This window comes from Acinetobacter sp. KB005 (genome assembly GCF_049949095.1).
In the GTDB taxonomy this organism is placed as follows: Bacteria; Pseudomonadota; Gammaproteobacteria; order Pseudomonadales; family Moraxellaceae; genus Acinetobacter; species Acinetobacter calcoaceticus.
In genome coordinates this window covers 2,593,816-2,651,486 of record NZ_CP188191.1, presented here as the reverse complement: position 1 = coordinate 2,651,486, position 57,671 = coordinate 2,593,816, and the positions used below count along the sequence as shown (strand labels likewise).

Genomic DNA, 57,671 nt, shown 5'->3' with positions numbered 1-57,671 from the left:
TCCAATTCCCATTTCACCCGCAATATAAATATCTGCGCCGTCGGCTTTAGCTGTATCTACGCTCTTTTTCCCCAATTCTAAAGCAGCACGACATTCTTCAGCATTCATTGCCACTTGTTTGGCAAAATTTGCCGTCCCAGCACGAATACAATGACGTTCAACACCGACATATTCGTATGCTTCGCCTACTGTGCCACAATCAATGACTTGCAAATGAGCTTGATGATATTTAGCAATTACACTAATTGCTGCACCACCAGTTGTGAAGTTTTGCAACATTTGGCGTGTGACAGCTTGAGGATATGCAGAGATATTTTCTTCAACCACGCCATGATCGCCTGCAAAAACTGTGATCCACGGATAGTTAACTTGAGGATGAGCGTTGGACTGTAAACTGGCAAGTGTAATTGCAATCTGCTCTAAATCACCTAATGCACCTGTAGGCTTAGTGAGTTGGAGTTGATGTTGCTCAGCATGTTGTTTTGCTTCCAGATTAGGTTGCTGTACAGATTCTAACCACCAGTTCATTTTATTTCTCACCTTTTAAAATCATTGGAAAACCAGCCACACAAAACACAACCTTATCTGCAATTTGTCCTAAAGCTTGATGCAGTCTTCCTGCTTCATCTACAAAACGACGGCTAATCTCGCCTAACGGCACAACACCCAGACCAGTTTCATTACTGACTAAAATAATTTCTGATTGAAGCTTAGGTAAAACTTTTAACAGCTGCTCACACTCAAACTCTTGAACGTTTTGATCATCTAAAAGTAACAAATTCGTTAGCCAGAGCGTTAAACAATCCACCAGAATGATTTGATTAGGTCGATCAATTTTTTGCAAAGTTTTTGCCAAAAATAATGGCTCTTCAACCAAAGACCAGTGAGCAGGACGCTGATTTTGATGGTGTGCAATTCGGCTTTGCATTTCTGAATCAAGCGCTTGCGCAGTCGCGACATAAGTCACAGCTAATTGCATAGATATTGCCGTTTGTTCAGCCAATCGACTTTTACCAGAACGAGCACCACCCAAAATTAGTTGCAACATGAATCACCTAAAAATAAATGCTGATATGGATATAACTTACCTTGTAAAGTTTGAACCTGGTAATAACCAAACGTCAAATGCTCAATTTTAAGTTCAAATTCAGCATGTTTATATTGTACAGGTAATTCAGAAATTTTTTGTAAAATCAAATCACTATTATAATTTTCTCTATATAGACCTAGGGTAATGTGTGGGCAATAATCTAAAGCCGCAATTTCATTAGAAACCATGCCTAGCTTTTGTCGTATTAGAGATAAGATATTTCCGGCATCTTGAATTTCTACAAATAAAGCACTACTAAAACTATCAACTGCTCCAATTTTTAAATGAAATGGAGCAAAATCCTCTTTTCTTAAAATTTCTCTCTGTTGCTCAAACTCACTAAAACTAAAATCATCTTTATAAAGTTTAGATTCATCAGTCAAAAAACCACATATAAACAATGTGACATGATATTGGCGGCTATTGGGTTCTAACAAAAAATCTGAAAAATGCCTGCGCAATCTATCTAAATAATCAACTAATTTTTGATCATTAATTTCCAGATACCATAAAGCATAATTTTGACGCCCAAGATGCCATTCCGGATAATCCCGTATAGATGTTGGCACCATGGATGTCGAAGGTTTTAGCAACACAGCTTTAATTCAAAATGATTCAATTTTTGTATTAAAGCATGTTTGCCTTTTAGTTGTAGAGTCTTAATTCATTGAACGAATTTAAGCATATTGAGTATGTGTAGTTTTGGAGTTAATAATATTCATGTTCAAAGGTTGCTTACCTTGTTCAGAAAATAAATATTGAATTAATTGTGTCAACTCAACTTCCAGCTGTCTTTTCTGAACTGTACTCATGTCCAAGTTCTGAATTTGTTGCTGCAAATGTTTAATCGCATCAATTTCTAAAAATTGAATTGCATAGGCATAACCTAAAGCAGCACCTTTTAATAAGTTTTTATAGGGTAAATCATGGCTAATATTCACCACAATTGATGCTATTACCCGTTCATTGTGGCCCAGTTTACGTAGCGGATCTCGCGCAACACGCTGACATGGATCTTTAAATGCATATTCACATGAATCTAGAAAACTCTGAGCGAGTCGATCTAGATCTTTTGCATAGTTAGGTAATACGATTGCAAGTCCTTGCTTTACTTCTGTAATTAAATTCTCTGCAAATGCTTTAACAGAGCTATCGCCCATGGCAACACCAATAGAATCATAACCTAGTAAAGATGCATACCAAGCAAGCATCGCGTGTACGCCGTTCCACAGTCGATTTTTGATTAATTGAATATCTGTAATCTGCTCAACCAACACAACTTGGCGCAATTTTTCGAGTAAAGGGCTACCTTTTTCTACATAAATTGGCATATCAGTTTCGCTATGGAACAAGATTAGATCCATGCTTTGTAATATATGTCCTGGCTGAAAATTACGACGCATATTATCTACATATAAAGATGCCTGATTTTGCTGATCTTGGGTCAGTTTATTGCAATCTTCAATTTCGACCTGCTCTTCATGTTCCACATCAGATAAATGCTGTTCAAGAAAATGATGCTTAATACGAAGCTGACGATATAGATTTTGATTAGACAATTTTGAAACCATACGGTTTACAACGGTGTCGCAAAAGTAATGTTCTTTTAAAATATGCTCCGTCACGTCCTCATCATTAGTTAGTTCTAAAAGCGCTTCTCTAAGATGCTTCATCACCAAATATTTTGCGCCAACTTTATTTAAAATAATTAAAAAAGTTAAAGGTTCTATACATGTTTCGAGTGCCGAGTTAAAACGAGCGTATAAACCTTTTGCAATCGTTTTTGACTCAACTTCAATAGCTTGTTCAGGCAAACATAGTGCAATCAAACTTGAATGGGTATACATCTCTAACATTTGCTGTTCATTGTCAGAATCAACAATTGTCATATTTTCAATGCGTTCATCATAAGAAAACTGTCCATAGCGAATGCTATAAGTTCCAAACGCATTTACAGCTTCACGGAATAGACTATTACGTGTAGAGGCAATAATACGTCTTGGTTTTGTGTATCCATCCCAGTGTGACAAGATTTGCGCTATATATCCGCCGCCAATAGCACCAAAACCGTGTATGCCAACGGTAAGTTGATTTAGGCTTTGCGGAAAAGACTCTTGTCCTTGTGGCATATCCATAACAGGAATAAATTGGTCGAGATCTGTTAAGAAGTCATACATCTGATCGTAATAAAAATCGGCTTTTGCCAACATTTCATCATTTGGTTCTTTAATATCTTTTAATAAAATTGTTAGACCTTTCGATGAGTGAGCTGACGTTAAACCATTTTCAGAATCTTCAAACATTAAACATTGGTTAGCATCTAAATGAAGCTGACTTGCTGCTTTTAGAAATATTTCAGGATGAGGCTTTCCATTTTGTACTTCATCCCCACAAGTAATTACATCAAAAAATTTATAAACATTTGCATTAATTAAATATTCTTCGGCAATTGCTCTACGACTTGAAGTAGCCACAGCCATTCTTAAACCTGATTTTCTTAAACGTTCTAAAACTTGAACCAAACCTTTTTTGATAGGAACGCCGTGTTTTCGTATATGTTCAAGCTCCATCTCATCGGCTCTTTTTCGTATCTCTTTATATGGAATATTCACACCATACAAACGTTGAGCTAATTGTTCAGCAGTAGTTGCACTTAAACCTAAACATTGCATTAAATATTCGTGTGAAAATTCCTGTCCCATGAGTTCTTGAGATGCTTGTTGCAATGTTTGAAACCGCAACCTCTCAGTATCAAACATTGTCCCATCCATATCAAAAATTGCTCCATGAACAGGTTTTCCATGAAAAATAAGCACGCTTTTACCTCTTTTTTTGATCATGTTTTATTCAGGGTATACAAAAAATTGGTTAAAAAGGCAGGATGTTAATAAATGAAACACTAGTGGTTATTTTTTAATCAAAAATATAAGTGATCTGTTACTGAGCAGAGTTAAAACTCTAAAAAGGTTGAACAATATAAATAAGTATGAAGCTAACTTTAAATGCAAGAGTAGCAAGCCATCCTCGCTTGCTACTCTTGGTTTATTCTTTTTGTTGCGCTGATAGTATTTATTTTTCTTAGTTCCATTTACCGCTGCTTGAACCCGCATATTTTTATAATGTCTCGCAGGTGTCACATACCAGATATCAACTCGCCTTTTGCTGTTCTTCTTGTTTGAGCTTCTGGTATAACTCTAATTTTCATTAGAAAATGAGCATAAACTTAGAAGGTGAGCTTTATATTACAATCAATCTCCTCCCCCTTATCGGGACTAGGACTACATCGCCATTAACAATAATGATAATCATTTTCATTTAATAGTTCAAGCTTTTTTGCAATTATTTATGCTTATCTCTTTTTTGAAAAATGAAGAAGTATCTGCAATGAGCTATTTGTAGATAAAAATAATGATTAGTTCTTAGAGTCTTCCTCTAAACTTTTCTTACTGATCAAGCACATCAACAAATTGAGCATTTAAAAGCTGTGCTAAATCTTTAGGATTTAAACCAATATCCAGCCCTCTTTTTCCGCCACTTACATAAATTTTGCTAAAGTTTTGTGCTGATGCATCAATGACAGTTTTTAAACGTTTCTTTTGGCCTAAAGGGCTAATTCCTCCTACCAAATATCCCGTTAAACGTTCAGCATCTTTAGGATTAGCCATCTGTAATTTTTTACATCCAAACGCCGTAGCTACTTTTTTTAAATTTAATTGGTGATTAACCGGCAAGACAGCAACAAAATAATTCTTATCGTCACTTACCATTAGAGTCTTAAATACTTCTTTTACATCCAAATCTAATTTTTCGGCTGCTTCTAATCCAAAACTTTTGGCATTTGAATCATGTTCATATTCATGAATTGAAAATTCAATTTTATTACTTTTTAACAATCTGCATGCAGGAGTCATGATAAGTAGTGTTATAGATGAAATTGTTTGGATTATAGTTTTTTTTAAAAAAATTTTAAATTTGCTTAGGCTATTTACAAGAGTTACATAAAAATTCAATCAGCAACTGAAGAAAAAATAATCTCAACTTGATATTCGCTGCTCGACTCCATATATTTTATTTAGATTTGAAGTCTGAGCTGACAATTTTATGAGTTATAAACACAACAATCTGATGGCTATGCGTCACCGTTTTTGGGATGAATCTTCAGATTCTGTATTAAACGAAAAACAGTTTTTACAGCAGACGTTAATTGAACAAGGTATTTTTAATGAGGCAACTCTTGAGGATGTGAAGTATTTTTTCTACACCTTGCCTAGCATTATTATTGTAAAAGCCCATGCATTCGGTTTCATGCATGATTCAGTCAAGCAGATGTTATTGCAACATATTCAGAATAATCGCCTTCATTTAATGCAGAAATCTGAATTAAAGATTCAATTTAAAATGTAATCTATTGTTTATGTCTACAACCCTTTTAACTTAACTCAATCTTCTGAATTGGTTTGAATTCTAAATTCCGAATATTGCTTAGGCTATTTCAAGCTAAAAGCAATAAAGTATGGAATTTCGACCTATCATTCAGTCTGAGAGAACTATTTTAATACGCTCAAAACATGTAATATTCGTTACAATTTTAGATCACAGCGTTTGGCTGCATGATGCGCATAGGATTCTATTTTCATGTCAAATCAGAAAGATAAGCTTAAGAGTTTAAAAACTTCTTCCATGGATCGACGCTTATCAATCGCGAAAGCTTCTTTACTTGCAGGAACACGTTGGGCAACTGCAAGTGCTTCTTCTATATTTTCTAATGAGGAAGAAAAAGAAAAGAAACGTAAAAAAGCGTTGAGCGAACAAGCTAATTATCTGGTTTCTGAAATAGGCAAACTTAAGGGTTCTATTGTTAAAATCGGGCAAATGATGGCCCTTTATGGTGAACATTTTTTACCAGAAGAAATTACACAAGCATTAAATACCCTAAATAACCAAACTGTTGCTTTAGATTGGCCTGCAATTAAGCCACATCTACAAGAACAACTGGGCGCTAAGTTAAATGATTTAACGATTGATCATGAACCAATTGGTACCGCCTCTTTAGCACAAGTTCACCGTGCAACACGTAAATCAGATGGCTTGGAATTAGTTCTAAAAATTCAATATCCAGGTGTTGCGAACGCAATTGATTCAGATATGAGCTTGTTTAAAAACATGCTTAAACTGACACGTATGGTGCCACAAACCCGTGAATTTGATCAGTGGTTTGATGAAGTGCGTGAAATGATGCATCGTGAAGTTGACTATGATGTTGAAGCTGCCACTACTCGTCGCTTTGGTGAACGCTTAAAAGATGACGAGCGTTATATTGTTCCTACAATTGTAGATGAGTATTGTACCAACCAAGTACTCTGCATGACTTTCGAACGCGGTGTTCCAATCAATAGCCCTGTTATGTTGTCTTTGCCTCAAGAGCGTCGTAATCAGCTTGGTGAAGCTTCATTAGAAATTGCTGTTCGTGAAATTTTTGAATGGGGCGAAATGCAAACCGATCCTAACTTCGGTAACTACCTTGTCCGTTTAGGTAATGGTCAAGATGTTCAGGATAAGATTGTATTATTAGACTTTGGTGCTATCCGTCAGTTTGATAACCACTTATTATCGGTTGCCCGCAATCTAATTCAGGCAGGTTATCAACATGATAAACAATTAATGATACAAGCCATGACTGGTTATGAATTTTTTGATGCAATGCCGGAAAGCATTAAGCCAGGTATGGCCGATGTTTTTCTATTAGCGACAGAAGCATTTAGCACCCCATCAAATAATCCAGATATGCCTGCTGGTCTAATGGATGAACATGAACGTTATGACTGGAAGAAAAGCCAGTTACATAGCCGTGTTATGCAGCAAGCAAGTAAATCGATGGCATCACGTTATTTCTCTGTCCCTCCCAAAGAATTTATGTTTATTAGTCGTAAATTTATTGGGGCATATACGTTTATGACAGTCATTGATGCTAAAACAAATGTACGTCGTATGATTCGTAACTTCGGTTAATTTCATGAAGGGCTAGAATGGTTCCATGTCATTCTAGCCAATACCCCTCTAAACACACCACAAAAAAGTTATTTTAAATAAATAAAATCATACACTTAAAATACGTTTATTTTTTCCCTACCATTTATCCACTCATTTTTTGAATGTCAGTAACGACATAGTCTTTTACTATAATGCGTGTCAGCATAAAACAATAACAACGTGTTAGGACACCATAATCATGACAAGTATGATCAATAAAGCTCAGGGTTTGGGTTTATCGCTGATCACAAAATTGGCTGGAAGCGATGTACTTGATCAACTCAAGTTACGTAAATTTTTAGAAAAATCCCTTTATCAAGGTTCAAAAGCTGGTTTTAGAGCATTAAGCCAGACTCAAAAAGCATTTAAACCTAAGCCAATATCTCAACAACGTCTACCTCAGCAGAACAAGAATCTGTTTGATTTAAACCTAACTGAAGAACAACAAATGACCTCTGATGCAATGTCTCAATTTGCTCAAGAAGTTCTATTGGGGTTAGCTCATGATGCAGATCAGACTGCTCAGTTTCCAGAAAGTCTTTGGCAATATATAGAAGATCTAGGTCTTAACTACTATGCACTTCCAGAAGCATTAGGTGGTGTAGCAACTGAACAAAATATTGTAAGTAACTTATTGATTGCTGAAAAATTGGCTGAAGGCGATTTTAGTCTTACAGCTGGATTACTCAGTACATTTAGTGTCATTAATGCAATTACACGTTGGGGTTCTGCCGAAGTTCAGTCGATGTACTTACCTTGTTTTGCAGAAGACTCAGAGATTACAGCAACCTTTGCTGTACAAGAAGCAACTCCAGCATTTAATCCTTATGTATTAAAAACCAAAGCATCACTTGAAAATGATCAATTCTATATTGAGGGTGAAAAAACGCTTGTTATTTTAGGTGATCTGGCCGATATCTTTTTAGTAAGTGCGGACTTTAATGGCAAGCCAGATATATTTGTAGTGCAATGCAACGATAGCATTTCTATCAAAAATACGCCTGCTATGGGCCTTAAAGCGACAGAAACAGCAACTTTACGCTTTAATCACACTCCTGCTCTACGCATAGGTGCAACAGACTTTGATTACACTGCTTTCTTAGATCTGGGAAATTTAATGTGGTGTGCGATGGCTGTTGGTACTTGTGACGCTGTAAAAACCTATTGTATTAAATATGCCAATGAACGAACTGCTTTCGGAGAGCCGATTTCTCACCGTCAAAGTGTCGCTTTCATGATTGCAGATATGGCAATTGAAATTGATGCAATGCGTATGTTGATCTTGAATGCTGCAAGCCGTGCTGAAGCAGGTCAATCATTCCATCGTGAAGCCTACCTTGCTCGTTTACTTTGTGCTGAAAAATCCATGAAAATTGGTACAGATGGTGTGCAAATTCTTGGGGGACACGGTTTCACAAAAGAACACCCTGTTGAACGTTGGTATCGTGATTTACGAGCTACTGCAATTTTACATTCTGGCTTACATGCATAACTGATGATCAGAGGATAATACAATGAACTTACAAAATCCTAAAAAATTCAAAATGATGATTGATCAGGCACATGATGTTGCGATCAATGTTTTACGCCCTATTTCTCGTAAATATGATAAAGCTGAGCATACTTATCCAAAAGAGCTCGATATGTTAGCTTCACTCATTGATGGTATGAATGAAGGTGGCGAAGGTATTAATGCCGGAGCTGCGGGTGCTGGCAAACGTGGCGATACAGACAATGAAGGTATTCGTAACGGAACCAATATGTCTACCGCTCTAGGGATTATTGAGATGTGTTATGGCGATACAGGCTTATTACTGAGCATGCCACGTCAGGGCCTTGGGAACTCAGCCATTGCTGCTGTTGCAAATGATGAGCAATTAGAGCGCTTCAAAGGAACATGGGCTGCAATGGCGATTACCGAGCCAGGTTGCGGTTCTGACTCTGCCGCGATCCGCACCACTGCAACCAAAGATGGTAATGACTATATTTTAAATGGTGAAAAGATTTTTGTGACATCTGGCGAACGTGCAGATTCTGTCGTCGTTTGGGCGACTTTAGATAAAAAACTGGGACGTGCAGCTATTAAATCATTTGTAGTACCAAAAGGTACGCTTGGAATGAAGGTTGAACGCTTAGAACATAAATTGGGAATTAAAGCTTCAGATACAGCAGTTATTAGTTTTATTGACTGCCGTGTACCTGCTGAGAACCTTTTGGGAAATGCTGAAGTCGATGTTGCAAAAGGTTTTGCTGGAGTGATGGAAACTTTTGACAACACTCGTCCTCTAGTCGCTGCAATGGCAATCGGTTGTGCTAAAGCTTCTTTAGAACGTATTAAAGAAATTTTTAAAGACCAACTTGATCCAGATTATTCTACCCCTTATCTACATACTTCTAATCTTGCAGCACAAATCTACCGTATGGAAGCTGAGTGGGAAGCCGCTCGCCTGCTTATGTTAAAGTCAACGTGGATGGCAGATAACAAAAAGCCAAACTCTAAAGAAGCTTCTATTGCGAAAGCCAAAGCTGGCCGTGTTGGTAACGAGATTACTTTAAAATGTGTCGAATTGGCAGCAAGTGTTGGTTATAACGAAGATGAGTTACTTGAGAAATGGGCACGCGATTCAAAAATTCTCGATATCTTTGAAGGTACTCAACAAATCCAACAATTGATTATTGCCCGCCGAGAACTTGGTAAATCTTCTAGCGAACTAAAATAATAATTAAGGGAAATTTTTCCCTTCTTTTATTAGCTATTTATGTCAAAACTTAAAAAGCCCTCTAGCTATTAAACTAGAGGGCTTCGTATTTCAGGAATTAATATTTTTATTTATTGGGTAGTTGTACTATCTAATGTTTTATCAACTACACCAAATTTCTTAAAAATTTTTGCACGACGCTTTGATGAAATATTCGCTTTGTTTAAATCACCTTTATAGTGATCAAAAACTCGCTTATCCATGATTTTAAACCACAATGAAGGGATTAATGCTGGTAGTAGCATACTTGCATAACCGCTTGGTAGCTCTGGTGCCTCATCAAAATGACGTAATGCTTGGAATGGACGAGTCGGATAAGCATGATGGTCTGAATGACGCTGCAACTGGTACAAGAATAAGTTTGTTACTACGTTATTGTTGTTCCAGCTATGCTCAGGCATTGTACGTTCATAATTACCATCAGCTTTTTTCTGACGTAATAAACCATAGTGCTCAATATAATTAATAATTTCGAAAAGACTAATACCATAAAAAGCTTGAGTCGCTAAATATGGAATTGTACCTTTACCAAAGATTCCAACCATAGAACCATGAAAAGCAGCAGTCATTCCCCAGCCTTGTAATAATTCATTATCTGAAGACCAGAATTCTTTACCTTTACGTTTTAAACGATTTTTTTCAATTTCTATTGCAGATTTAAAAGAACCAATAACTGTACGTGGCCAGAACTCATAGAATGTTTCACCCATACGTGATGAAGCTGGATCTTCTGGTGTTGCTGCACGCTTATGATGACCGTAAGGATGTTCAATACGGAAATGGTTATAACCTGTAGGAACTAAAGCAAGATGAGACAGAATATGGTCTATACGATCATGCTTATGACTTAACTCATGGGCTGTATTAATCGCAATACCATTGATTGCACCCATTGAGATACCAAGTAAAATCTTATCAATAAAAGATGTCGTTTTACGACTTGTTAAATAACATGCATAAACATTTGCAGCATACTGTAGAGGAATAAAGCTCTTCACAAGACGAGAATAATATGGATCTTTTTCTAAAAGCTTAATTTCTTCATCTGTTGGATTTCGAGCATCTTTCCCAATAATAGTATCAATTGCCGGAATCACGACATGTAATAAAAGTGGACCACCTAAAGCAAAGACTTTCTTTAATGGGCGTGGACCAAACTGATAACCGGCTAAAATACCTAAACCGATAGCAGGTAAAGCAGGGCTAATCATCCATAAAAAGCGTTTGCGATCTATTTCACGCATAGACGCAGGCACTGGCATAAGTTCTTGCTGAACATTTACTGGTGCATTCATAGCTATATTTCCTTTTTCTATATGTCTATATAGTTAAAGAAATAGTGTTTAGTTAACAGTAGTAACCGTCCAAAAAACCTATGTTAAAGTCTTTGGCATTTTCTTCCACTTTTTTGTCCTAAAAACACATGTTGATCTATTCTTATAGCTCACTATAATTTTATTAAAATAATGATTGATCATTTAAATATGGATGCACTAAGTAAATTTTTTGATGATATTCACCTTAATAAGTCTGAATACATCTATTTAAAAGCGCAAGGAGAATGGGCTTTTAAAACACAAGATCAATCTGCTCTACTTGCTTATATTGTTTTAACTGGTTCAGTATATATACAACTTAATGCTTCAGAAAAAATAACTGCGACTGCTGGTGATATTATTTTAATTCCCTCTGGGAAAGCACATAGTGCGACTGACTCAAAATCAACAGCGAGTAAGTTGGTAGATTCTCTGGATATTACTTCGCTTTTTAACGGTCACAGACAAGATGCAATCGAGTTTGGTACTTCATCTCCAGATAATACATTATTGCTATGTTTACGCTGCCAAATCGATACTCATATGGCTGGACCACTCATTAATGCACTGCCGTCCATCATGCATATTCAGCATGAAAATCAAACCAATCCACCTGAATGGCTACAAATTGGACTCTATTTTCTGGCCATTGAAACTCAAAAAATCAGGCCGGGTCATGACAAAATTATTGATCATTTAGTCAGTATTTTACTCATTGAATGCATTCGTGATCATATTCAACAAATGACTGATCAACAAAACTGGTTAAGTGCCTTAACTCATCCGGAACTGAGCAATGCACTATCTGCTATTCATAGTCGGCCTGAAGTCACATGGACAGTTGAATCTTTAGCTGAACAATGCTGTATGTCACGTTCTAAATTTGCGAATATATTTAACAGTATTATTGGTGAGCCACCCCTCACATATTTGCAGCATTATCGTTTTCGCTTGGCAAGTCAGTATTTACGCACAAGTAACTTATCAATTCAACAAATATCAAATAAGGTTGGTTACTCATCTGAAACAGCATTTAGTCAGGCATTCAAACGAATTTTTGATTTATCTCCTAAACAATATAGACAGCAATATATTGGACACAGCTTAGATTAACTGCCAATAAAAAAAGCGCCGAGGCGCTTTTTTTATTGAATCAAATTATTATTTAATTTTCGCATGTGATTTTAAATATTGACTGTAATCTTCTAATATTTGTTGACCACGCGATTGACGATAAAGTTGCTTTAACTGCTGTAACTGATCAGCAGGAATAGCGTTCGCAGCAGATGAATTTACATTTGAAACTGCAACAACAACCAGCTCATTTGGTAAATTCGCTGTTGAAACAGACCACATACCTGGCTTAGGTGTAGCTGCACTAAATGCTGCGCGCTCAATTTCACGCTTTAATCCTTGTGAACGACTAAATACGCCAGCCGATTCAAATGCTACTTTATTTTTAGCAACAACTTGATCTGCTGGTTGAGTTTTAAATTCAGCCAACATTGTAGCAATTTTTGCTTGAACAGCTTTACGCGCTTTTTCATCGATAACTTTTGCTTTCGCTTCATTCATCGCTTGTGCTAAAGGTTTTATACCAGCAGCATGATAATCACGTACTTTAACCCATACCGTATCACCATTCGCTAATTGAATGTTAGATGATGTATTACGGTCACCATTTTTCACGTTATCATTAAACAATTTAATTTTAACGTTTGGATCACTTAAATACGGATTTTGTGTAGCTAAAGTTACGCCATTTAATGATTCAACTTTTGTACCTTTTACTTCTTGCACAACAGCTTCTAAAGAATCATTACCAACAATCGTTTCATTTAAACTATTTACTGTATCTGAATAAACAGTCGCAACTTTATTCTTTTCAACCTCAGCAGTTAAACGCGCCTTCTCTGCTTCGAATGAAGGGATTTGATTAGCTTGAGTTTCTGCCTCAATAATATGATAACCATATTGAGTTTTTACTGGTTGAGAAATTTGTCCATTTTTCAAGCTCACTACAGTTTTATCAAACGCATCGGAAAAAACACCCGGTGCGTATGCTTCAACTAAACCGCCTTTTGCTTTTGAACTTGGATCTTCAGAGAACTGAGATGCAGCTTGTGCAAATGTAAGGCCGCCTTGAATTTTCGCATATACTTCTTTAGCAAGTTTTTGAGCTGCTGCATCATCACGAGCATCTGTAGTAATTAAAATATGCTTCACAGTCCGTTTAGCATCTTTTTTCTGAGTTTCAACGAACTTGCTATATGCTTGCTGAAGTTCAGCTTCAGTTGCAGGAGCTGGTTTAGCCATCAGTGATGGAGACACAACAACATAATCCACGTCAACAGAAGCTTGTTGTTTAAACTCATTTTGGTGTTTATTGTAATAATCTGTAGCTTCTTGATTAGAGGCAGTTAAACCAGTTTTATAACCATCTAATTTAATGCTAGCCAAATGTAATGTACGTTGTTCAGTTTGCAAATTCGCAATTTGCATTAAATCAACTTTACTTACCAAAGAGTAATCAGAAAAAGTTGAAGTTAGCATTTTTAAAGCATGATCTTGACGAAGGCTAGATATTAAGCCCTGACTTGTCATACCAATAGAACGTAAATAATTTTCATAGAGTTTTTGCGAGAATTGTCCATTCTCTTGCAAACTAGGCTGCTGAGCTAACATCTGCTCAATTTGAGTATCACTCAGTGAAATACCTAGTTTTTCAGCTTGTTGAATTAGTAAATTACGTGACACTAAAATATCGAGTGCTTTAGCCTGAATAACAGGCAAATTAAGTAAACTCTCATCACCTTTAACAGCAGCTAAATATTGTTCTTTGTAAGACTGAGTTAAAGTTTCAAGGTCTTTTTTAGATATTTCTTGGCCATTTACTGTCTTTGCAACATCAGCCTTGTTTCCCCTATTAAAATATCCTTCAATACCTACAAGTGCTAAAGGGGTCAAAAACAAAATTAGAAGGACTTTGCCGAGCCAACCCTTAATGACTGTACGAAACGATTCCATAAGTATTCCAATATTTTATTTCGAGGCGAATTTTAACTGAAAAACCACAATCAATGAATGAGCAATATTGGTCAATTCAGATTTTTAATAAAAAACGCGCCTATATTGGCGCGTTTAATCATCTTAAAAGATTAAGCTACTGAATCTTTAAGACCTTTACCAGCTTTGAAGCTAGGTACTTTTGTTGCTTTAATTTGAAGCTCTTCACCAGTTTTAGGGTTACGACCAGTACGTGCAGCACGTTCTTTAACACTGAAAGTACCAAAACCAACTAAAGTTACTGTGTCACCTTTTTTAAGTGCTTCAGTAATTGACGCAATTGTCGCATCGAGTGCCTTGCCTGCATCAGTCTTAGATACTCCCCCTTTTTCAGCAATTGCATCGATTAATTCTGATTTATTCATGAATAAAACATCCTCTTAATATCGTTTGTTTAAGGTCCAAGGCTATAGTTTAAAAGGCCATGACGCCTTTATAGCAATGCTTTGGGGGAAAACGCAATACTAGAGCAGGGCTTTTAGCGAAAATAAATGCTAAAAAACTGTTATATATTTGCTAAATCCCAACATTTTTTACTTTTTATTCAATTTTTCTTTCAACTGCTGGTTTTCTTCTATTAAAGCATCCACCTTAATATGAAGCTGTACCAAGAGCTGTTCAATGTGCTGTAAATCCTTCGGAGTCACCAGTCCAATCCGGTTTAAAGAATGGTTAACACTGGTATCAAGAATTTTTTCTACTTTATCTTTTGTTTCAGATACAGATTCTTTTGCTTTTTCTGTGACCTTACCAACAGTAGTGTCTGCTAAGTCTCCTGTTTTAGATTCCAGTTCTTCACCTACTTTGACCAAAGAGTCAAATAGCTTATTACCTTCTTCTTCTGCGCGTGAAAAAGCCCCTAGCCCTGCTAACCAAATTTGCTTGGTATACTTTCTAAAATCCAAAGCCGACTTTCTTGAACTTCTTGATTTTAATTTGTTTTTTTCTTCTGACTCTTCTGTCGGGGTATCTATATTTGCATTATCCATTGATCTAAGCTCCTAATCAGATGAGAGAGATGATGACTGATTTGACCACAAAATATTTCTATAATATCAAAGTAAAGACTTGATCCATTTACAAAACTGTTCTACAAAGCAATTAAGTCGTGTAAATATATTTAACAGGACATTTATTAAAGTTTGGGATAGGATGTCCCATTCTTCGGTTAACTGCTATTTGTAAGGATAAACTTTTATGAGTGAAACGCAACAAAGACAAAAACATCCCCGTCTGTTGCTGAATATTGTTCTAATTATTTTAGAAACTTTCTTTTCATTTATTCTCACCCACGATGGTGTTCTTCGCTTGCAAGCGAAAAAGTTTATTTCAAACAAAACAACTATTCGCATCAATAGCTACCTTCCTTTTTTTGACTTTTATGTTCAATTTACAGAAAAGGGTTTGTTGTTCGATATCCATTCTTTTGATCGACGTATTGATCTTGAAATCAATAGTACGCTTATCGATTTGATTAAGATTTTTGCTTTTTCAAACCAGCGTAGTCTTAAGAACATGCGTATTGATGGTGATGAAGAAACGAAAAAAGAGTTATTAGATTTAATTTCTCATCTTACTCTGCCTAAACTTTTAGCTGACTGGAAGCAATGGTTTAATACACCAGATGATGAAGCTGAAACCCTTGCTTCACGTAAACGAATTGCTCCATTGCTTGAAAAAATTGATCAACAACGTTCAGAAATCAATTCACTTCATGTGGAAATCAAACAATATCAAAATCGAATTACTCGCTTACAACAACGTCAACGCAACATTAACTTAGGCTTTGGTATAATTAGCCTGATATTTATTGTTTTTTTCATATATAATTTGTGGGTTGCTTAAATTATTTTTCCATTTTGTTCCTGCACTTGAATTAAAAATAAAAAAACTTGACTATTTTAGTCGGGATTCATAAAATCCTATTATCTAGTCTTAACATGTGTATCGAATCATGCGCCTTACAACTCGCGGTCGCTACGCAGTGACTGCTCTACTTGATTTAGCTTTGCAGCCAACTGAACAAACGATCACGCTCGCCGAAATTGCCGCACGTCAATCTATTTCAGTTGCTTACTTAGAACAGTTATTCGCTAAACTTAAGCGTCATGGGTTAGTTTCTAGTGTCCGTGGTGCAAATGGTGGTTATCATTTGGCTCGAAACGCTGATGAAATTACTGTGTTAGAAATTATTGAAGCCGTAAATGAAACCGTTGATGCAACACGTTGCGACCACAAAGCTAACTGCCAAAATGGTGCAATGTGTCTTACTCACGATTTATGGCAAGAACTCTCTCATCATATTGCCGACTATTTAGCAAAAATCTCTCTTGCCGACCTCATTAGCCGAGACAACGTTCAAACTGTTGCATTGCGCCAAAATGTGACTGGCACAGATTCAGCTCTTTTATCGGGTACAGGTATTTGATATGAAACGTCCAATTTATCTTGATTACGCAGCAACCACTCCAGTAGATCCGCAAGTTGCAGAACGTATGATGGAGTGTTTAACTTTCGACGGTACCTTTGGTAATGCTGCATCTCGTTCCCATGCTTATGGCTGGCAGGCAGAAGAAAAAGTTGAATATGCGCGTGAGCAAGTCGCAAATTTAATTAAAGCCGATCCACGTGAAATCGTTTGGACTTCTGGTGCTACCGAATCAGACAACCTTGCACTTAAAGGCGTAGCTCAATTCTATGCTTCTAAAGGCAAACACATTATTACAAGTAAAATTGAACACAAAGCTGTTCTAGATCCTTGTCGTGAATTAGAAGAACAAGGTTTTGAAATTACTTATTTAGAACCAGAACCACAAACAGGTTTAATTACACCTGAAATGGTAAAAGCTGCACTTCGTCCTGATACTGTTCTTGTTTCTCTTATGATGGTAAACAACGAAATCGGTACAGTTACAGATGTAGCAGCAATTGGTGAGTTAACACGTGCCAATAAAACCTTCTTTCATGTAGATGCTGCTCAAGCTGCTGGTAAAGTTGAAATCGATTTATCTACCATGAAAATTGATCTTATGAGTTTCTCAGCTCATAAAATTTATGGTCCAAAAGGTATCGGTGCATTATATGTACGTCGTAGCCCACGTGTTCGTTTAAAAGCACAAATTCATGGCGGCGGTCATGAACGCGGTATGCGCTCTGGTACTTTAGCAACTCACCAAATTGTTGGTATGGGTGAAGCTTTTGAACTTGCTGGCAAAAGATTGCATGCAGAACAAGAACGCATTCGTAAACTACGTGACAAACTTTGGAATGGTTTACAAGGCCTTGAACAGGTTTTCTTAAACGGCCATCCAACTCAAAACGTTGCTAACTATTTAAACGTCAGCTTTAACTTTGTTGAAGGTGAATCTTTAATGATGGCACTTAAAGATGCTGCTGTATCAAGTGGTTCTGCTTGTACTTCTGCAACTTTAGAGCCTTCATACGTTCTTCGCGCATTAGGTTTATCTGATGAGCTAGCGCACAGCTCAATCCGCTTCAGTTTTGGTAAATACACAACTGAAGAAGACATTGATCATGTGCTTACAATTACCAAAGCCGCTGTTGAGAAATTACGTGAACTTTCTCCGCTTTGGGATATGTATAAAGAAGGTATCGACCTTTCTACAGTTGAATGGGCTGAACACTAATTCATTGAAATTAGTATTTTTACCCTCATATTAATATTAGGCTGACCCCGAGGTTTGGAGAAGCGACATGGCTTATAGCGAAAAGGTAATTGATCATTACGAAAACCCTCGTAATGTTGGTGTTTTAGATAAAAACTCTAAAAATGTTGGTACAGGTATGGTCGGTGCACCTGCGTGTGGTGACGTAATGCGTTTACAAATCCAAGTAAACGATAACGGTGTAATCGAAGAAGCACGTTTTAAAACTTATGGTTGTGGTTCTGCAATCGCATCAAGTTCTCTTGTAACCGAATGGTTAAAAGGCAAAACTCTTGATGAAGCTCAAACCATCAAGAATATTGATATTGCGACTGAGCTTGCACTTCCACCAGTAAAAGTTCACTGTTCTGTACTAGCTGAAGATGCGATTAAAGCTGCGATTGAAGATTACCGCACTAAAAAATCTAAAGCGTAATTTGTTACCATTGTAAACGTTGGAGTTTTCATGATTCATTTAACTGAAAATGCTGCGACTCATATTAGCAATTACCTTAAAAATCGAGGTAAGGGTGAAGGCATTCGCGTGGGTGTGAAAACTTCTGGTTGTTCTGGATTGGCCTATGTTCTTGAGTTTGTAGACTCTATTGATGAACATGACCAAGTTTTCGAACAATTTGGCGTTAAGGTATTTGTAGATCCAAAAAGCTCAGTGTATTTAGAGGGCTTAGAAATGGACTACGTTAAAAATGGCCTTAATGAAGGGTTCGAATTTAACAATCCTAATAAAAAAGGTGAATGTGGCTGTGGTGAATCTTTCACTGTCTAAGCTTTCTCCTTTCATCTCTCATTAAAACAGTGTCTTTTTATAGCACTGTTTTAATGTATTTAATTAATGTGGACCTCATTTCCAATGAATCATTTTGAGTTGTTCAATTTACCCGTAGCACTCGATATCGATTTGGCGAGCTTAAAATCTAGTTTCTTGAATTTGCAGCAGCAGTATCATCCAGATAAAGCTGAAGATAAAGATCAGGCGTTGATCAAATCAAGTGAAATCAATCAAGCTTTTAAAACTTTGTCGCAAGTAGATAGCCGCGCTGCTTATCTATTGTCACTCAAAAAGCAAGATCACCACCTCGATCAATCCATTAGCGATTTTGAGTTCTTACAATCAGCTTTAGAAATTCGTGAACAACTTGATGAAGCAACTTCACAAGAGCATCTGACCACACTTAAACAAGAAGTGTTTCAATGGATGGATGGCCTAGTTCGCGAATTTAAAATTGATTACGCAGATGAGGACTGGGGTGAAGCTCGAGATACTGTACGTAAATTACGTTTCTTTCAGCGCGTTCTTAACGACATTGAAAAAGCAGAAGATCAAATGTTGGATGACGAAGACAACTTTGATTTAGACGACGATTTTTAATTTTGCTTTTTCCAAATTATATTCAAGGGATTTAACTCATGGCACTTTTGCAAATTGCTGAACCGGGTCAATCCAGTGCCCCACATCAACACCGCATTGCGATTGGTATCGACCTAGGAACAACACATTCCTTAGTTGCGACAGTGTTATCAGGCAAACCTAAAGTACTCAATGACGAAAAAGAAAGAAGGCTCCTTCCTTCTATTGTGCACTATGGAAATGATGCAACTCACTATGGTGAAGAAGCAAAGCCTTTCCTTATTGCCGATCCTAAAAATACAATTGTTTCTGTAAAACGTTTTATGGGTCGTTCAAAAGCAGATATTAAATTTCAACACCCATATGAGTTAGTGGGTTCTGAAAATGAAATGCCAGCTTTTGAAACATGTGCTGGTCGTAAAACCCCTGTTGAAATTTCTGCTGAAATTTTAAAGCAATTAAAAGACCGTGCTGAAGCTAGCTTACAAAATCCAATAAATGGCGCAGTGATTACTGTTCCAGCCTATTTTGATGAAGCTCAGCGACAAGCAACACGTGATGCTGCCCAGCTTGCTGGCTTAAATGTATTACGTTTATTAAACGAGCCAACTGCTGCTGCTGTCGCTTATGGTTTAGACCAAGAAACTAATTTAGCTACAGATCATAACTATGTAATTTATGATTTAGGTGGTGGTACTTTCGACGTATCAATCTTGCGTTTCTCACAAGGTGTCTTTGAAGTATTAGCTACAGGTGGTCACACTGCTTTAGGCGGTGATGACTTAGATCGTCTCATTGTTAAATGGGCTAAAAAGCAGCTCAATATCGATACTCTTAACGATGAAACTTATGCAGTATTTATTGTTGCTGCTCGTCAAGCGAAAGAACAACTATCAACTCAAGAATCAGTTCAATTAAAACTACTTGAAAACGTACTAACACTTGATCGTCCAACTTTTGAAAGCATTATTCAAGTTGCTTTAGATAAAACAATCAGTGTTTGTAAACGCGTTTTACGTGATGCGAAACTTGAGTTAACTGATATTCAGAATGTTGTTTTAGTGGGTGGCTCTACCCGTTCTTATGCTGTTCAGCAAGCAGTTCGCAATGTATTTAATCAAGAACCACTTTGTACGATCAATCCTGATGAAGTAGTTGCAATTGGTGCTTCTATCACAGCTAACCAGCTTATTGGTAATAGCCAAGATGGCTCATTACTTTTAGATGTCACTCCTCTTTCACTTGGCTTAGAAACCATGGGTGGATTAGTAGAACGTCTTATTTCACGTAATACTGCTATTCCAGTCGCTCGTCGTCAAGAATTCACAACTTATCAAGATGGCCAAACTGCCATGCTTATTCATGTTGTTCAAGGTGAACGAGATTTGGTAGAGCACTGTCGTTCATTAGGCAGATTTGTCCTTCATGGCATTCCTCCAATGACTGCTGGTCAAGCACGCATTGAAGTTACCTTTCAGGTAGATGCTGATGGTTTACTTACAGTTTCTGCTCGTGAAACAACTTCGGGTGTACAGGCTCAAATTGATATTAAGCCATCTTATGGCCTATCGGAATCTGATACTGAACGCTTATTAATTGAAGGTTTCCAGCACGCAGAAGAAGATAAAAATCTGCGTCATTTAAAAGAAACCAAAGTTGAAGCCCAACGTGAACTTGAAGCTTTAGAACAAGCTCTCAAAGTTGATGCTGATTTACTCAATGATGAGCAGCTTGAAGCACTTAAAACTGCTGAAAATTTGCTAAAAGTACAACTTGAAGGCAATGATATTCAAGCGATTGAAAAAGCTGTAGAACAACTTAAAGTACATAGTGATGCTTTTGCCGCACTACGTATGAATCGACATATTGACCACGCCTTAAAAGGTACAAAACTTGAAGATTGGTCAAATTCAAACTAAAGGTATAGGTGATCAATATGCCCCGCATTAAAGTACTTCCTCATGCTCAGATCTGCCCTGAAGGCGCAGAATTTGAAGTCGAACAAAATGCAAATCTTTGCCAAAGTTTGCTTGATCGAGGAATTAAAATTGAACACGCTTGTGACATGTCGTGTGCTTGTACAACTTGTCATGTAGTCGTTCGCAAGGGCTTTGACAGTCTAGAAGAAATGGATGACGTTGAAGCAGATCTTTTAGATCGGGCTTGGGGTCTTGAACCAGATTCTCGTCTCTCTTGCCAAGTGAAGATTGTTGATGAAGATTTAGAAATTGAGATTCCTAAATACACAATCAATCACGCTTCCGAAAATCATTAAAATAAAAAAGCTGCTTTAAAAGCAGCTTTTTTTTACTTCACGTTTTAAACTTGATCTTGTTGATCAATTTCAACTGGCTTAACTTCATCTTCAAGTCTTAACCGTGCAATGCCTTGAGTATTAATTAAAGTTTGTTGAACTTTAAGTCGTTGAACCATTTTCTCAAGTACTTCTACCAATTCTGGATATTCATAATTTTGTACTTCTTCTAAATTAAGTACTAAATGAAAGCCTTTATACTCATAGTCAAACCATTGTTGATGATCTGACTTATTCCCCGTGTACTTCTCCATCACCTGCCATGTCTTTACTGCACCTTGAATACCTTTTAAGTAAATTGGCGTTTTGGGAGCACAAAGAAAATCACTTTTGATTATTTGATAAGTATCATCTGAAATTAAGATTTCATCTATTTCAGCAGCATATTGTAAACGAGCTGCCAAATTCACATCACGACCTACAATGGTATAAGCCATACGATGCGTTGCCCCATAATTTCCTACGTGGCAGTAACCAGTACTAATTCCCATACGAATGTGTAAGGCTGAATAGCCCATTTTTTTCCATCGTTCACGTAACAATTTCATTTGCTGACGCATAGCGATTGCCATTTCTACACAGGCTTTAGCATCTTGTTCTACCCCCTGAGAATTCGGATCACCAAAAAATATGAGGATGGCATCCCCCATAAATTTATCGACAGTAGCTTCATACTGCTTCGCGATTTCCGTCATATGGCTTAAATAATCATTAAGCAAAAATGCCAAATCATCAGGAATTAATGTTTCTGATAACTCTGTAAAGCCCTGAATATCAGAGAAAAACACAGTCATTTTTTTTCGTTTATACTCAATTTTTGCTTCCGCTTCACCGCGCATAATAGACTGCCACAACTGTAGCGGTGCATAACGACTTAACTGATTAGCAAAAGCAATATAGCGCGTCATTTGATCATAGTAATGTTGGCGCTGCTGACTGATTTTTTTAACCCAACGATGTTGGTAATAATTTCCAATGGTGATAAACATGACCAAACCTAAGAGTGTAATTACAGTTAACTCTTGGCTAGTCGGTTCAAAATATGTATAAAAACCAAATAGGAAAAAAGTACTTAAATAAAAAATAATCGCGCCTAGCAAGCTAGTCAAACAAATGACTGCGAAAGAAATACGACTATTAATTGCAGAATAAAATAATGCAAAAAGTGCAATAAATGTAGGCACCAAATTAAGATGCAGACCCGCTAAGGTAACCGCCACAACAATTGCATCAATTGCAAAAAAAACACTTTTTTGTGTTTTCTTATCAAATTGGTATTGAAGCCAGTGCTCTAACTTTGAACTAATAAAAAGCAAAAATAGGAAGAAAGGTGGAACGTAGATCTGATAATTTGTATTAGGTGAGGTAAAAGCATAGATCACTAAAATTAAGGACAGAATTGAATATCCCATCAAGCGATGAAAATATGCAAACTGCTTAGGCTCTCTATCGATAAACCTCTCTAATTGCACCCTGTCCTCCATACCTCAATGTAGCCACATTCATATAAATGTGGCATTGCATTGATTTAATCCATGCGCCAATCAAAAGGCATATCACCTTGACCACGTAAAGCAAGCATAAGGGTTTGACGCATGTGAGCCAGTACATCATTTGTGTATGGAACAGCAGGCGTGCCCCAAACTGGCTTAGGCCATGCAACATCATTTTGATAACGCACGACGTGATGGAAATGCAACTGAGGCACCATGTTACCTAGAGCTGCAACATTCATTTTATCAGCACGGAATACTCGAGATAGCTGGCTAGACAACCAACTTGATTCGCGTAAAAACTGCTCTTGATCAGCTTGGCTCAATTCATATAATTCTGTGATTCCCGGCACACGAGGGATTAAAATCAGCCACGGGAATTGCATATCATTCATTAAACGACATGTTGAAAGCGGGAAATCGCCTACAAAAAAAGTATCTTGAGCAAGTTGTGGATGCAAACTAAACATATCTTTTATAAATGACAATAAACAATAATGGCTAATACTATCACATCAGTTTTGATGTGAGTATTGCTAGTGTCTGGTTTGATTACAAATAACAATGATTTTATGCACTTATTCACCACTGGATCCGATAAATCATGCATAAAACCATGCTATGAACTTACATAAAATTCACATGCAGTAAAAAATGCTTCAAAACATCATTTATACATGTATTTCAGTTAATAATTTCGCTAACAAATCATTAATGAACTGGATACGTTTTTCATGTTCTTCAAGCTGAACCATAACCTTCAAACGCTGCCCACCATCCATGCGGTAATAGGTCGGATTTTTTTGCATTAACTGAATAATACTGATGGCTTGAACTGGAGTATCCGGTGAAAACTCAATATTACCGCCTTGTGTATTGATATCAATTTTGGTAATACCCAACTGCTCTGCTTTCAATCTAATTTGATGAACACTAAATAAGTGTTTTACAGATTGTGGTGGCACACCAAAACGATCAATTAACTCCATACGGATGTTGTCCAGTTTTTCTTGCGTATCTGTATTACTAATACGCTTATAAAACAATAAGCGCTGATGAACATCGCCTAAATACTCATGTGGAATAAGCGCTGGAATATGTAAATTGATTTCCGCAGTTAATGACAAAGGCGCATCAAAATTCGGGGTTTTACCTTGCTGAATTGCCTTAGTGGCTTTCTCAAGCATTTCCATATACAGACTATATCCAATTGCCTGCATTGAACCACTTTGTTGCTCACCTAAAAGCTCACCCGCACCGCGAATTTCTAAATCTTCTGTAGCTAGCATAAAACCAGCACCCAAAGTTGAAGCACGCTGGATTGCATCTAAGCGCTTTTCTGCATCACCTTTTAAATGTTTTATAGAAGGAACCAGTAAATAAGCATAAGCTTGGTGGTGTGAGCGCCCCACACGGCCACGTAATTGATGTAATTGAGCTAAACCAAGTTTGTCAGCCCTTTCTATCAAAATTGTATTGGCATTTGGAACATCAATTCCGGTTTCAATAATGGTTGAGCATACCAATACATTAAATTCTTTGTGATAGAACTGCTGCATGACTTGTTCAAGCTCTCTTTCTCTCATTTGGCCATGAGCTACAGCCACACGAGCTTCAGGCACAAGAACACGGATGTTTTCAGCAGCCCTTTCAATCGTATCGACTTCATTATGTAAGAAGTATACTTGGCCACCACGTAGCAATTCACGCAAGATCGCTTCTTTAATAGAAGCTTCCGTATGTTCTTGTACAAATGTTTTAACCGCTAAACGACGGGCTGGTGGTGTAGCAATGATAGATAGATCACGCATTCCCGAAAAAGCCATATTTAAAGTTCGTGGAATTGGTGTTGCGGTAAGCGTCAACATATCTACATCTGCACGTAATGCCTTGATCCGCTCTTTATCACGCACACCAAATCGATGTTCTTCATCGACCACCATTAGGCCCAAGTCTTTAAATTGCACATTTTCTTGTAAAAGTTTATGTGTTCCAACCACAATATCCACTTTACCAGCAATTAAATCTTCAATATTTTTTGTATGGGCTTTATTTGAGCCAAAGCGTGACAACACTTCTATACGCACAGGCCAATCAGCAAAACGATCCTTAAAAGATTCATAATGTTGTTGTGCAAGTAAAGTTGTAGGTACTAAAACAGCAACTTGCTTACCGTTTTGCACAGCAACAAACGCAGCTCGCATTGCGACTTCAGTTTTACCGAAACCAACATCGCCACAAACAAGTCGATCCATAGGTCTAGCTTGTTGCATATCGTGAAGCGTGGCTTCAATAGCATTCGCCTGATCGAGTGTTTCTTCGTAAGCAAATCCACTGGCAAATTGCATATAAAGTGATTGATCGAGTTCAAAACCAAAACCAGGTTTTGACTGACGACGTGCTTGGATATGTAATAGTTCGGCGGCAACATCATGAATTTGTTCTAAAGCTTTGCGTTTAGCTTTACTCCATGCATCACTTCCAATTTTATGCAGTGGAGCTAAATCTGGGTCTCCACCACTATAACGACTAATAAGATGCAAATTAGTCACAGGCACATAAACTTTTGCGCCTTCAGCATAATTTAGTTGCAAGAATTCATAATCTTGCCCTTCAATTGCTAAAGTAACTAATCCTGCATAACGCCCCACACCATGATCAATATGAACAACAGGAGCATCAATACTTAATTCAGTCAAACTGCGAATTAAGAACTCTTCTGAAACTTCTTGCTGACGTTTACGACGACGCTGAACTACCCGATGTTCATATAACTGATTTTCTGAAATAACCGACAATTGGTCTGTTAAAAGCAAACCACGGTCTAGCGGTGCATTTGTAATAGCAATCGCAAACTGACTAGTCTGAAATTGCTCAAAACTATCTACGCCAGGGATATCTCCTAAGCTGGCACGTAAACCATCTCTTAAGCTTTCACGTCGGCCTGCACTTTCTGCAACCAACAAGACCGGATGATTTGCTTCATCAATATATTTTTTGACTACCGAGAATGGTTTTTCTTTTTTTGGATCAACTGGTAACTTGGGTGGCTGCTCTACCTTAAGATTTAAAGCGCCAGCTTTTTCTTCAACTATTTCTGCGCTCACCAACATACGCGGAAATTGATTTAAAGCACTGAGCAGATGATTTGGAGCAATAAATAATTCTTCAGGAGGAAGAATTGGTTGATCTACGTTATGACGTCTGTCTTCATAACGACGAAAAACTTCTTTCCAAAAATTAGTTAAGTCAGTATCTACATCATTAGTTGTAATTACAATGCAATTCTTTGGAAAGTACGTTGTAAGTGTACTTTGCGATTGCATTTGTGCTTTATCAAAAAACAATGGCAAATAAAATTCAATTCCTGGTGAAGCAATTCCCTCTAGGACATCTTGATAAATCGGGTTTTTCTTAGGATTGGCCGTAGGGAAAAGTTCAGAATACCGATCTCTAAAAATTGAACGGGCTTCTTTTAGTGGAAATTCTTTTGCTGGTAAAACTGTAAAACTTTTTAAAGGCTTCGTTGTTCTTTGCGTTTCTGGATCAAAGAATTTTAATGTATCAATTTCATCATCAAACAGATCAATACGAATAGGCGCTTCTTGGCCTGACGCAAAAATATCCATAATACTGCCACGTACAGCAAACTCACCATGATCATAAACAGTGTCTACCAAATGATAACCGGCTTGTACTAAACGTAACTTCTGTTGCTCTAAATCGAATTTCTGTCCAACGTGAATATCAAAGTGTTCACCCAAAACCCATGAATACGGTGCAACTCTTTGAGCTAAAGTACTTGCTGAAATGAGCAATACACCCTTCTGAGGCATATTAGATAAAATTGCAAGACGTTCTGAAACAATATCTTGATGAGGTGACAAACGATCATAAGGCAAGATTTCCCAATCAGGGAAAATTGTCGGTTTTATGCCATAAAACTCAAGTTCACTTTCTAATTGAGCAACATGTTGGTTATTTCTAGCGACCACAACAAGTAAAGAAGAATGCTGAACAGCAATTTCTTTAAATAATAATGCAGCAGATGAACCTAATAACGACCCCACCCAACGCTTTTCACCGGCTTTGAGCTGTTGTAAATTCAATTGAGAGATTTCTTGTTGAAACATGTATATGGCTTTTATCAGCTAAGAAGATATGAGCCTAATAGTAGCATGATGTTTTTAGTGAAATGAGTTATTTTTTTGAAAATCAAACTACTAGTTAGCTGTACTTTTTATATTTTTTAATCAATCAACTATGATTATTTATCACGCAAAAACAAAACGTAATATTGATTTAATATTTGTATAATCGCTTTAAGCTGAAGTAGCTTTTCTTGTGTATTTCCCAATCTTTCTACATAACGTTGGGTTGCTATTTCCAGATCAATCTTTTCATTAATTTGTGGAGTAATTAGGAATAATTTCTGAAGATTATCAAAATTTTGCAATTTACGGTTTGAGAAATACTCAAGATGTTCTGACCATTTCTCATTAATCTGCACATCCTTGATTATAGGACCGCGTTCAGAATCAAATTTTAATAGATTCTCTCGCAAGTAAATTTGTTCTGGTGTTTCTTTTGAGCCTTGAAAAAGCTGCGTTATCTTCTTAAACATTTCATCACATCATATTAATTTTCAATTCAAGCAATGGAAGTAATCTAGTTACTTCCATCATTTAAGCCTTTTAGTTTAACGACTAGTCATCACCTAAATCATCAAGAAAATCGACCGTTGGTACAAAAAATAAAGTTCCTGTTTGAGCAGTACTAAAGTCAAGCAACCGATCAAGATTGCCCTGCTCGTTCCCCAAGAACATGTTTTCAAGCATTTGTCGGGTTGTACTAAATTTACGCGAGTAACCAATAAAGAAAGTACCATATTCATTTTTTGAAGGATTTGAGAAAGGCATATTAGCTCGCATAATTTTAAGCTCATTACCTTCTGCATCATGCGCTTTACTTACTACATTATGTGCAGTTAGTGGCTTTTCATCATCACCGAGTTCAACATCATTGAACTTTTTACGGCCAATCACTTTTTCTTGCTCGTCATCACTCAATCCACGCCATTTTTCCATGTCGTGTGTATATTTCTGGATAAAAGCATAACTTCCACCGATAAAGTCAGGATCTTCATTACCCACTAATGCCCATTGCGCTGCAATAACCGGTTCTGGATTCTCTGTCCCATCTACGAAGCCAATAATTGCCCGTCCATCAAAATAACGGAAACCATGCACTTCATCAATTGGATAAGTCACTTTACCAAGTTGTTGATTGATTATATTGCCCAGCTCATAACATAAAGCCTGACGATCAGCACGAATATGAAAAAATAGATCACCAGCTGTTGAAATAGCCGTGTATTTCGGCCCTTTAATTTCTTTAAATGTTTCTAATTCTTGAGGCTTCGTTTGCTCTGGAAATAAGATATCCCATGCATTTGAACTAAAACCTAGCGTGGCATTAAACTTACTATCTGGATAACGATTAGTTAGACTTCTAGTTAATGCTGAAAAATTACTAGCAAAATCTTTTACTTTTTCTATTACAGAATCACCTTGAGTGAGTCCCAATACGATAAATAGTGCATTTTCACCAGGACTGCTCGTTACAGGTTGAATTCTCATACATTCCATAAAATATGCCTTATTTGGGTATTTAACCTCTTTAATTTAGCATATTCATGTTCTTATGAAATCTGATCTTTCTAAGAGTTTAAGTAAATTGACTTAAACTCTTTCTAAAGCCTATCTTAATTAATCAACGACCATATTGCTTCTTTAAATATTTTACGATTTGAGCAGACTCAAACATCTTCACTCCCGTATTTGGGTCTACCAAATAAGGTACCTGCATTTTACCTTGCATAACAGGCAATATTTTTTCTCGTTTTCCACCTTTTAGAGGCACATATTTACCCGGTTTTAAGCGAAAAATAGCTGGGCCTTGATCTTGCCATCTTTCTTTTGCAACATTATGCAGAATATAAGGAAGCTCCAACTCACAGAGTAGACTTCTTACAACTCGTGAATAAGGACTTGCCTCAAAACTCCATAACTCAAGTTTTTGTTCAGGCACAGCTCTATTAATGATTTTTTTATTTATCCAAACTCCCCGAGCACCATTTAATATGGTCCCAGCAAATGCAGCATAAGGGACGTTAGGGTAACTCGAAAATTTCTGAGGCGTCTTCCCGGTCTTACCGTAGTGTTTAAATAAATGATGAATAATTTCTTGTGACTCATATAAGTAGTCACCTGTATTTTCATCTACTAAAAAAGGAAACCGTAATTTGCCACCTTTTTCTTTTACGACCGAACGATGTTTTGTCCCACCTTTAGGACATGGATAAATTTCTACATCCAGATTTAAAAGTGTAAGGACTTCACGGACACGACGGCAAAATGGTGAACCTTCAAATTCATATAACTTCAAGGCTTTTACAGGTTGCTGAGGAAATGCGGTACCTGTTACACCCCGACCACCTTCAACAATTGCAGAGACAACTGCCTGTAATACTTTAATTTGATGATTCACCATCATGCGATCCTTTATAAACTGTGATTACACTAATTTTTCTTTTGAAATCACAATTCCATTATTATCAGCATAGATATAATCGCCTGATTGAATTGTGACACCACCAAAATACAAAGTGGTATCTACTTCGCCAATGCCTTTACGATTACTTTTTTGGGGAATTGCTGCCAATGCATGTATACCTAAATCAAGGGTAGCAATAGCATCGACATCGCGTACACAGCCATAAATTACTACACCATTCCAGTTATTTTTAACTGCCGATTCTGCAATCAGGTCACCCATAAGCGCACAACGCATAGATGCACCACCATCTACAACGAGTACTTTATCTGTACCATCTGTTGCCAATAACTCTTTTACACGCGAGTTATCTTCAAAACACTTTACTGTTACAACCTGTCCCCCAAAAGTTTTACGCGCCCCATAACTTTGAAAGAACTTTCCATCCATTGAGGGAATTACAACTTGTAAGTCTTTTTCAGGGTTATCATCTAATAAATCACATGTTACAAACGGTACTGTCGACACTTCCATTCTCCCTTATCGAGTTTTCTGTATGCTCAGATTATCATATCGTTTGAATGCTTCAATTTGCGTTAGCGCCGCTACGACCATGGTATGAGCCAATTGCTCCGCCGTCACAGGTTTATATTTGAATGGTTTTTGCCATTTATTCTCAATAAATTTAAATAGACTTTGCCCCAAATCCTCTATAAGCCGTACATCACTGCGCTTACCAATCAGTAAAGAGGGTCTAAAAATAGATAATTTTTCAATTCCCAAACTCTCAACATAATCTTCCAACTGTCCTTTCACTTTATTGTAGAAAATTGGTGAGTTTGCATTTGCACCAAGGGCACTCACTAATAAAAGATGAATATGTTTATCTTGCACCAAATCTGCCAAATGGGCATTGATTTCATAATCTACCGCGTAGAAGCCTTGCTTTGAGCCCGCATTTTTTAATGTTGTTCCCAGACAGCTAAATGCATGGGTATGACCACTCACATCTTCATCATTCAACATTAAGAAATCTTCTATGATGAGCTGGTTAACTTTGTCATATGTATTAAATACTTGAGATTCTTTTCTAACCACCAGCGTAATGGCTTCAAATTCTGGAGCCTGCTGGAGCTTTTCAACAAGTGCTAATCCGACCAACCCTGTTGCGCCGAGCACAATCGCTTTTTTCTTACTTGCTGTCATTTTTTATCCATCCCTCTTTAACTTTGTTTTAAATTTAACCTTTTCTTACCGTTTTAACAGCCCCTAAAACAGCTTAAAACGTTCTCAAGGCTTGACTTCACGGTGTCTATTCATCACAATATGGCACTTGTTTACGGGCTGGTGATGGTTGCACCAGTTTACTGGATTGACCACAGCCCGCCCAGACCAACTTATTTTCAAGGAGTGCAAGAGTGGCAAACTCTGCTCAAGCTAAAAAACGTGCGCGTCAAAACGTTACTGCACGTAAACACAACGCAAGCTTGCGTTCTATGGTTCGTACATACATCAAACGTACTTTAAGTGCAATTGCTGGTGGTGATCATGCTGTTGCTACAGAAGCTTACCAAAAAGCTGTTCCTGTAATCGACCGTATGGCTGATAAAGGCATCATCCACAAAAATAAAGCTGCTCGTCATAAGAGCCGTTTAAATGCTCAAGTTAAAGCGTTAGCTAACTAATTAAAGCATGTAAAAAAAGCCCAATAGGGCTTTTTTTATTATCTATCATTTTTGAGCTTATAGCGTTTTTCCAAATTTAGCTACATTTAGCTCATAGGCCTTACCTCTCCAAATCCATTTTAATTTACAATTTGGAAATTCTTCGCCTTCAAACCATACAAATAGGCCTTCCATCATTTCAGGCCAATCTTCTTTCTTAATTTCATTATCACCAGAAATTACAGCAACAATTGCAGCAATAATAGTGTCATGGCTGACAGCTAAACTAAGCCCGCCTTGAGTTTTAGGATGCGTATGATAAATAAGCTCTAGTACATCTAAAACACCAGTAATTGGGTGTTTCATACCAGGTAATGCATTATTTACAAAACTATTAATAAAACCCAAAGCACCTTGCTTTTTAAAATAAGGGGCAGCTTGTTGTATGTCTAATACAAAGCTACCAGGTTCAACCAGTAGTCCTTGCTCAATAATTTCAATCGTATGTGTATTAAATTCAGGACTTACGGCATCAGCCCCTTCGATCATGAGCGCAGCCGTATCGACACAACGCTGTATTGGACTTGAAATACAATGCTGAATAACACGATCTGTATTTTTAATTAAATAATTACCCCATGCCTGCGCAAGCTCACGCCCTTGAGGAGTGAGTTGGAGATCATATCCAGCTAAGCCCTGTCCACCCACAAGTTCTCTTAGAGAATGACGCGTAAATAAGGTTACAGGAGTTGAAGCATCGGGCAATAAATCAATTGCTTCAAACATACTTTTAGGCAATAAATCGAGTGCCATTTTTATCTTGTCATCTTTTTTCAATACTTTGCCACTATAACATGTCTGGCATAACTCTCAATCAATAACACCTGCTTGGGCTAATGCTTCAAATGCTATTTTTTTGCTTTCCTGATCACGAAATGCGATAAAGCCCTTATTTAAAACCGTGTGTCTCTGATTATATTCAAAAGGTTTTCCATCAAGAGTAAGTAAGCCACCCCCTATACTCTCTAACAAACCTTGACCAGAACTGGTGTCCCATTCAGAAGTTGGATGAAATCGTGGATAAATATCTATTTCACCTTCCAACATCATGCAGAATTTGTAGGCACTTCCTGCTTCTCGTCGAATAATGCTATGTTTTTCTTCAATAGGTTGAATAAATTTTTGATATTTGGGGTTTTTACTGCCATGACTAAGTCCTATTTGAATAGGCTCATCTGGCGAAAACGAAGTTATTTGATATTGATACCACTGTTTTTGAGTGAAACTATATTTAAAAGGTAAATCTTGCAGATATCCCAAGTACACGACTTGTTGACATGGCACAGCAATAACTGAAAAGATCGTTTCTTTACCCTTAATCAAACTTAGGTTGATCGTAAACTCATCACGCTCATGTATGAATTCTTTAGTTCCATCAAGAGGATCTAACATCCAGCATGTGGACCACTCATGCCGAGCACTATAATCACTTTCTTCAGACAAAACCGGCAAGTCTGGCGTAATCTCTGCCAAGTGCTTTAATAAGAAAAGGTTCACTTTTAAATCTGCTTGAGTCACAGGTGAATCATCTTGTTTTTCGTGAATAGTGAACTCATAACCCGCAGAATAATTTTGATATTCTTGTAATAAAATCTCGCTTGCTTGTTCCAAAACTGGAAGAAGCTGATTAATCAAAGTATCTTGTGGGCGCGTAGTTGTTATAAACATAAATATGCTCTACATAGTTTCATTTCTATTATAGGTGAATTATGAACAATTCAGTATTCGCCAACAGTTTGATTTACTAAAATAGTCATTTATCTTAATCATTAGGTAAGCGCTGCTTTCTGTGCGTGCTATATAGCTAATATGAATAATTATAGTGTTTAAAAAAGCCTTTATTTCGTACAAAAAACAATCTATAAGTTATGAAAAATAAACAACTTAAATCAGATTTATCCATTTCCTTTTCATATATTTCTTGTTATGTTCAATCACACAATAACAAGATGGAAGAAAGCGCACATGATGCTATATGGATATCATTTCTCGACAATAGAACACAACTGGGAAGAACTCACGCCCTTAAATGAGTTCCTACAAACATTTGCAGATGATGATGGTGATGTTTCAACAAGAGATAAAGAGTCTCTCAAAGAAATCATTGCGAAATCAGATACAGCTTTAGCTTTAGCAAGAGAAATGGGTTGGGATGGTAGTTACACAGGATGTCCTTATCTATTCTGGTTACCAAGTAAAAATAGCCAGTCTTTTGAATATGGCTTTGTATTTAAACAGACATCAGACAATACCACTTTTGTGATTTCACCAATTGAGTTGAGCTATCTAGCTCAAGATTCAGAAGTGCAAACATTAAGTAAAACTATTGAATAAGCAATATAGGTTATTGATTCAGATTTGATATCAATAACCTCATCTTGATTTTATTTATGTTAGTCAAACATGCTTAACTGTGGTGTAGGTTTTATAATTTTTTCTTTTGGTACATGCGAGCATTCAAATTCTTCAACTGGAAAACCTTCGATAAAGCTTGAAATATCAGGTGATTCCAAACTCAACCACTCTTCTAATCGGTCATGTGGGATCACAATAACTGATCTTTTGACATCTCCAGGCTCGTGAAAATCTTTCATCATAGGATGATCTATAGCATCCATGGTCAACATACTTGCAGAACGAATAATCGTTTCATTTATTTTGCAAATTTCATAGATTGCTGCAATAAAAAAAGCCTGTCCATCTTTACGGCGTACACCCCACCGCTCAGGTTTATCATTTATATATTTACTTTCATAAAATTCAGTCACCGGAATCACACCGAACTTACACTTAAGTGCAGCTTCTTGAAAACTCGGTTTTTGGAAAATCGTTTCATGACGGGCATTGTAAGTATGTTTTGCTATGTTTGTATCTTCAGCCCATTTTGGAACTAAACCAAACATGACTTCACGCCACTCAAGACCTTGTGGTGATTTAAATAATAGCGGCATTGTTCCCGCAGGATAAACCTCTTCGGCATAGCTAAAGCCGACCACAGGCAACTGGAGTTGCTGCAATTGGGCAAGAGTTAAAGGTTTAAAGTTGGCACACATAGCAAGAATAAACTACTGTATTTTTACTCTCTTATTTTATAAGCATTTACGCGATAAACCAAATAAAAAGGCACTTGAAAGTGCCTTTAACGACATAACTTTACGCTTATGAAACGTGGTGAATCCCTTGAGGAATAGCTTGTAAAAGTCGTTTGGTATAATCATGTTGAGGATGCGCATAGAGCTCATCCGAATTGGCAATTTCAACAACTTCACCATGATTCATGACCATGACCTGATCAGATATATATTTCACAACCGATAAATCATGGGAAATAAAGATATAACTGAGTCCAAACTCATCTTGTAAGTCTTGTAATAAGTTAAGTACCTGTGCTTGAACCGAAACGTCTAGTGCTGAAACAGATTCATCACAAATCAAAATTTCAGGCTTTAGCGTTAAACATCGTGCAATCGCAATACGCTGACGTTGTCCCCCAGAAAACTCGTGTGGATAGCGATAATAAGCTTGCTCAGGTAAATTCACTCGCTCAAGTAATCCAAGTGCAATTTGTTTACGCTCAGCATCATCTTTACCAATACCATGAATTTGCATGGGTTCTAATAAAATCTGCCCAACTGTAAAGCGTGGATTAAGAGAAGCATATGGGTTTTGAAAGATAATCTGGATTTTCCGTTGATATTTAGCAAACTCTTTCTCAGTTAATGAAAGAATATCTTTTCCTTCAATGAAAGCTTGCCCACCTGAAGCTTCATGTAACCGCATGAGTAGTAGCCCAACGGTTGTTTTACCTGAACCGGATTCACCGACTAAACCTAAAGTTTTTCCTTTAGCAAGTTTAAAAGAAACTCCTTTTACGGCTTGAAACTCTTCTTTGCCAAATAATCCTTTACGACTATAAAAGCTTTTTTTCAGATCTTTTACTTCTAAAATAATTTGCTCATCACCATTTAAGCCACGTTTGCGCTGCGGAATTTCTGAAGCATCAAAACTTTTCTCAACCAAGATATCATCTTCTTGGCACATAAAATCACTGGTCACAGGCAATCGATAAGGACGCTGTGATATTTGTGGACGACAGTAAAGTAATGCTCGGGTATATACATCTTTAGGCTGTTCCAAAACCTGTTCAGCAGCGCCTTGCTCTCTAATTTCACCATGACGCATCACAATGACTTTATCTGCAATTTCACCGACCAGTGCCAAATCGTGGGTAATAAAAAGCATCGACATTTGGCGGCGCTTACGCAACGATTCGAGTAAATCAATAATCTGCTTTTGAATTGTGACATCAAGTGCAGTAGTGGGCTCATCGGCAATCAGTAGTTTAGGCTCACAAGCAATCGCCATTGCAATCATGACACGTTGCTGTTGACCACCCGAAAGTTGATTTGGATAGGCATCAATTTTAATTTCAGGTGAAGGAATACCTACTTCTTTAAGTAATTCTAAAACGCGTTGTCGGGCTTGTTTACGGTTCAACCCCATATGCAAACACAACACTTCTGCAATTTGATTACCAACTGTAAAAACTGGGTTTAAAGATGACATCGGTTCCTGAAAAATCATGGCAATATCTTTACCACAGATTTTCCGCATATCTTTACGAGACAAACTGAGTAAGTCTTTGCCTTCAAATATAATTTTACTTTGTTCATCAATTTTGCTTTGCCCTACAGGCAGTAATCCCATAGTTGCCAAAGAAGTTACCGATTTACCACTACCCGATTCACCGACTAAAGCAACCGTAGTATTTGCTGGAATATCAAAAGAAATTCCTTTTACGGTTTCAATATATTGCTTATCTTCACCTTTAAAACTTACTCGTAAATTTTTAACATGTAGTAACGGCGCATTCTCATATTCTTGTTCTATCATTTGGACCTTCCTCTTATTTTAGCTTTGGGTCTAACGCATCACGAAGTGCATCAGTAAACATTGAGAATGCCGTAACCAAAACAGCCATTGCGACAGAGGCTGCGACTAGCTGCCACCATTTACCTAAAAGAAGTTCACTTTGCGCTTCATTTAACATGCTCCCCCAAGACACCACACCTACTGGTACACCGAAACCTAAGAAACTCAAAATGACTTCAGATTTAATGAAAGAAACCACTAAAATCGACATTTGGACTAAAGCGATATGGCTGACATTAGGAAAAATATGAATGAACATACGGCGGAAGTGACCAACGCCAATTGCTTTAGCTGCAAGAACGTATTCACGTGCAGTATGTTTCATATATTCAGCACGAATTAAGCGATAAACGCCTGTCCAACCCGTTAAACCTAAAATCAGAACAATAGATAAAATGCCTTTTTGTTGAAGCACGGCAGCAATAGCAAGCACTAATAATAAATATGGAATTGAGGTAAAAATGTTATAAAACCAGTTGAGAATATCATCCACCCAACCACCAAAATATCCTGAAATTGCACCTAAAAGTGTACCAATGCCTACCGCAAGTAAAGCCGATATCACCCCAACAATAATTGAAGTTTCAGCCCCCTTAATTGTTTTCTTTAAAACGTCTTGTCCCCACTTATCAGCGCCAAACACAAGTGTGCTTTTAAGCTCTACTTGCTGGTCTAATAAATGTCCGCCAAGTTGCTGATCGATCGCTTTCATATCATCGGCTAATGGGTCAACTACACCATAGTAATCAATCGCGTCCCCAGAACTCTTGCTTTGCTTAATCTGCTCATTCAGTTCTTTTATGACATCTTTTAATGGATCGACTGGATTTTCTGGTAATTCCTCGTCAACCGCCGCTGCATTTTGTCCAGCATCTGTGGTCTTATCTGCACCTATAAATGTGGGAGGTGCGTAGCTCACTGCAACTTCTTTATTCCAATCAGATGCAATCACACCCGTCATTGATAGAATCAAGATAATAAAATAAAGCAATACAATCGCTAGTGATGACATCGCGATTTTGTCAGCCCGAAGACGTCGCATGGCAAGTTTCCACAGGCCAGATGAAGGAGTTTCGGCTTTTGTTTGTTCTTTTCTTTTTGATAAAACGCTCAGCATAGCCCACCTACTTCAACTGTACACGTGGATCAACCACTTTGTAGACCAAATCGGCAATCAGGTTAAAAATCATAGTTGCTGCGGCGATGTATACTGTAATTGCCTTAATAACAGGGAAATCACTTCGTTCAACTGCAATAATGACCTCTCGACCAATACCGGGAATACCAAAAAAACGTTCAATTAAAAATGCGCCTATGAGTAATGCAGGTAAAGTTGACATCACGTCGGTAATAATAGGAATTGAAGCGTTACGCAGTACATGTACACCTAAAATTCGGCTTTCACCTACACCTTTAGCACGTGCTGTTCGAACATAGTCCTGATTAATTTCATCAAGCACAAAACTACGATACAAACGTAAGGTTGGTGCAATACTCACAACTAACATGATTAAAATTGGAAGTAAGGCAAATTTAAATAAATTCTCGGTAAAGGTGTCACTCCAGCCTTGTACAGGGAACCAACTGAGCTGATAAGCTAAAACATATTGAAAAACAATAATGTAAACTAAAATACTAATTGACATAGCAATGGTACATAGCATCATGACCATACGGTCGGTTAGAGAGCCTCGTACCGCTGCAACAGCCAATGCCAAAATAATTGAAATAACGGTTTGTAAAATAGTGAGCGGAATTAAAAGCGTTAACGATGGCCCTAATCGGGTTAAAATAATTTGGGAAACAGGTTCGCCAGTACTCCAACTCGCACCATAGTCAAAAGTCAGAATCTGCTTAATGAAAATCCAGAGTTGAACGTAATACGGCTGATCGACACCTAGCTGTTTACGAATGTTTTCGATCTGCTCAGGATTAGACATCTTGCCTGCTAAAATATAGGCAGGATCTCCACCGACCCAGTTAAAAAGAATAAAAATAAGTAAGACGACTCCCAACATGGTTGGAATCATCTGCCATAAACGCCGAATAACATATGCCAGCATAGTGATAATTCCTTATTTAACCCGTTGTCCGGTAATTTCATTAAAGAACGCTTTATTGTCAGGCTCACGACCGAGAAAATCTTTCACTAGTTCAGCTGCTGGTTTTTGGCTACCTTGCGATAAAATCGTTTGACGGTAACGTTGCCCTACTTGCGGATTATTGAGGTTATCCCCATATGCAGAAAGCATGTCTAAAGCCAAAACTTCAGACCACATATAGCCGTAATAACCTGCTTGATACCCGCCCATCAAATGCCCAAACTGACCTGGAAATTCAGTTGTTGGTACATAACCTAAGGCTGTAGCGGCTTCCTTTTTTTGCCAAGTTTCTAAAGGTTTTACTTTTAAAGCATCAGCGCTATGAAGGGCCATATCATACTGGGCATAGAGAGTTTGACGTGCATAACGCAAACCACGTCCATAGTTATGCACCGCTTTTAAACGTGCAATTAACTCATCATCAACACGTGGACATGCTGGATCACAATAATCGGCAACTTTAGATAAGGTTTCTTTACGGCGCGCCCACTCTTCATACATTTGAGAAGGCGCTTCTACAAAATCACGTTCTACAGATGTTCCTGACTGACTGGCATAACGTGTATTTGACAAAATGCCATGCAAGGCATGACCAAACTCATGAACAAAAGTTTCTAGCTCATCACTATTTAAACCTTTGCGGTTAAAATTGGTGACCAATGCTGAAACTGGTAAGCGGTTGGTTAAAGTACTGCCACCATAAACTCCCCAAACCGCGGCATGACCATATTTCCCCTCACGAGGGAATTTATCCATATACAGACCACCCAAAAGCTTTCCTGTCTTTTTATCAACTACATCGTAATATTCAACTTCATCCTGCCATGCTTTTACTTTGACAGGTTTAAAGTCAATACCGTAAAGGTCAGATGAAATAGCAAACAACCACTTTTGAGCAGCTAAAGTTGGGAAATAATCACGAAGTTTTTCCTGATCAATCTGATATTTACTCTTACGAAGTTTTTCACTCCAGTAAGCTTCACTCCAACGTGTGATCTCGGTTTTATCTAATGGTGTTTTTAAAGTTTGCGCTTTAAATGCTCGGAGTTCTTCGACTTCTTTACGTTCAAGGGGTGCTACTGTTTTTTGTACGTCTGCCAAAAACTGGTTTACAGCATCAGGGGTTTTAGCCATACGATCTTTTAAAACCCAATCCGCATAACTTGCTTTTCCAAACAATTGTGCCAACTCATAACGTAAATCTACTGCCTGTTTGAGTAGTTTTAAATTTTGCTCAGTACCACGTCTTGTAAAAGCAATCTGATATCTTTTTCGGGCATCATCGTTATCTGCCAACTCCATAAATGGCCGATATTCTGGATATTCAAAACCAACCAAATAATTTCCTTTCGCATTCTTTTTCAAACCTGAAATATAACTTTCTGGTAAACCCTTCATCTCTTCAGGAGTAAACTCAAGTTTTTCAGGGTTATCACGAACGTTTCGGGCATATTCTTGTTCTAATTTAGTCAATTCATCTAGAATAGCTTTCATTCTTACGCGTTTTGCAGGTTCAAGTTGAACACCTGTATCTTCAAATTGGCTCAAAATATCTTGACGATATTTTTTATCAACAGGGTCCGTTGCTTGTGTATTTTTAATTAAGTTATATAGCTTGGGATTTTGAAACATATCAGTGTGAAATTGATTAATTTTGATTTCACAATCTTCGGCTGCCTTACGCAACTTTGCATCTGGGTCTACGTTACTATATAAACTTATCGGACCTGAAAAATCTTCAAAATGAGCAAAAATTTTATCCCATTTTGCCAAAATAGGTGCCGCTGCCGCGTTAGCATTAACAGGTGTTTTCTCAAAGTCTGTAATCTGTTGCTGAATTTTTTTTAAATTAGAATCACACCATGTTGGAAGCTGCTTTGCTTTAAGTAGTGGCAATGTACTACGAGTTGTTTCAGCTGAAGCATATTGGTTTATACCTATAGCCAGCATACATAACGTTGTCATTTTTAGTGTTTTATTCTTCATCATATCTCCAGATTTTTCATTTAATGATTAGATTTAGTATTTGTATCAATATCAAAGTACATCCACTCAGCATGTAAAATTGGATGCTTTTTATAGCCAATGACACACGGCTGGGCCAACATATTTCGGTAGCGGGCATAGGACATCTGCACAGGCATATAGACTTCTAACAAACGCGTCATTTTTCGATAAAGTGCATCTCGTTCAGGACCTGATTGCATTTGTTGCGTCTGACGATACAACTGGTCAAACTCTGGAGTCGAGCCACAAGACCAGTTCGTCATATGCGTATTGGGACCATAAAAATTCTGCATAAAATTATCCCCATCCGGATAATCGGCTATCCATGCAGACGCACCAAACATACCTTCACACTGTTTTTGCGCTCGAATGAGGTCTGCAAAAAGCATTGGTTTAAACACCATTCGAATATTCAGACTATCAAAGTTTTTTTTCCAAAGCTCAGCGCTTTGTTGACCAATACTGTCACTACGAGCCATATATTCAATGACAAGGGGCTTCCCATTTGGTTGAGTGCGCCAACCTGATGCATCTTTTTTATAGTGATATCTATCTAATAGTAAATTTGCTGCTTTCACCGAATATGGCGTACTGGTTCTATACTGAGGGTCATATCCCACTACACCGGGTGGAACTGGAAAATGTAGACGCTCGGCATCATCATTTCTTACTAATTTAATTTCTTGATCTAGCGAGCGAGACATTGCAATTGCACGGCGTAAAGCAATTTTTTCTTTACTCATTCCCCCTACGACTGGATTTTTAAGGTTCCAATAAATATAGCTAATTTCAGGATCAACAATACGAGATAAATGCACACCTTCTTTGGCAAGCTCAGGTCTTAATTTACCGTCTTTAATCGCCTTCGCGACCAATTGCCCTTCAAGCTGAAATATATCAATCTCACCACGCTGAAATGCCAGCCATCGTGATTGGTTTTCTTCCATAACCTGAATATCGATTGTGCTTATTTGAGGCATTTTTTTACCTTTAAGGCGTTTTACAATTGCCCCATCCTCAGGGCTACTGGCTGCAAAGTTCCAAGTAAAGCCGCGATAATCGGGATTCGCTTTTAGAACAATGCGCGAAGCTGGCACCCACTTGCTCAGTACATAAGGGCCTGTACCTACAGGATGTCCCATGACAAAACCAGCTTTATCCTTATATTTTTCTATTACTTCACGTGCTACTGCACCTGTCGGGTCATGTGCCAGTAATAAAGGAAAGTTATAATCTGGTTTAACTAATCGGATCACTAAGGTATATCTATCTGGTGTTTGTAAACCACTTACCTTTTGGTCATAGTTAAATTTTCCAGTTTTATTGGCTGCATTTATTAATGCATCCATACCTTCGATTTTGTTCTCTAACAACCAGCTATTGGGAGAACGTAAATTCGGATCCAATAAGCGCTTAAAAGAATAAGCATAATCATTGGCTGTTAATTCTCGTGGTTTACCTTTAAAAACAGGGTCCGGTGTAAAATAAATACCTTTTTGAATGTGAATGGTATAGGTCAGACCATCGGCACTGACTTGTGGCATAGTCGTAGCAATATGAGGAACTAATTTTGCGGGCCTTGCTAAATAGTCATACGTATATAAAGTTTCAAATATTGAAGTGGTTACATGCGCCGAATATAAATCATGGATATAAGCTGGGTCGAAACCTGTTTCAGCTGTCGGGAATACATAACGTAAAACTTTATTTGGGTCGGCTGGGCTTTTCGCAAAAATACTTGTAGATCCAGTTAATGCCATGCTGGCAAGTAACAAACCGACACCACAATGCTTGAGCTGTTTTATTAAATTTTCAGTCATATTTATCTTTATCTAAAATTATTTTTTAACAGGAGTAATATCAAGATATTGCCAGTTTGTATTCATCATCGGGTGAGGTTTAAACCCCTGAACTTGCGGCTGTATCAACCAATTACGAATTCGAGTTACATGAATAATCCACGGATTATCAGCCTCAATCTGGCGGTTAAGCTTTTCATAATATGGAAGACGTTGTTGGGGGGGTAAATGAGTGGCTTGATTATAAAGAGCATCGTATGTTTTAGACTGGTAACAAGCATGGTTTCCTTGCCCAGCGTTTGGACCATAAAGTAATTGTGCAAAATTTTCTCCTTCAGGATAGTCAGCAATCCATGCTCCACTCCAAATCATATATTTACATTGAGTTGCAGCTTTTAAGTTATCTGCAAAGTTACTCACCTTGAAGTCAGCGCGAATGCCAATGGCATCCAGATTTTTTTTCCAGAGTTCAGAATGAATAACCGATGCTGAGCTATTTTCATTATTAATTTTTAAAACCAAAGGTTTCCCGTTTGGTAAGTTTCGGTAACCATCAGCCCCTTTTTTATAACCATAATGATCAAGTAGTTTATTGGCTAATAGCGGATTGTATCCTACGCTACTTCTGTACTTCGGGTTATATCCATTTACACCTTCAGGTATAAACATTTCTGCTCTAACCGCTTGCCCTTTGTAAGCCTGTCTTATACTTTCTTTTTGATCATATGCCAAAGTAATTGCTCGACGAAGAGCTATCTTGTCTGGGCTAAAACCGCCAATCACCGGATCACGCATGTTCATCATCGTATAGGTAATTTCAGGTTCTTTATTAGAGAAATGCTTAATTCCTTTTTTTTGAAAAGATGCTTTAAGTTGTCCCTTATCTAAAGCTTGAGGAACTGCATTCGCAGTAAGTCTATCAAAATCCAATTGACCAGACTGAAAAGCTAACCATCGAGACTGTTGTTCTTCAATAATACTGACTACAACTTTACCAATTTGCGGCATTTTCTTACCGCTCATTTCTTTAACAAGCTGGTTATCCCACGGCGTTCCTGTTGACTTAAAGTTCCACACGAAACCCCGATAATCAGGATTGGCAACCAGCTCGACCTTACTTCTTGGAACATATTTACTTAACATGTAAGGTCCAGTACCTACTGGATGCATGCCAATACGATCACCATAATAATCAACAACCTCCTTAGCAACACCACCAAATGCAATATAGGCAAGAATATAAGGAAAATTATAATCTTGACGTGTCAAAGTGAATTGTAGAGTATATCGATCAAGCGCTTTAAGCCCTGCAATTGGCGCAGCATAATCAAACTTTCCAGTTTTCTTTGCTTGAGCTACAACTGCGTCGGCACCTAACAATTTCCCATCAATAAATGAAACAGAAGGTGCCCTATTTTCAGGATCTAGAATGCGTTTAATTGAATAAACATAGTCTTCGGCTACCAATTCACGGCGTTTGCCTTTAAAAGCAGGGTCATTGGTGAAGTAAATACCTGGTTTAATTTTAAATGTATAAACTTTACCGTCTTGTTCAACTTTAGGCAGGCTTTCAGCCGTATAAGGAACTAACTGCACAGGACGAGCTAAATAATCATATTTGAGTAAAGGCTCGAAAATAGCTTCTGCAATACTGCCACTATAAAAATTGGTGGTTTTAACCATGTCAAAACCATCATCAGGCGCTTCATAAGCAACATGTAATATTTTGTTTGGTTGTGCAGGCGTTTGGGCGAAAGCACAAGAAACTGATGTAATAGCCAGACTTAAAATGGCGAGCTTAAAAATTTTTAATTTCAAGTTCCTACCTACTTAATTAATATTTTAAAGATATTATCTTTTGAGTAACATCTAAATCCGCATAAGAAAAGTTCTTTCTCAACGGACTACTTTCTTCTTTTTAAATTACTAACCGTTTTATTCAATCTTTTATTTGATCAAATGGAAAAAGCTAACAATAAAATTAGAAAGCTGTAACTATCTAATATAAAGCGAATTTCATGCCATATTTTATGATCAAAAATAATCCATATAAAAATATTTAAAATTTACATTTTAATTAGGCACTTAAAACTTCTGGGACTATATAAATAAAAGTAAGTTTATGCCAAATATTATATTTATATAACGTATCCATCATTAACCTATAATGCACAATTAAAAGTCATAAATGTTTCATTCTAGTTCAGGAAAAATCGTTATTTTTCACAAAAAATAACATATTAACACTTTGATTTATAAATATAAGTATATGAAATTATCATAATGTTACGTTATATAATTACATTTAATAAAGTTCTAAAAAGATACAGAAATCGATATCTAATACATGAAGATTCAAACAATGATTATTTTTTATACAAATAAATTTGAAACTTTTCGCCAACTCATTATTTTTTTCCAAATAGAAAAATAATTTGTTTAATTCCACCCTCTGAATTACAGCCTCAACCATAATAAAATCAATATTTATCAATATTTTGCATAAACTAAAAAAAGAAAAATATATAGTTGGCACTTGCTTTGCTTAAACACTTTTCAGCAATATCGCTAACTACAACAAAAAGGGATCAAATCCACGATGAAAAAAAAATACAATGTTCGATCTCAGGTAACCCCCAAGATCGGCAAAACAATTCTTAAATTAAGCACCCTTAGTTTAAGCATGATGTGTCTTACCCTGGCACAAGCAGCAGAAACCGAACCATCATCAACATCTGAAGACAAACCGGTCAAAGTTGTAAAAGTTGCTGTGACAGGCTCATCAATTAAAGGAGTTGCAGCTCAAAGTGCCTCACCCATTACTATCGTAAAAGTTGATGAAATCTTAAAACAAGGGGTAACCACAACTGAAGAGGCTTTAGCAAAAATTAGTGCAAACCAATCGAACTTTGTGACTGCAAGTAATGTTGGTGCAAGTAGGACGGCAGGTTCAGCAGCGAACCTTAGAGCCTTAGGTGCCAATAAAACACTTGTTTTACTGAATGGTCGTCGGTTGGCTGCAAATGCATATGATAGCGGCGTCACAAACTTAAATATTATTCCACTCGCAATGTTAGACCGGATTGAGGTTTTACGTGATGGTGCTTCTTCCATTTATGGAACAGATGCAATTGGTGGGGTAATTAACTTTATTACTAAAAAACAGTTTACGGGCCTTAATCTAACCGCAGGTTATCAAAAACCAGAAGAAAAAGGCGGAGAACAGCAAGATTACAGCATCTTTGGCGGCTTCGGTGATTTAGATGAAAATGGCTATAACGTTTTTGGTGTGGTGGACTATCGCAAAGGCGATGATGTCATGGCCAAAGACCGTAAAGTTAGTCGGCGTGGAGGCATATTACCTGAATTAGGTATAGAAAAAGCCAGTAGTGGCTCATTTCCCGCCAATGTTCCGGGCTTGAGTAACCCATATGCATCCACAGGTTGCGGTGATAATCCTCTTGTTATGACGAGTCAGGATGGGAAAAGTTGTCTATATAACAGCCAAGCTGTGATTGGAATTGTTCCAAAAACAGAAGATATATCTGTAATGGGACATGCCACTTTTAAACTGAATGATAATTTCAACGCGATTGCAGAATACTTATACGCAAGAAGTGAAATTACTACTTCAGTAGCGCCAGATGTATTTTTTGATCTGACGCTTGACCCTAGCAGTAAATATTATCCAGGAAATGGCATAACTCCAGCTTTAGCAGGCGCTACTGGAACTATCCCACTATATCTGCGTTCACAATCAGGTAACCGTATAAGTAACAGTATTAACCAATCTCATAGATTGTTTGCTGGTATTGAGGGTGAAACTCATGGTTGGGATATTAATTCAGGCGTTACCTATGCGCATAGTAGTGCATCGGATGCTACCGTAAGTGGTTATTTAAACTTTGACAAAACACAAGAAGCTTTAAACAATGGTATTTTAAACCCATTCGGACCACAAAACCCTGAAGATGCTAATGTATGGAATGAGTTAGGAGTTGAAGGTAAATACTTAAAAGCCAACCTAGATACAACTACCGTTGATTTCACTGCAAGCCGCCCTATATTTAAATTACCAGCTGGAGACGTAGGTTTTGCAATTGGAGCAAGCTATCGCTATGAAGATTGGACCACAAAAGTCATTGATGATGTTGCACGAGTCGCGCCTAGTACAGGGGTCGATCCGGATGAGCCAGTAAATACTGGCGATCGTAATATTAAATCGGTATTTACCGAATTTCACATTCCTCTTCATAAAACTTTAGAAGCTCAAATTGCTGCTCGTTATGATGACTACAATGATTTTGGCGATACGTTTAATCCCAAATTTGCACTTCGTTGGGAACCTATTAAACAGTTAATGTTCCGCACAACTTATAGTACTGGCTTCAGAGCTCCAACACTTTGGGAAGTGAATGGACCAAATTCAGTAACCAATACAGGTGGATACTATTATGATCCCGTACTCTGCCCAGGAGGTGACTTAAAAACAGGTGGTGTAAAAGAGCGTGATTGTAATATGCAATTCGACAGACAAAATGGGGGGAATAAAACGCTAGATCCTGAAGAATCAAAGTCTTTTACTGCAGGCTTAGTATTTGAACCAATTAAAAATTTAGCTTTCACTCTTGATTACTTCAATATCGAAGTAGACAAGCAAATTGCTACACTTTCAGAAACTGCTATTTTTGACGATCCAGTGAAATATGCAGACAAATTTGTACGTAACCCTGATGGCTCATTAGATTATATTATTACAACACAACAAAATTTAGGGGGAATTAAAACCTCAGGTTTTGATGTCGGCTTAAGTTGGGTTTCTCCAATGACTGCTACAGGTCGATTCGGTTTCAACATTGATGGTACATATATAACAGACTACAAATATCAAGCCGAACCAGATGGGGACTGGAAAAGTGTTGCCGGCACTTATAGTGGTCTAGACTACCAAGCTATTATTCTTCGCTGGAAACATACTGCAAACCTAAATTGGAATTATGAAAACTGGGCTTTAAACCTCCAACAAAACTTCTCTCGCGGTTATCAAGATCAAAATTCAACTTCTTCTGTTAAGGATGGTTATAGAAATCACAAGGTAAGCGACTATACAACATACAATATTTCAGGCACTTATAAAGGCTTTAAAAATCTAGAAGTGACCGCTGGTATCAAAAATATTTTTGATGAAGACCCTCCTGCTTCAAATGTTGGCGACAACTTCCAAATGGGATATGACCCACGTTATGCAGATCCTTTAGGACGTACTTACTTTGTAAGAGGTACATATAAGTTCTAAATGGTTGTTCTGCAAATGTAACTCTCAACAGTTAGTTTGCAGAACAAATACTCATTCTTAGCCAAACAGTCATTTTAAAAAATTGTTTGTCTACAGTTTCAGGAGTAATTATGGGCATGACTTTTACAGACATAGAAAATAAATCTGCAAAGCGCCTTATTGGTATTGCCGCAGTACTTTTTCTGCATCTTATTGTTGCCTATATTCTGATGTCAGGTTTAGCAAACAATATTCAAAAACCAGCAGAAAAACCTGTGGAATTACAAATTATTCAAGATATTAAACCACCTCCTCCACCTAAACCAGAGGAGCCAAAACCTAAGGAAAAACCGCCTGAGCCACCTAAAATGGTAGAAAAAGTAGCCAAAGTACCCGAGCCAGTGAAACAGGTCGAAAAAGCGACACCTGTACAAAAAGTGACTCCAGTAGCTCAACCGACTAAAGTTGCCCCAACTCCAACTGCTGCACCTAGTACTCCATCACCTAGCCCAGTAGCAGCACCTGCTCCAGTGGCTGCTGCTGCAACACCTGCTCCAAAACCTACGGGTGTAACTCGCGGTGTTTCGGTGGGTTCTGCTGGCTGTGAAAAACCGGAATATCCACGCGAAGCGCTTATGAATGAAGAGCAAGGTACGGTGCGTATACGTGTTTTGGTTGATACTTCTGGCAAAGTCATTGATGCCAAAGTCAAAAAAACGAGTGGCAGCAAAATTTTAGATAAGGCGGCAACTAAAGCTTACAGCTTATGTACGTTCAAACCAGCAATGAAAGATGGCGTGCCTCAGCAAGACTGGTATGAAATTGAATATCCATTCGTAATTGAATAAACAACTGAATTAGCAAGAAATTAAAAATATTGGAGATAATATGATGAAAAAACCAACTCAACACCTAGTACGCTTCGCTTCTGCAAGTTTAATCGCAGCATGCTCTTTACTTCCATTAAGCTCGGTTTTTGCAGAAGAAACTAATACTCCAGTTGCAACAGCAACCGCTGAGACAACTTCAAATGCTGCAATTCCTACTCCACCACCAAAGCCAGCAACAAGTGAAACTGTTAAAAATCCTTATGGCCTAGAAGCGCTTTGGCGTGAGGGAGATTTAGTTGCTAAATCTACTTTATTTATATTAGTACTCATGTCGATTGGTACGTGGTACATCATTATTTCTAAATTCTTACAGCAAGCTAAAGTAAAGCGCCAAGGTAAAGAAGCAGAGAAAAGTTTTTGGGAAGCAACTTCACTAGATAATGCAGCCGACAATCTAGAGCAAAGCAGTGCATATCGCTTTATTGCAGAAAAAGGCATTAATTCAACCAAATCACACGGCGGCTCTTTACTTGAACGTATTGACTTTAATACATGGGTAAGCATTTCAATTCAACGCGCAATTGAAAAAATACAAAATCACTTAGGTGGTGGTTTAGCTTTCTTGGCAACAGTTGGATCAACGGCGCCATTTGTGGGTCTTTTTGGTACGGTTTGGGGAATTTATCACGCATTAACAGCTATCGGCATTTCAGGTCAGGCATCTATTGATAAAGTTGCTGGTCCTGTCGGTGAAGCTTTAATTATGACAGCTATTGGTCTTGCAGTCGCAGTACCTGCTGTACTTGGTTACAACTGGCTAACTCGCCGTAATAAAGCAGTTATGGAAAATGTCCGTTCGTTTGGTTCAGATTTGCATGCGGTTTTATTAAGCGGAGAAATTAATACCAATAACTCCATTAACCGCAGCATTAAATAATCAGGAGTAAACATTATGGGTATGAGTGTTGGCTCTGAAGATGATGATGAAATGATTGGCACAATTAACACGACGCCTCTCGTTGATGTCATGTTGGTTTTACTTATTATTTTTCTTATTACGATACCGGTAGTTACACATACGGTTCCTGTGAAACTGCCAGAAGAAAAAAATACTCCGTACGCAACCACGCCTGAAAATATTCAACTTTCTGTAAACAAGAAAGGAGATATTTTTTGGAACGAAAGTTATGTGCCTAACAAAGAAATATTGTTATCAAAACTCCAAGCAGTTGCACAAAAAAGACCTCAGCCAGAGGTACACATTCGTGGAGATCAGCTTACCCATTTTGAGGCAATAGATCAGGTGATTAGCACCACCAAACAAGCCGGTATTGGCAAAATTGCCTTTGTTACTAGCCCTCCAGCCTCCCCGTAATTAACTTAAGGAGAATTTTATGGGTATGAATGTCGGCTCAAATAATGATGATGACGTGATGTTAGAAGTCAACATGACACCTCTTATTGATGTCATGCTGGTACTCATTATTATGTTTATTATTACCATACCTGCGCCAAACAACGCGATTAATATTAATTTGCCAAATGGCACACCGCCACCAACAAATGAAAAGCCACCTGAAGTCATTGATGTTCGCATTGATTCAGCAGGCAAAGTATTTTGGAATAACCAACAGGTTTCAGACCGCACCGCACTAGAGACTTTATTTCAAGGTGTTGTTGCCAAAAAAGATCAAGACCAGATCAAACTTAAACCTGACCAAATGGCTGAATATAAAAACGTTGCAATGGTCATGGCTACAGCACAGCGTTTAGGTGTCACTAAAATTGGAATTGTGAGCAGTAACTAATATTGCTTTTAAATCTATTTAATTCTATTAACTCCTACGCTAACTTGAATCTTCAGTTAGCGTTTTTTTGAAGGGAAATATTCAACTCTAAAATAATATCTCCACACTCATCATGTTCTCCAGTTTCTATAAAACCTATTTTTTTATAAAGTTTATTAGCAAAGTGATTAGATGATTTATACATCGTTCGAATGCGTTTAGCTCCTTTTGTGAATATTTCATCAATCGCCATTTGCAAAGCTGCGGTACCATAACCTTTGGCTTGATTATTTGCATCAATCATAAAGCGAAACAACCAAAACAATGTCTCATCAGGTGGATCAATTTCGACACAATACATTAAGAAACCAACGACTTCATTATCAAAACAGATCACTCGTGGACAGTAATGTTCTTCCACTTTAGACTCAGCAATAGAATATACATTTGGTGCAACATAGTCTTTTTGAGATTCATCCAATGATAATCTTGCACATTGAATCCAATTCTTTCGATTGAGATTTTTTAAATTAATCAAACTTAAAACCTTTTAGCTATAAATCTACTTTCTATAAGCACAAAATATACCGAAAATAAAAAAGCCTCCGAAGAGGCTTTTTTTATGACAGGTTAAAATTAGTCACCTGTATAACCTTTTAACTTTAAACGAGCAGCATGAAGTAACGGCTCAGTATAACCTGAAGGCTGTTCACAACCTTTAAAGATGAGGTCAGAAGCTGCTTGGAAAGCAATATTGGTTTCAAAGTTAGCTGCCATTGGTTTGTACAATGGGTCATTCGCGTTTTGCTCATCAACAATTTTCGCCATGCGTTTAAGCACTTCTTCAACTTGTTCACGAGTCACAATACCGTGACGTAACCAGTTCGCAACGTGTTGAGAAGAAATACGTAATGTTGCACGGTCTTCCATCAAGCCCACGTTGTTAATATCAGGAACTTTCGAACAACCCACACCTAAGTCAACCCAACGAACTACATAACCCAAAATACCTTGGCAGTTATTTTCAAGTTCGTTGTTGATCTCTTTTGCTGACCAATTTGTTTCTGGTGCAAACGGCGGAGTCAACAAGTCGTCTAATGACAACATTTCTTCAGCTTTCAACTGATCTTGACGCGCTTTTACATTAACTTGATGGTAATGCATCGCATGAAGCACTGCACCTGCTGGAGATGGAACCCAAGCACATGATGCACCCGCATTTGGATGTGCAGCTTTAGTTGCCAACATATCTTTCATGCTATCTGGTTTTGGCCACATGCCTTTACCAATTTGTGCTTTACCTTGTAAACCAGTCTTCAAACCAATTGCAACGTTACGGTTTTCGTAAGCAGCAATCCATTTTTGTGTTTTTACAGCTTCTTTACGCACAACTGGCGCAGCTTCCATTGATGTATGAATTTCATCGCCAGTACGGTCCATGAAACCAGTATTAATAAAGATTGTGCGGTCTTTTGCAGCAGCGATACAGTTTTTCAAGTTTACAGATGTACGACGTTCTTCATCCATAATACCGATTTTTAATGACTTCGCTGGTAATCCAATCGCCTGTTCAGCACGTTCAAATAACTCTACAGCAAACGCAACTTCTTCTGGACCATGCATTTTTGGTTTAACAATATACATAGAACCTTTACGTGAGTTCTTGTTTTCGTTTTCACTACGGATATCAGCAACTGACAATAATGGTGTTACCAATGCATCCATAATTCCTTCGAAAATTTCTTCCCCATCTACTAAAATAGCTGGGTTAGTCATTAAATGACCTACGTTACGAAGTAACATAAGTGAACGACCATGAAGTTTTGTTGTACCACCAATTAAGTTTTTAATTTCGCGATCTTTATTTAAATCACGAACAATCGTTTTACCATTTTTCTCGATAGATTCTTGAAGCGTACCCTTCATTAGACCTAACCAGTTACGGTAGCCTTCAACTTTTTCTTCAGCGTCTACTGCTGCAACAGAATCTTCTAAATCCTGAATGGTGGTTACAGCTGCTTCAAATGTTAAATCCTTAACACCAGCTAAATCAGTTTGACCAATTGGGCTAGAGGCATCAATTTCGATAATGACATGAAGGCCATTACTTAGAAGTACAACTTCTGTAGGATTCGCTTCTTCACCGTTGAAACCAACGAACTGAGCTTCATGAGCTAAACCTGTTTTTGAACCATCTTTCAAAGTTACAACAAGTTTATTTTGCTCAATCGCATATTTTGTTGCATCTGCATGCGAACCTTGCGCAAGTGGAAAAACTTCATTTAAGAAATTTTTAGCGAACTCAATCACTTTTGCACCACGTACAGGATTATATCCTTTACCTTTTTCAGCTCCGCCTTCTTCAGAAATTACATCGAAGCCGTAAAGTGCATCATATAAAGAGCCCCAACGAGCATTTGCAGCATTTAAGCTATAACGTGCATTACGTACAGGCACAACTAACTGCGGTCCTGCCAATAATGCAATTTCTTCATCAACATTTTCAGTTGTAATTTGAAAATCTTCAACTTCTGGCAATAAATAACCAATTTCAGTTAAGAACGCCTTATAAGCACCTAATTCAAATTTGTTGTTACGGTGCCATTCATCAATTTTTGCTTGTAATTCATCACGCTTAGCCAATAATGCTTTATTTTTTGGGCTAAGATCGACAACAACTTGCTCAAAGTTCTTCCAGTAAGTTTCACTATCTAAACCAGAACCTGGTAAAGCTTCATTTTCGATAAAATCGTAAAGTTCTTTAGCAATCGCTAACTTGCCTTTTTGAATACGTGCAGTCATTGTCTTTCCTGAAGTTGCTACTTTTTATACCAAGAGAATCCTAGTATACCGATTTAAATTAAGCTGAATACTAATATCACATTCCTAAATAGTAAGCATTTTCCCTTGTAAAACTATTGACAAAGATAAATTTATCTATATAGGAAATATTAAAATTCTAACTAGGATTCTCAACAATTTATTCAATATTTAAAGATACTGAAACTAGACTTTTTGTTAACAGACAAAAAATTTCACTATCTTATTTTTCTAAAGCGTATTTAGTTATATCAAACTTTGCAGCTTGAAAAAGCACTATTTAACGAAATTTATCTATTTTTGTTGTAAAAAAAGCGCCCTATATAGAGCGCTTTTCATATCTATTTTTTATGCGTTTTTAGCTTCATCAATATGGCGATGTTCTGAATGCAAATATTCATCAGATTGCATTTCTAATAAACGCGAACGAGTACGCTCAATTTCAAAGGCTAATTTTTCACCTTGATAAATATCAATAATACTATCTTGCGAAGTTAAAAGTAATTTTACTCCACGGTCATAAAACTCATCGACTAGATAAATAAAACGACGTGTGCCTTCAGACAAGAAATCTGTTAAATGAGGAACATTACTCACTAAAACCGTATTATAGATATTTGCAATTTCAATAAAATCTGCTGGGCTACGTGGTTTAAAGCAGAGTTCAGAAAACTCACACCACAACACATCTTCTGTATGCCCTAGAGTCTCAACAATACGATTATTGATTACAATAGGCTCTTGAGAATGAGCTTGTGTATGAGTTAATGCACTAAAACGTTCCGACATCCAGTTTTGGACTTCATTACTTAATGGTGATTTAAATAATTGAGCTTGTTTTAATACGCGCAAACGATAATCCACACCTGCATCTACATTTAAAATAGCGCAGTTCTTTTTAACCATTTCAATTGTTGGTAAAAAGCGGTCACGATGAATACCATTTTTATATAAACCGTCTGGTGCAATGTTTGATGTTGCAATTAATGTCACGCCACGAACAAACAATTTTTGAAATAAATCACTCAGAATCATTGCATCTGTTACGTTTGATACAAAGAACTCATCAAAACAAATAACGACTGCATCTTTATAAATTTGGTCAGCCACGATTTCAAGTGGATTACGTTGGCCTGAAAGCTTATTTAGCTCTTTATGAACATGTTGCATGAAATGATGAAAATGCATACGTGTTTTACGACGAAACGGCACTGACTCATAAAATTGATCCATAAGCCAAGTTTTTCCACGACCTACACCACCCCACATATAGACACCTTTAGGTGATGTTTGGCGGCGAAAACGACGGAAAGCTTTTTTAGAGGCTTTATAACGGTTTAAAAGTTCTTTCCATACGCGATCTAATTCTTGCACTGCCTGTGCTTGCGCTTCATCTGCCATAAACTGGCCTGAAGCTAAAGCCTCAGCATAGCGTTCTGCTGGGGAAGAAGGTGAGAATGCAGTACTATGAGAAGATTTTAAATTTAACATATCGTTTTATTTCAATTTTAACTGATAGGAGTATAGCGAACATTTTGTTCAACCACATTAGCTTTTAGCATCAAGAATTACGACGATGACTCTTTGCCATATTGTCGAGGACTCTGTCCAAACCATCGTTTAAATGCATGATTAAACGCCGCTGGTTCAGAATAACCGAGCAATTCAGCAATAACTTCTATTGAGTATTCTCTATATTCCATAAGCTTTAATGCCTTATTCTTGATGATTTGTTCACGAATTTGCTTATAACTCGTATTTAACTGTTGCAATTGATGCCTTAATGTCCTTTCAGGCATTTTCAATGCAAAAGCAGTTTCCGCCATGCTCGGGATAATACCTTGTTGCAACTCAAGATAATCTTGCACACATTGTATGATATGTGGTGTTTGGTGATCTTGTTGATTTAATCTTGTTATTTCTGTAATACATTTTGATTCATAAATACGATGTGTAATGATATCCGCTGAAGGAATCTTAATTTCAAGCACATCCTTGCTTAGGCTAAATGCTGCATATTTACCATTAAAGTGCACATCATCGCCATAGTATGCAAAATAGCGGGATAAAGTATCTGAGTCATTTGGTTTTTCAAATGGAAGTTCTATACGCATAGCGGGCATTTGTAGTCCCATCATCGTATAAATATCTTGAATAAATTTATAAGTTCCTGAAACTTCACATTGGGCCCGCAACTTGCCAATTTGTGTTTTCAAATCAACGGGCAAATAACTTAAAATTGTACGCTCATCAGTTTCATATAGGCCTAAAGCACCAAATAAATGAGTAAGTTTTTGATACTTTATCCCTTTATTTAATGCAGTTTGAACATCATTACTTGTGACCAGCAACATAAGCAATGGTCCGTAACCGGCTAAAGCATAATGCTGTCCAATAAATAGGCCCTTTTCAGGCTCAACATTTTCACTAATAATTTGCTGAATATCCCATTCTAGGCGATCATGAATTGTGGAACTCGGATCTAAAGCATCAACCTTAATTCCTATACCAGCCAAACGTGAGTCGACATCAATGCCTGCATTGCGCATTCCTTGAATTAAATACATTAAACCAAGTATCGACCGTTTCATTCTTCTATCAATTTCCCTAGACTCAAATGTTTTACTATAAACAAGAAAGAAAATTAATTGCCGAATCTATCAATTTTCACGTCGATACAATCATGTTTAAACTGGTTAAAAAACGTTAGTCTTGCCTGCAATCCTCCTTTTAGCTTATGCAGGGTTTCCAATGCTAAACGCAAAGCAAGATGCTATTCAAAAAACTAAAATCGCTATTATTGGTGCTGGATTTGGTGGCCTAGGAATGGCAATCCGTTTACTGCAAAATCAACAGCAAGACTTTGTTATTTTAGAAAAATCAAATGATGTTGGCGGAACTTGGCGGGAAAATCGCTACCCAGGTGCAGCATGTGATGTTCAATCTCATATGTATTCTCTCTCTTTTGCACCAAAAACAGACTGGTCAAAACGCTATGCTGAAGCTCCAGAAATTTTTCAATATATTCAAGATATTACAAAAAAATATAAGATTAAAAATTACTGCAAATTTAACCATGATGTGAGCAATATCCAATATGACGAAGCACGTCACGTGTGGACTCTAGACTTTAAAAATCAGCCTTCTATTGAAGCTCAATTTGTTGTTTTTGCTTCTGGTCCTTTACACATTCCGCAAATTCCCCATATTCAGGGTATCGAAAAATTTAAAGGGAAAGTTTTCCATTCATCACAATGGGAACATGACTATAATTTGAATGGTAAATCAGTCGCATCTATTGGTACAGGTGGTAGCGCAATTCAATATATTCCGGAAATAGCTAGAGATGTTAAGCAGCTCTATGTATTTCAAAGAACGGCAGCATGGGTAATACCACGAGATGAACGCAAATACTCAGGTTTGAGTAAAGTATTATTCAAATCTTCCAATATTTATCGCCAAATTCATCGTAGTCGTCTTTATTGGAGTAATGAGTCACGTGTTGTACCGATTGTTCAACCTCAAATTATGAAATATGGTCAAAAGTTGGCAGAAGCTTTCATTCGCTTCCAAGTTAAAGACAAGGAAGTGGCTAAGAAACTCACACCGGACTTTGTGATGGGATGTAAACGTATTCTTATTTCAAATAAATACTTCCCTACATTTAACCGTAAAAATGTTGAGCTAATAACAGATAGCATTCAAGAAATTAAGGAAAACAGTATTGTTACTAAAGATGGTAAAGAACGGCCTATTGATTGCTTAATTTATGGCACAGGTTTTATAACTGACCCACGTATTTACTTAAAACATTTCACTTGTATTGGACGCAATCAACTCGAGTTAAAACAGGCATGGAAAGATGGTGCAGAAAGTTATTATGGCATTATGACTAAAAACTTTCCCAACCTATTTCAATTAGTCGGCCCTAATACAGTATTAGGTCATAATTCGGTTATTTTTATGATTGAATCTCAAGTAAATTACATTTTACAACTTATTCAACTCGTAGAGAAATCTGGTCAAAAAGCAATTGAGATCAAACCAGAAGTTCAAGATGCTTTTAACGAGCGAGTTCAAACTCAGCTTCAAGGGACTGTGTGGCAAGCTGGAGGCTGTAGTAGCTGGTATCAATCTTCAGATGGAAAAAACTTTTCGTTATGGCCAACCTATACATGGAAGTATTGGTTAGAAACGCGCAAAGTTAATCCAAAAGATTACTTACTCTTAAATAAAAGCTCACAGAGCTATGCAGCTTAAAATGTTCAAGACATAATAGGTGGGTTAAAAACAATCCACCTATTATTATATGCAATCCTTTTATCTTATCATTCAAATTTTTTTAGCACTTGCTTTCGGCTATTTTCTAGCACCTAAACTATCTCTAAATATCCGACAGTTTATTTTCAAAATACTGCCCTATTTTTCTTATATTCTTTTAGCAAGTGTGGCTTTAGAGTTAACACTGGCACTTGATCAAATTGAGAATCCTTCTGCCATACTTCCACCAGCTATAATCATTGCACTTACCACATCTTTTGGTTCTTTTTTTACATGTTTATTGGCTTATACAATTTTTGATAAACAAAGTGTAAAAGGAAAAATCTCACTTCAACTTTTTGTAAATGCTTTAAAGAATATTGCAAAAGCCTTTCTTGCCTTAGGTGTCGGTGTTCTATTGGGAGCTATTGTCACTCAATTCAATTCACATATGGCATTTAATAGTTGGTATTTATTA

At 37.3% G+C, this 57,671-nt stretch carries 52 protein-coding genes (2 of these 52 only partly in view); 22 read left to right on the top strand and 30 right to left on the bottom strand.

Annotated features, from left to right (window positions below; genetic code table 11):
- The 5 genes from cobT to ybaK all read right to left on the bottom strand — a co-directional run.
- Nucleotides 1–528 carry the 5' end (the start) of a nicotinate-nucleotide--dimethylbenzimidazole phosphoribosyltransferase gene (gene cobT, locus ACPF64_RS12755; RefSeq protein WP_426453656.1) on the bottom strand. The gene continues 528 nt to the left of window position 1, outside the view, so the window shows 528 of its 1,056 coding nt (coding positions 1–528); its start codon is at nucleotides 526–528; its stop codon lies beyond the left edge, outside the window.
- A gap of 1 nt (nucleotide 529) precedes the next feature.
- On the bottom strand, nucleotides 530–1,048 hold the full coding sequence (gene cobU / locus ACPF64_RS12750; RefSeq protein ID WP_426453654.1) for a bifunctional adenosylcobinamide kinase/adenosylcobinamide-phosphate guanylyltransferase: 519 nt from the start codon (nucleotides 1,046–1,048) through the stop codon (nucleotides 530–532).
- Complete coding sequence (locus tag ACPF64_RS12745) at nucleotides 1,036–1,662, bottom strand: 2'-5' RNA ligase family protein (protein WP_426453652.1); 627 nt, start codon at nucleotides 1,660–1,662, stop codon at nucleotides 1,036–1,038. The genes cobU and ACPF64_RS12745 overlap by 13 nt, the downstream gene beginning before the upstream one ends.
- A 105-nt stretch (nucleotides 1,663–1,767) precedes the next feature.
- On the bottom strand, nucleotides 1,768–3,906 hold the full coding sequence (gene mtlD, locus ACPF64_RS12740) for a bifunctional mannitol-1-phosphate dehydrogenase/phosphatase (protein WP_426453650.1): 2,139 nt from the start codon (nucleotides 3,904–3,906) through the stop codon (nucleotides 1,768–1,770).
- A gap of 627 nt (nucleotides 3,907–4,533) precedes the next feature.
- Nucleotides 4,534–5,001, bottom strand: a complete 468-nt coding sequence (ybaK, locus tag ACPF64_RS12735) for a Cys-tRNA(Pro) deacylase (protein WP_004642683.1) — start codon at nucleotides 4,999–5,001, stop codon at nucleotides 4,534–4,536.
- 190 nt (nucleotides 5,002–5,191) lie between these two features.
- Here ybaK and ACPF64_RS12730 point away from each other — a divergent pair, with 190 nt between their 5' ends.
- The 4 genes from ACPF64_RS12730 (at nucleotide 5,192) to ACPF64_RS12715 (ending at nucleotide 9,840) form a co-directional block, all read left to right on the top strand.
- Nucleotides 5,192–5,494 carry a hypothetical protein gene (locus tag ACPF64_RS12730; protein WP_005040994.1) on the top strand — a complete coding sequence of 101 codons (303 nt, stop codon included), beginning with the start codon at nucleotides 5,192–5,194 and terminating at the stop codon, nucleotides 5,492–5,494.
- 231 nt (nucleotides 5,495–5,725) lie between these two features.
- Nucleotides 5,726–7,099: an ABC1 kinase family protein gene (locus ACPF64_RS12725; RefSeq protein ID WP_307009960.1), complete on the top strand. Its 1,374-nt coding sequence runs from the start codon at nucleotides 5,726–5,728 to the stop codon at nucleotides 7,097–7,099.
- 229 nt (nucleotides 7,100–7,328) lie between these two features.
- Nucleotides 7,329–8,612, top strand: coding sequence for an acyl-CoA dehydrogenase family protein (locus ACPF64_RS12720; protein WP_426456146.1), 1,284 nt, complete (start codon nucleotides 7,329–7,331; stop codon nucleotides 8,610–8,612).
- Nucleotides 8,613–8,634: 22 nt separating this feature from the next.
- Entirely contained in the window at nucleotides 8,635–9,840 is a 1,206-nt protein-coding gene (locus ACPF64_RS12715; protein ID WP_426453647.1) for an acyl-CoA dehydrogenase family protein, read from the top strand.
- Nucleotides 9,841–9,950: 110 nt separating this feature from the next.
- Here ACPF64_RS12715 and ACPF64_RS12710 read toward each other — a convergent pair whose 3' ends face one another.
- On the bottom strand, nucleotides 9,951–11,174 hold the full coding sequence (locus ACPF64_RS12710; RefSeq protein WP_017390594.1) for an alkane 1-monooxygenase: 1,224 nt from the start codon (nucleotides 11,172–11,174) through the stop codon (nucleotides 9,951–9,953).
- Nucleotides 11,175–11,363: 189 nt separating this feature from the next.
- On the opposite strand from ACPF64_RS12710, the gene ACPF64_RS12705 reads away from it, so the two are divergent.
- A complete protein-coding gene (locus ACPF64_RS12705; protein ID WP_016801999.1) occupies nucleotides 11,364–12,308 on the top strand; it encodes a cupin domain-containing protein in 945 nt (314 codons plus the stop codon).
- 48 nt (nucleotides 12,309–12,356) lie between these two features.
- Here ACPF64_RS12705 and ACPF64_RS12700 read toward each other — a convergent pair whose 3' ends face one another.
- From ACPF64_RS12700 to ACPF64_RS12690, 3 genes are all read right to left on the bottom strand, one after another.
- The gene (locus ACPF64_RS12700; protein WP_426453644.1) at nucleotides 12,357–14,222 is read right to left on the bottom strand and encodes a SurA N-terminal domain-containing protein; all 1,866 of its coding nucleotides are present in this window, start codon (nucleotides 14,220–14,222) and stop codon (nucleotides 12,357–12,359) included.
- A gap of 131 nt (nucleotides 14,223–14,353) precedes the next feature.
- Nucleotides 14,354–14,626 (bottom strand): HU family DNA-binding protein, encoded by a 273-nt coding sequence (locus ACPF64_RS12695; RefSeq protein ID WP_001043034.1) that lies wholly within the window; start codon nucleotides 14,624–14,626, stop codon nucleotides 14,354–14,356.
- 168 nt (nucleotides 14,627–14,794) lie between these two features.
- On the bottom strand, nucleotides 14,795–15,250 hold the full coding sequence (locus ACPF64_RS12690; protein ID WP_045432641.1) for a phasin family protein: 456 nt from the start codon (nucleotides 15,248–15,250) through the stop codon (nucleotides 14,795–14,797).
- A 208-nt stretch (nucleotides 15,251–15,458) separates the two neighbouring features.
- Here ACPF64_RS12690 and ACPF64_RS12685 point away from each other — a divergent pair, with 208 nt between their 5' ends.
- The 8 genes from ACPF64_RS12685 (at nucleotide 15,459) to fdx (ending at nucleotide 21,570) form a co-directional block, all read left to right on the top strand.
- Complete coding sequence (locus ACPF64_RS12685) at nucleotides 15,459–16,106, top strand: hypothetical protein (RefSeq protein WP_005041007.1); 648 nt, start codon at nucleotides 15,459–15,461, stop codon at nucleotides 16,104–16,106.
- Nucleotides 16,107–16,215: 109 nt separating this feature from the next.
- Nucleotides 16,216–16,689, top strand: coding sequence for an Rrf2 family transcriptional regulator (locus ACPF64_RS12680; RefSeq protein ID WP_003651563.1), 474 nt, complete (start codon nucleotides 16,216–16,218; stop codon nucleotides 16,687–16,689).
- Nucleotide 16,690: 1 nt separating this feature from the next.
- Entirely contained in the window at nucleotides 16,691–17,908 is a 1,218-nt protein-coding gene (locus ACPF64_RS12675) for an IscS subfamily cysteine desulfurase (RefSeq protein ID WP_005041010.1), read from the top strand.
- Between the two features lie 67 nt (nucleotides 17,909–17,975).
- Nucleotides 17,976–18,362, top strand: a complete 387-nt coding sequence (iscU, locus tag ACPF64_RS12670; protein WP_426453641.1) for a Fe-S cluster assembly scaffold IscU — start codon at nucleotides 17,976–17,978, stop codon at nucleotides 18,360–18,362.
- A gap of 30 nt (nucleotides 18,363–18,392) precedes the next feature.
- Nucleotides 18,393–18,713 (top strand): iron-sulfur cluster assembly protein IscA, encoded by a 321-nt coding sequence (gene iscA, locus ACPF64_RS12665; protein WP_003651558.1) that lies wholly within the window; start codon nucleotides 18,393–18,395, stop codon nucleotides 18,711–18,713.
- 84 nt (nucleotides 18,714–18,797) lie between these two features.
- The gene (gene hscB, locus ACPF64_RS12660) at nucleotides 18,798–19,316 is read left to right on the top strand and encodes a Fe-S protein assembly co-chaperone HscB (protein ID WP_003651556.1); all 519 of its coding nucleotides are present in this window, start codon (nucleotides 18,798–18,800) and stop codon (nucleotides 19,314–19,316) included.
- Nucleotides 19,317–19,354: 38 nt separating this feature from the next.
- A complete protein-coding gene (hscA, locus tag ACPF64_RS12655) occupies nucleotides 19,355–21,214 on the top strand; it encodes a Fe-S protein assembly chaperone HscA (protein ID WP_426453638.1) in 1,860 nt (619 codons plus the stop codon).
- A gap of 17 nt (nucleotides 21,215–21,231) precedes the next feature.
- Nucleotides 21,232–21,570 (top strand): ISC system 2Fe-2S type ferredoxin, encoded by a 339-nt coding sequence (fdx, locus tag ACPF64_RS12650; RefSeq protein ID WP_003651552.1) that lies wholly within the window; start codon nucleotides 21,232–21,234, stop codon nucleotides 21,568–21,570.
- Nucleotides 21,571–21,614: 44 nt separating this feature from the next.
- On the opposite strand, the gene ACPF64_RS12645 is transcribed toward fdx, so the two are convergent.
- From ACPF64_RS12645 to ACPF64_RS12610, 8 genes are all read right to left on the bottom strand, one after another.
- Nucleotides 21,615–23,081, bottom strand: a complete 1,467-nt coding sequence (locus ACPF64_RS12645) for an adenylate/guanylate cyclase domain-containing protein (protein WP_004642669.1) — start codon at nucleotides 23,079–23,081, stop codon at nucleotides 21,615–21,617.
- A 56-nt stretch (nucleotides 23,082–23,137) separates the two neighbouring features.
- Nucleotides 23,138–23,572, bottom strand: coding sequence for an HIT domain-containing protein (locus tag ACPF64_RS12640; RefSeq protein WP_002117900.1), 435 nt, complete (start codon nucleotides 23,570–23,572; stop codon nucleotides 23,138–23,140).
- Nucleotides 23,573–23,773: 201 nt separating this feature from the next.
- Nucleotides 23,774–27,235: a transcription-repair coupling factor gene (gene mfd / locus ACPF64_RS12635; protein ID WP_426453635.1), complete on the bottom strand. Its 3,462-nt coding sequence runs from the start codon at nucleotides 27,233–27,235 to the stop codon at nucleotides 23,774–23,776.
- A 134-nt stretch (nucleotides 27,236–27,369) separates the two neighbouring features.
- A complete protein-coding gene (locus ACPF64_RS12630; protein ID WP_426453633.1) occupies nucleotides 27,370–27,726 on the bottom strand; it encodes a hypothetical protein in 357 nt (118 codons plus the stop codon).
- Nucleotides 27,727–27,808: 82 nt separating this feature from the next.
- A complete protein-coding gene (locus tag ACPF64_RS12625; RefSeq protein WP_426453631.1) occupies nucleotides 27,809–28,741 on the bottom strand; it encodes a Dyp-type peroxidase in 933 nt (310 codons plus the stop codon).
- Between the two features lie 133 nt (nucleotides 28,742–28,874).
- On the bottom strand, nucleotides 28,875–29,657 hold the full coding sequence (locus tag ACPF64_RS12620) for a glutathione S-transferase N-terminal domain-containing protein (protein WP_426453629.1): 783 nt from the start codon (nucleotides 29,655–29,657) through the stop codon (nucleotides 28,875–28,877).
- A gap of 21 nt (nucleotides 29,658–29,678) precedes the next feature.
- The gene (rraA, locus tag ACPF64_RS12615) at nucleotides 29,679–30,185 is read right to left on the bottom strand and encodes a ribonuclease E activity regulator RraA (protein WP_045432975.1); all 507 of its coding nucleotides are present in this window, start codon (nucleotides 30,183–30,185) and stop codon (nucleotides 29,679–29,681) included.
- Between the two features lie 12 nt (nucleotides 30,186–30,197).
- Complete coding sequence (locus ACPF64_RS12610; protein WP_426453626.1) at nucleotides 30,198–30,863, bottom strand: NAD(P)H-binding protein; 666 nt, start codon at nucleotides 30,861–30,863, stop codon at nucleotides 30,198–30,200.
- A 212-nt stretch (nucleotides 30,864–31,075) separates the two neighbouring features.
- On the opposite strand from ACPF64_RS12610, the gene rpsT reads away from it, so the two are divergent.
- The gene (gene rpsT / locus ACPF64_RS12605; protein ID WP_003651535.1) at nucleotides 31,076–31,342 is read left to right on the top strand and encodes a 30S ribosomal protein S20; all 267 of its coding nucleotides are present in this window, start codon (nucleotides 31,076–31,078) and stop codon (nucleotides 31,340–31,342) included.
- Between the two features lie 57 nt (nucleotides 31,343–31,399).
- On the opposite strand, the gene ACPF64_RS12600 is transcribed toward rpsT, so the two are convergent.
- On the bottom strand, nucleotides 31,400–32,134 hold the full coding sequence (locus ACPF64_RS12600; protein ID WP_426453624.1) for a histidine phosphatase family protein: 735 nt from the start codon (nucleotides 32,132–32,134) through the stop codon (nucleotides 31,400–31,402).
- Nucleotides 32,135–32,191: 57 nt separating this feature from the next.
- Entirely contained in the window at nucleotides 32,192–33,049 is an 858-nt protein-coding gene (locus ACPF64_RS12595; RefSeq protein WP_426453622.1) for a 3'(2'),5'-bisphosphate nucleotidase CysQ family protein, read from the bottom strand.
- A 297-nt stretch (nucleotides 33,050–33,346) separates the two neighbouring features.
- Here ACPF64_RS12595 and ACPF64_RS12590 point away from each other — a divergent pair, with 297 nt between their 5' ends.
- Nucleotides 33,347–33,715: a hypothetical protein gene (locus ACPF64_RS12590; protein WP_127491629.1), complete on the top strand. Its 369-nt coding sequence runs from the start codon at nucleotides 33,347–33,349 to the stop codon at nucleotides 33,713–33,715.
- 59 nt (nucleotides 33,716–33,774) lie between these two features.
- Here the strand turns inward: ACPF64_RS12590 and ACPF64_RS12585 are convergent, their stop codons facing one another.
- The 7 genes from ACPF64_RS12585 to ACPF64_RS12555 form a co-directional block, all read right to left on the bottom strand.
- Nucleotides 33,775–34,434: an SOS response-associated peptidase family protein gene (locus ACPF64_RS12585; RefSeq protein WP_003651527.1), complete on the bottom strand. Its 660-nt coding sequence runs from the start codon at nucleotides 34,432–34,434 to the stop codon at nucleotides 33,775–33,777.
- A 106-nt stretch (nucleotides 34,435–34,540) separates the two neighbouring features.
- A complete protein-coding gene (locus ACPF64_RS12580; protein ID WP_426453619.1) occupies nucleotides 34,541–36,274 on the bottom strand; it encodes an ABC transporter ATP-binding protein in 1,734 nt (577 codons plus the stop codon).
- Between the two features lie 13 nt (nucleotides 36,275–36,287).
- On the bottom strand, nucleotides 36,288–37,430 hold the full coding sequence (locus tag ACPF64_RS12575) for an ABC transporter permease (RefSeq protein WP_426453617.1): 1,143 nt from the start codon (nucleotides 37,428–37,430) through the stop codon (nucleotides 36,288–36,290).
- A gap of 7 nt (nucleotides 37,431–37,437) precedes the next feature.
- The gene (locus ACPF64_RS12570; RefSeq protein WP_003651522.1) at nucleotides 37,438–38,376 is read right to left on the bottom strand and encodes an ABC transporter permease; all 939 of its coding nucleotides are present in this window, start codon (nucleotides 38,374–38,376) and stop codon (nucleotides 37,438–37,440) included.
- A 12-nt stretch (nucleotides 38,377–38,388) separates the two neighbouring features.
- Nucleotides 38,389–40,401 carry a M3 family metallopeptidase gene (locus tag ACPF64_RS12565; protein ID WP_426456145.1) on the bottom strand — a complete coding sequence of 671 codons (2,013 nt, stop codon included), beginning with the start codon at nucleotides 40,399–40,401 and terminating at the stop codon, nucleotides 38,389–38,391.
- 20 nt (nucleotides 40,402–40,421) lie between these two features.
- Entirely contained in the window at nucleotides 40,422–42,242 is a 1,821-nt protein-coding gene (locus ACPF64_RS12560; protein ID WP_426453615.1) for an ABC transporter substrate-binding protein, read from the bottom strand.
- Nucleotides 42,243–42,260: 18 nt separating this feature from the next.
- The gene (locus ACPF64_RS12555; RefSeq protein ID WP_426453613.1) at nucleotides 42,261–44,039 is read right to left on the bottom strand and encodes an ABC transporter substrate-binding protein; all 1,779 of its coding nucleotides are present in this window, start codon (nucleotides 44,037–44,039) and stop codon (nucleotides 42,261–42,263) included.
- 781 nt (nucleotides 44,040–44,820) lie between these two features.
- Between ACPF64_RS12555 and ACPF64_RS12550 the strand changes: the two genes are divergently transcribed.
- From ACPF64_RS12550 to ACPF64_RS12530, 5 genes are all read left to right on the top strand, one after another.
- The gene (locus ACPF64_RS12550) at nucleotides 44,821–47,517 is read left to right on the top strand and encodes a TonB-dependent receptor (protein WP_198078615.1); all 2,697 of its coding nucleotides are present in this window, start codon (nucleotides 44,821–44,823) and stop codon (nucleotides 47,515–47,517) included.
- A gap of 110 nt (nucleotides 47,518–47,627) precedes the next feature.
- Entirely contained in the window at nucleotides 47,628–48,344 is a 717-nt protein-coding gene (locus ACPF64_RS12545; protein ID WP_426453610.1) for an energy transducer TonB, read from the top strand.
- Between the two features lie 40 nt (nucleotides 48,345–48,384).
- Nucleotides 48,385–49,263, top strand: coding sequence for a MotA/TolQ/ExbB proton channel family protein (locus tag ACPF64_RS12540; protein ID WP_426453608.1), 879 nt, complete (start codon nucleotides 48,385–48,387; stop codon nucleotides 49,261–49,263).
- Between the two features lie 15 nt (nucleotides 49,264–49,278).
- A complete protein-coding gene (locus tag ACPF64_RS12535; protein ID WP_056479653.1) occupies nucleotides 49,279–49,701 on the top strand; it encodes an ExbD/TolR family protein in 423 nt (140 codons plus the stop codon).
- 19 nt (nucleotides 49,702–49,720) lie between these two features.
- Nucleotides 49,721–50,134: an ExbD/TolR family protein gene (locus ACPF64_RS12530; RefSeq protein WP_080026957.1), complete on the top strand. Its 414-nt coding sequence runs from the start codon at nucleotides 49,721–49,723 to the stop codon at nucleotides 50,132–50,134.
- 52 nt (nucleotides 50,135–50,186) lie between these two features.
- Here the strand turns inward: ACPF64_RS12530 and ACPF64_RS12525 are convergent, their stop codons facing one another.
- The 4 genes from ACPF64_RS12525 to ACPF64_RS12510 all read right to left on the bottom strand — a co-directional run bounded on the left by ACPF64_RS12525 (nucleotide 50,187) and on the right by ACPF64_RS12510 (nucleotide 55,524).
- A complete protein-coding gene (locus ACPF64_RS12525) occupies nucleotides 50,187–50,651 on the bottom strand; it encodes a GNAT family N-acetyltransferase (protein ID WP_426453605.1) in 465 nt (154 codons plus the stop codon).
- A gap of 98 nt (nucleotides 50,652–50,749) precedes the next feature.
- A complete protein-coding gene (locus ACPF64_RS12520) occupies nucleotides 50,750–52,915 on the bottom strand; it encodes a malate synthase G (protein WP_426453603.1) in 2,166 nt (721 codons plus the stop codon).
- Nucleotides 52,916–53,281: 366 nt separating this feature from the next.
- Complete coding sequence (zapE, locus tag ACPF64_RS12515; protein ID WP_003651500.1) at nucleotides 53,282–54,424, bottom strand: cell division protein ZapE; 1,143 nt, start codon at nucleotides 54,422–54,424, stop codon at nucleotides 53,282–53,284.
- A 77-nt stretch (nucleotides 54,425–54,501) separates the two neighbouring features.
- On the bottom strand, nucleotides 54,502–55,524 hold the full coding sequence (locus tag ACPF64_RS12510) for an AraC family transcriptional regulator (RefSeq protein WP_035364316.1): 1,023 nt from the start codon (nucleotides 55,522–55,524) through the stop codon (nucleotides 54,502–54,504).
- Between the two features lie 121 nt (nucleotides 55,525–55,645).
- Here ACPF64_RS12510 and ACPF64_RS12505 point away from each other — a divergent pair, with 121 nt between their 5' ends.
- Entirely contained in the window at nucleotides 55,646–57,193 is a 1,548-nt protein-coding gene (locus ACPF64_RS12505) for a flavin-containing monooxygenase (RefSeq protein WP_080632517.1), read from the top strand.
- A gap of 49 nt (nucleotides 57,194–57,242) precedes the next feature.
- Nucleotides 57,243–57,671, top strand: partial view of a lysine exporter LysO family protein gene (locus tag ACPF64_RS12500; RefSeq protein ID WP_005041067.1) — the beginning only. 483 nt of this gene lie beyond the right edge of the window; 429 of the gene's 912 nt are visible here — the first part of the coding sequence; the start codon lies at nucleotides 57,243–57,245; its stop codon lies beyond the right edge, outside the window.

Bases quoted from the DNA above. Each gene is read 5' to 3' on its own strand.
- cobU (WP_426453654.1), bottom strand. From the start codon at position 1,048: ATGTTGCAACTAATTTTGGGTGGTGCTCGTTCTGGTAAAAGTCGATTG.
- ACPF64_RS12745 (WP_426453652.1), bottom strand. From the start codon at position 1,662: ATGGTGCCAACATCTATACGGGATTATCCGGAATGGCATCTTGGGCGT.
- ybaK (WP_004642683.1), bottom strand. From the start codon at position 5,001: ATGACTCCTGCATGCAGATTGTTAAAAAGTAATAAAATTGAATTTTCA.
- ACPF64_RS12730 (WP_005040994.1), top strand. From the start codon at position 5,192: ATGAGTTATAAACACAACAATCTGATGGCTATGCGTCACCGTTTTTGG.
- ACPF64_RS12725 (WP_307009960.1), top strand. From the start codon at position 5,726: ATGTCAAATCAGAAAGATAAGCTTAAGAGTTTAAAAACTTCTTCCATG.
- ACPF64_RS12720 (WP_426456146.1), top strand. From the start codon at position 7,329: ATGATCAATAAAGCTCAGGGTTTGGGTTTATCGCTGATCACAAAATTG.
- ACPF64_RS12715 (WP_426453647.1), top strand. From the start codon at position 8,635: ATGAACTTACAAAATCCTAAAAAATTCAAAATGATGATTGATCAGGCA.
- ACPF64_RS12710 (WP_017390594.1), bottom strand. From the start codon at position 11,174: ATGAATGCACCAGTAAATGTTCAGCAAGAACTTATGCCAGTGCCTGCG.
- ACPF64_RS12705 (WP_016801999.1), top strand. From the start codon at position 11,364: ATGGATGCACTAAGTAAATTTTTTGATGATATTCACCTTAATAAGTCT.
- ACPF64_RS12700 (WP_426453644.1), bottom strand. From the start codon at position 14,222: ATGGAATCGTTTCGTACAGTCATTAAGGGTTGGCTCGGCAAAGTCCTT.
- ACPF64_RS12695 (WP_001043034.1), bottom strand. From the start codon at position 14,626: ATGAATAAATCAGAATTAATCGATGCAATTGCTGAAAAAGGGGGAGTA.
- ACPF64_RS12690 (WP_045432641.1), bottom strand. From the start codon at position 15,250: ATGGATAATGCAAATATAGATACCCCGACAGAAGAGTCAGAAGAAAAA.
- ACPF64_RS12685 (WP_005041007.1), top strand. From the start codon at position 15,459: ATGAGTGAAACGCAACAAAGACAAAAACATCCCCGTCTGTTGCTGAAT.
- ACPF64_RS12680 (WP_003651563.1), top strand. From the start codon at position 16,216: ATGCGCCTTACAACTCGCGGTCGCTACGCAGTGACTGCTCTACTTGAT.
- ACPF64_RS12675 (WP_005041010.1), top strand. From the start codon at position 16,691: ATGAAACGTCCAATTTATCTTGATTACGCAGCAACCACTCCAGTAGAT.
- iscU (WP_426453641.1), top strand. From the start codon at position 17,976: ATGGCTTATAGCGAAAAGGTAATTGATCATTACGAAAACCCTCGTAAT.
- iscA (WP_003651558.1), top strand. From the start codon at position 18,393: ATGATTCATTTAACTGAAAATGCTGCGACTCATATTAGCAATTACCTT.
- hscB (WP_003651556.1), top strand. From the start codon at position 18,798: ATGAATCATTTTGAGTTGTTCAATTTACCCGTAGCACTCGATATCGAT.
- hscA (WP_426453638.1), top strand. From the start codon at position 19,355: ATGGCACTTTTGCAAATTGCTGAACCGGGTCAATCCAGTGCCCCACAT.
- fdx (WP_003651552.1), top strand. From the start codon at position 21,232: ATGCCCCGCATTAAAGTACTTCCTCATGCTCAGATCTGCCCTGAAGGC.
- ACPF64_RS12640 (WP_002117900.1), bottom strand. From the start codon at position 23,572: ATGTTTAGTTTGCATCCACAACTTGCTCAAGATACTTTTTTTGTAGGC.
- mfd (WP_426453635.1), bottom strand. From the start codon at position 27,235: ATGTTTCAACAAGAAATCTCTCAATTGAATTTACAACAGCTCAAAGCC.
- ACPF64_RS12630 (WP_426453633.1), bottom strand. From the start codon at position 27,726: ATGTTTAAGAAGATAACGCAGCTTTTTCAAGGCTCAAAAGAAACACCA.
- ACPF64_RS12625 (WP_426453631.1), bottom strand. From the start codon at position 28,741: ATGAGAATTCAACCTGTAACGAGCAGTCCTGGTGAAAATGCACTATTT.
- ACPF64_RS12620 (WP_426453629.1), bottom strand. From the start codon at position 29,657: ATGATGGTGAATCATCAAATTAAAGTATTACAGGCAGTTGTCTCTGCA.
- ACPF64_RS12610 (WP_426453626.1), bottom strand. From the start codon at position 30,863: ATGACAGCAAGTAAGAAAAAAGCGATTGTGCTCGGCGCAACAGGGTTG.
- ACPF64_RS12600 (WP_426453624.1), bottom strand. From the start codon at position 32,134: ATGGCACTCGATTTATTGCCTAAAAGTATGTTTGAAGCAATTGATTTA.
- ACPF64_RS12595 (WP_426453622.1), bottom strand. From the start codon at position 33,049: ATGTTTATAACAACTACGCGCCCACAAGATACTTTGATTAATCAGCTT.
- ACPF64_RS12590 (WP_127491629.1), top strand. From the start codon at position 33,347: ATGATGCTATATGGATATCATTTCTCGACAATAGAACACAACTGGGAA.
- ACPF64_RS12585 (WP_003651527.1), bottom strand. From the start codon at position 34,434: ATGTGTGCCAACTTTAAACCTTTAACTCTTGCCCAATTGCAGCAACTC.
- ACPF64_RS12580 (WP_426453619.1), bottom strand. From the start codon at position 36,274: ATGATAGAACAAGAATATGAGAATGCGCCGTTACTACATGTTAAAAAT.
- ACPF64_RS12575 (WP_426453617.1), bottom strand. From the start codon at position 37,430: ATGCTGAGCGTTTTATCAAAAAGAAAAGAACAAACAAAAGCCGAAACT.
- ACPF64_RS12570 (WP_003651522.1), bottom strand. From the start codon at position 38,376: ATGCTGGCATATGTTATTCGGCGTTTATGGCAGATGATTCCAACCATG.
- ACPF64_RS12565 (WP_426456145.1), bottom strand. From the start codon at position 40,401: ATGAAGAATAAAACACTAAAAATGACAACGTTATGTATGCTGGCTATA.
- ACPF64_RS12560 (WP_426453615.1), bottom strand. From the start codon at position 42,242: ATGACTGAAAATTTAATAAAACAGCTCAAGCATTGTGGTGTCGGTTTG.
- ACPF64_RS12550 (WP_198078615.1), top strand. From the start codon at position 44,821: ATGAAAAAAAAATACAATGTTCGATCTCAGGTAACCCCCAAGATCGGC.
- ACPF64_RS12545 (WP_426453610.1), top strand. From the start codon at position 47,628: ATGGGCATGACTTTTACAGACATAGAAAATAAATCTGCAAAGCGCCTT.
- ACPF64_RS12540 (WP_426453608.1), top strand. From the start codon at position 48,385: ATGATGAAAAAACCAACTCAACACCTAGTACGCTTCGCTTCTGCAAGT.
- ACPF64_RS12535 (WP_056479653.1), top strand. From the start codon at position 49,279: ATGGGTATGAGTGTTGGCTCTGAAGATGATGATGAAATGATTGGCACA.
- ACPF64_RS12530 (WP_080026957.1), top strand. From the start codon at position 49,721: ATGGGTATGAATGTCGGCTCAAATAATGATGATGACGTGATGTTAGAA.
- ACPF64_RS12520 (WP_426453603.1), bottom strand. From the start codon at position 52,915: ATGACTGCACGTATTCAAAAAGGCAAGTTAGCGATTGCTAAAGAACTT.
- zapE (WP_003651500.1), bottom strand. From the start codon at position 54,424: ATGTTAAATTTAAAATCTTCTCATAGTACTGCATTCTCACCTTCTTCC.
- ACPF64_RS12510 (WP_035364316.1), bottom strand. From the start codon at position 55,524: ATGAAACGGTCGATACTTGGTTTAATGTATTTAATTCAAGGAATGCGC.